The organism is Vibrio sp. 1288 (genome assembly GCF_033344475.1).
In genome coordinates this window covers 286,317-343,987 of record NZ_JAWPOX010000001.1, presented here as the reverse complement: position 1 = coordinate 343,987, position 57,671 = coordinate 286,317, and the positions used below count along the sequence as shown (strand labels likewise).

The following is a 57,671-nucleotide window of genomic DNA, read 5'->3' as shown; positions in this document are numbered from 1 at the left end:
AGACTATCTCTTTTGATAGTCTATACCAAAGGTCATTAGCTTTCTTTTGTTTAAATTTCCACTTTTCTAGCGATGAATACTTTTTCTTGATATTAATATCTGAAATTGAAATAAGATCATCCCAGTCAAACCCTTTTTTTTGTAGTCTCAAGTCATTATTTTTTGACTCAATATCCTTTCTAATCAGATTTAAAATTCGTCGTTGTTGAGGAAGTTCATCACAAAGTTCTTCTTTTTCGATCATCGGATGAAGACTATGAGCCATATCAGGAAGCAAATGATAGTTATTTGTGAATTTTTTCGATATTTCGTAACTTCTTTCATCGCGAGTAATAAAGTGGAAATCTTTATGTTTAGAAAAAATTTTGGCGCTAGACTCCTCATTTGATATATCTTCAAAAAATATTGTTTGTGGAAGACATATAATTCTTTTAGTAGGGAATTTAGATATGATATTTTCTCTTAGATTTTGGTGAACTTTATAAAGATCTCCAAAGTTGCCGCCACCGTGTAAAACTATGACATCAGCTTCTTTAATCTTCTTAAAATCTAAATTTTCACAACCACTACGATATATAACATTAATATCATGTTCTTTAAAAAATTCTTCCGTTCCAAGGTATATAAGAAGATCCCCAACATTAAAATGTATCGGTATGTCTATATAAGCAATGGACTTTCCGTTTATCAGAGATGCAATAAGGTTATGCTGAGATTTTGCGCTATCCATAATCTCAAGCCACTTGTTTTCTCTTCTACTTCTACTCATAGCTCCTCCGGCTATATGAAACGATAATTAACCACTAAATACTTTGTATATTTTCATTTTTATTCTGAATAAAAATGAATCACTAATGTTGTATATTGACTTTATATGTTTTTCATATTTTTCATATGGTATTGATTCATTTTTTAGCTTTCTTAAATATTTAATGGCTGTTTTGTAAAAACTATACTTGAGTTTGTTACTGCCTTTCATAGTAGAATATGCAGAGTCAATGATTTTCACAAAATTATTTTGGTAATTAACATCATTAACTTTACTATTCATTATAGAATTTTTTCTAATTCTGTAAAATATGACATTGTCACAGATAGAGTATATTCTTAATTTTTTAGTAAATACCTGCCAATAAAACTCTTCATCCTCATGAATTAATCCGGGTACGAACCATATATTGTCAAGCACTTCTTTTCGATATAATTTATTCCAAACTACGAACTCTAAGGAGAAAAATTTTTTGTCCAAATCTAATTTCCCTATAATTCTTCTCTTTCGATAGTCTTCATATCTTTTATCTTCTTGATAAAACTTAGTTACTCTTCCTGAAACAATATCGTATCCAGTAGAATGCAACAATAATTTCTCAATTGCATCTTTTTCTAACCAGTCGTCTGAGTCTAGAAAAAACAAAAAATCTCCACGAGCGTTTTTTATGCCTGTATTCCTCGCTGCTGATAGCCCTTGGTTAGTTTGCTCTATGACTTTTATTCGAGGATCCTCATCTCGATATTGCTTAGCAATGTTTATGCTATTGTCTTGAGAACCATCAATAATAGCAATTATTTCTATATTTCTATATGTTTGTTGTGCAGCGGAATCTAGACATTCAGGTAAATACTCTTCTACATTATATATAGGAACTATAATACTGACTAATGGATTGTTATTACTCATTTTTTATTCTCAAGGTTATATAGAAAATCAGAAAGTTGCTCGTATAACCTAAATATTTCTATATAGAGCTTATTCCATGAGGTGATACCAGATTTATCTTTTCGAGAACTGCCTATTGTTGAGGGAATATCGGCTCTTTTGACAATATCTGGTCTTAAAACATACGTGGATACACCATGTTTATACGGTTTTTCCATGTAGTCATCTACAGGTTCTATAAACTGAGTTGCGTTTTTTATGAATTTCGAAGCAGCATGTGGAGTTAGAATATATCCCATAATGCCGCATGTGCGTTTGTTGAAGCGTACAATATTAAGTTTGTTATTAACTGAAGATATGACTTTAAATGATTTAGGCTTGGTTGCAGCAAGTTTTAGAAAGTCGTATTGTTCCGCTAATGTGTCGAAATGTGAAAACACGTCAAAAAACTCAGGTAATAAGTCGCAGTTATCTTCTAGAACCAGTATTGGTTCGTTTAGCTCCAAGCACTTTTCCCAGGCTAGGTGGTGACTAGAGAAGCAAGCAATTTCGTTCTCAACTAGCCTATAGCCAAATCGTTTTCGAGTAAGATCATCATTGCTACGTTCAGAGTATAGAAAGTTTGGCGCAGAGGAATCTATCGCTTCTATAAATTCGAATGGTATGTTGGCTTTGTTGAGTGCATTTTCCATACGAACTCTTCTATCAACTGAGCGTTTCATGTTAATAACAAAAACTTTCATTTTATACTCTCAATACATCTAATTGTCTTAGTTAGCGCACCAACATTATCTTTGACAAAGCTAAGGAGGTTTTCTTGAACGATACTTTTTGCTAACGCACCTTGAAACATAGCTTCAACCTTTAGACTCATATCGTTAGATGACTCAATCAGTTTGATAACTTTCTTATGAAGCATCTTAACAACCAGATCTTGGAAGTTGTAATAGCTTGGTCCCGTGATTACTGGTACTCCCAGTGCTGCGGGCTCTAGCACATTATGCCCACCGACTTTATCTCCAACTAGGCTACCGCCCATAAAGCAGATGTCCGCTGCGCCCATCAACGTTAGCATCTCACCCATTGTATCTCCGAGATATACTTGAGTATTCGTCTTTACTGCATGCGTTGAAGTACGACGCACAGTTTTAAATCCTTGCTGTTGGCAAAGCGTGAATACATCATCAAATCGTTCTGGATGGCGAGGAACCAAAACGAGTAAAGCATTTGGATGAGATTTTAAAACTTGTCTATGTGCATCTAATACCTGTTCGTCCTCGCCTTTGTGGGTGCTAGCTGCAATCCAAATTGGACGATCCTTTCCAAGCTGGGCTCGAAGCTGCTGTCCTTGCTGTTTCACTTGCTCTGATATTTGAATATCGAACTTAATCGAGCCAGTAACGGATAGTTTCTTTTTCTCAACGCCTAAGCGTTCGAAGCGCTCTGCATCTGAATCCGTTTGGCAGAGTACTTGAGTTAGGCATGGATGAAGCTGGTTAAAAAGCCGCTGTATTTTGGCGTAGTTCTGACACGATTTTTCAGATAGGCGCGCATTCACGACAGTTATAGGGATACCCGCTTTGTGAACATTGTGAAGCGTGTTTGGCCACAGCTCAGTCTCAATGATCAACATCTGTTTTGGTTGCACTGCTTTAAGAAAGCCTTTGATAGCAAACCCAAAGTCAATTGGCATATAGCGGTGTTCAATTAAATCACCCAACTTAGCAATCTGTTCAGCTCCGGTACTTGTTGTTGTAGTAACTAGAATAGATTGTTCGGGGTTTTGTTCCTTAAGGGCTTTGATTAAAGGTGTTGCTGCTATGCTTTCACCAACAGATACGGCATGTATCCAAATAGGTTTGTCGTTGCTTTTTAGCTTGGGGGTTATGCCAAAGTGCTCTTTCCAGCGAGAGCCGAACTTAGGCTTATTTGGTTTGCTCTTGTACAAACCAAATAAAAGCAGCGGTGACGCTAGGGCGAGTAGTAAGGTATAAACAATACGAACTAACATGAGCTTATCGTAATGGCGTCAAGTTTTTGGATACTATCTAGCACTTGCTTAGGCGAAAGTTCTGTCAAGCACTTAAGGTGTTTGTACTGACATTCACGCTGGAAACAAGGGCGACAATCAATATCGGTATGAACAATCTCCACTTTTTCTGCGAGTGGGGGGGTGTACTTCGGTGAAGTTGAGCCATACACTGCAACAACATTACAACCAACTGCAGCTGCCACATGCATTAAGCCTGAGTCATTCGCGACAACAGTCTTACATGCAGCAAGTAAGTCGACCGCTTCAATTAAGCTGGTTTGGCCTGCTAGAACGTGAATGTCCTCATGGAATTGCGTCGGAACAAGTGCGCGGATATTGTTACAAGTCTCTAAGTCTTTTTGAGAACCAAACAACCAGATTTGATGCCCAGATCGAGCCATTTGCGTCGCAACTTCAGCGTAGTGTGTTTCGGGCCATTTTTTTGCGGGACCAAACTCTGCTCCTGGGCATAGTCCGATAATTGGTTGGTCTTGGGCTAAGTTGAACTTTTTGATCGTGGCTTGTTGCTCTGCCGCGTTGATTGCAAGGCGTGGGCGAGGCAAGGTTTCAAGCCCGCCGAGAGAGTTAGAATCCACCATTTCTGCTTTTGGATAAGCTAACGCTACATAGCGCTCTACCATGTACTGAAAAGACTTCATGTTAGGGCGTAAGTCGTTCAATAAACCATAGCGCATTTCTCCCTTCCAGCCAGTACGAAGAGGAATGTTGGCAAACCATGGGATCAGTGCCGATTTCGCTGATTTAGGCAAGATATAGGCGTGGTCATATTGCTTTTCACGTAATGATTTGCCAATTTCCCTGCGGCCTAATAAGTTAAACTCACCATGACCGATAGGCATTTCAATCGCTTGATGGATTTCTGGCATACGCTCAAGAATCGGTTTACACCATCCTGGAGCGATAACGTCAATTTGGCTATCTGGATGGCGTTGCTTTAATACGATATATAACGATTGCGACATTACCATATCGCCGACCCACGCAGGGCCAATAATTAAAATCTTTTTCATTTATTTACTTGCCAATCAGTATCATATCTAGGCTTGAAGATATTGTAATAGTTATTGCCGTCTTCTTGAGAGTGCAGCAACTGTAGTACCCACATATATTGTTCGGGTTTATCACCGACAAAATATTCAATGGCTTCATTACAGGTACGAGCGTCTTGCTCTTCGCCTTTATCCAGCTCAAACGCTGGTAAAATCTCAATATCAAACGTACCATCTTCAGTGTTCATCGACGCAAATAGAGGCAGTACTTTTGAGCGTGATAGTTTCGCAATTTTGCCTAAACCAGGTAGTGTTGCTTTACGTGTGGCAAAAAAATCTACAAACACACTATGCTCTGGGCCGTGATCTTGATCGGGTAGATAATACCCTACATAGCCATCTCGAATAGACTTCAGAAAAGGCTTAATGCCACCTGAGCGTTCATAAACACGACCACCATATTGAACTCTTTGCTTGTGCATCAGCCAGTCAGCAACATCATTCTTTTGTTTCTTTGCCATTGCAGAAACCGGCATTCCCATTGAAGCGAGCAAGATAGCAGGCACATCAATTGCCCAAGAGTGGGGAACCATTAAAATCACATTTTCGTTGTTATCAATGTGCTGTCGTAAAATGTCTAGGCCGCGAATTTGGCAACGGTTCTGAAGCCACTTTGGTGAGCGTAAACTTAGTAACCCGAAGCGAAAAAAGAACATGGCTGCTGTGTAGAGTGTTTTTTCTATCAAAGCTTCACGTTCTTGGAACGACTTTTCCGGAAAACACAGCTCAAAGTTCACCCTCGCTCGGTGAGCTGGACCTTTGTGGGATTTAGACAGTTTTTTGGCTATGGTTTTCGCCAACCACTTTTGTAAACCCAGTGGCATTAATGATAAAGGTAAAAATAAGATAACACCTAACCACGTGCCCCAGTACTTAGGCGACAGAAAGTGGCGCTTAAACTCAGGGTTATATGCTTTGGGGTCGAAGTCATCACGTTTTATGGTCATGGCGTGTCTAGTTACCTATTCGTGTACGGGCGAAGTGGTTTAAATGAGAAAAAGATAGTTAGAAATGATACAGGCTATTGCACTTGAGTAAAGGTGGCAGGTTATGGTTCTACCACCTTGTGGTGCTTAACTGTTTTGGATAGTTAAGTATTCGGCAACGCCTTCTGCAACTGTCTTGAATTCAACATCACAACCTGCGGTGCGCAGTTTGGTCAGATCCGCTTGTGTGAATTCTTGGTAAGCGCCTTTTAGGTGCTCAGGGAATGGGATGGTTTCAATTTGGCCTTTGCCATGATGCTTGATAACTGCTTTTGCTACCTCTTCAAAAGATTCAGCACGGCCAGTACCACAGTTAAAAATGCCTGATACGCCGTTTTCTAAGAACCACAGGTTAACTTTACATACATCACCAACGTAAACGAAGTCGCGTTTGAATGATTCGCTGCCCGCGAACAATTTAGGATTTTCACCTGCGTTAAGTTGGTTGTTTAGGTGGAACGCAACTGATGCCATGCTACCTTTGTGGTCTTCACGTGGGCCATATACGTTGAAGTAGCGGAAGCCAGTGATTTGAGAAAGGGTCTCACCATGTTCTTCAGCGTCTTGCCATAGGCGACGAACGTAGTTATCAAACTGCTGTTTCGAGTAACCGTATACATTCAGTGCGCCTTCGTATTCGCGTTCTTCAACGAAAGTCTCTGTATCGCCGTAAGTGGCTGCTGAAGAAGCGTATAGGAATGGAATCTCGCGATCTAAACAGTAATGCAGCAGCTCTTTAGAGTACTCGTAATTGTTTAGCATCATGTACTTACCATCCCACTCAGTCGTTGCAGAACAAGCACCTTCGTGGAAAATTGCCTCAATCGGACCAAAATCATCGCCCGCCATAATTTGGGTCAGAAAGTCGTCACGATCCATGTAATCTGTGATGTCCAGATCAACTAAGTTCTTAAACTTTTTGCCATTTTTTAGGTTGTCGACAACCAGGATATCGTTAATACCAGTTTCGTTTAGTGCTTTAACAATGTTGCTGCCGATCATGCCAGCACCACCAGTTACGATGATCATAAGACTTCCACCATAGATTAAAATTTTCTCAGGAATTCTAGCAAGAAACAGAAATTAGCGCTATTGGAAGGAAAAGGAAAGGTATAGAGCACTTGGGGGAGGAATAAACAAAAGGGAGCCGAAGCTCCCTCAAGTAGGCTGTTATTTAGCGTTTGACGTATTTGGGCGTTGATACCAAGGATTACGCTCATCCGTCAGCTCAATCAAGCTGTACTTACGACCTAGCTTCTGACCGCCATCGCGAGTCAATGGTTGCCAGCTAAAGAACGCACGGTTGTTGCTTGGCTTAACGGTCATGATGTCGAATGGAATCGAAATGTAGAAGCCTTTAGTAAAGCTACCTTCACCGAATTCGTCAGCCGACAAATCACTGATTGATGCGAATGCACCTGCAATGACACCACTCTTGAACTGTTTAGATACATTCACTTGTGTACCGATATCACCCGCTAGGAACTGACCAACATCAACTTGAATCATCAAATCTTGTAGGAAATCCCATTGAGGGTAGTAATAACCCGACACAAAACCAGTAAAGCCTTTATCTACAACTTGGAACGGACGTCCATATTCTGGCACATTTTGCCATTTCTCATCGTAAACACCGAAGTAACTTTGTGGATCACGTTGAGAAATTAAGTTGACGTCAGCGCCAATCGCCCAGTTAGCTCCTTGTGGTCGGTAAAGAAACTCGGTACCGACTCCGGCAAACATGCTCTCCAGATAGCCCGCGTAGAATTGCTGGTCCATGGTATCTGAATACTCTTGGAACCAAGTTAACTGTAGGTTGGACATGGTTACCGCGTGTTCATTTTGATAAGCACGGAACATGGTACGTACACGAGGAATCGAAGTGCCGTCTGGTGGGGTGACGTAGTTAAACTTGTCGTAGTTGTTGTACCAATCCCAGTATAGCGAGCCACCAATTTCTAGGTTATCTGTCAGCCAGTAAGACGCGCTACCACTTAAACCGACACTGAACAGATAGAACTCTTCTGGGTTGCCTAAGGTCTGAGCCAGTTTTGGTGAAAAGCCCCAATCAAAGCGCTCAAAACCATCGTAAGCAGGTTTACCTTGCGGTTTATCGCTCGAGGTCGATGTTGCATCTTCGATATTTGGATTGATGTAGTTAACTTCTGCAAAGTCACGGTATTTCTCTTTGGAGATAACCGTTTGATCGCCGATCAGACCACGACTGCGTTCATTGATAGTAAAGGTATCAATGTTGTCTGGCATTTCGTTATAAAGGACTGCCGCCGCTTTTTCATGAGCTTCTTTGCGATCACGATACTTTTTCTGCTCGCCGACAACCGAAATGGTATTATCTTCAACATAGAGTTGGGTATTTTGGTAGCCAGCAATCTTATCTAGCTCCTCAGTAACACGTTCCCAATCTACATCAGACAGTTGTTCTGGTTGCTTGTCTTCAACTTCTGGTGTTGGTGTATCTCGCCAGAAAGACGGCATATCATTGAAGTTAGTGTAAAGACTCACGCCAGCAACTAACGTATCTCCGCGCTCGTAGCTCAAGCGCAAATCTGCCATATGTCCTAAACGATATAGAACACCAAAGTTCCAAGGCGTATGAGGTGTCATGTCTACACCACCACGTACCACTGGGAAATCTTCGCTGTAATCGTTGCTGTCGTATTCAAGCTTAAATCGCAGTGGCGCATGCAAAGTTTGATACTCGACACCACCAAAGAGTGCAGCAGAACCTTTGAACCAACGTTCAAAATCCACACTACCACCATTACCTTTGTAATCAGAAGGGCGTGCACAGAAACTATCGGACAGCTTACAAGCTGGGTTGCTGATGTTGTCGCGCGTACTTAAGTAGCCCCAGCCCATACCTAAAGTGAAATCAAAGGTACCAAGGTTTGGGTTAGAGTAACGCTTTGTCGCAGCAACAAACTCACCATCAAAAAGACCGGTGCCTGCAAAGTCACGCACACCAACCGAAAGCTCTGGCAGGTACTCGGATTCTTCTAACAAGCGAACTTTAAAGTCGATTCCCTTGTCGGTGTACTTGGTATCACCCGAAAAGCTCGGATCGTTACTGTAGAAAAGATCGTTCACCATGGTGTAACGAATGGTCGTTTCTAGCCATGGCATCACTTGCAAAGTCACATTGTAAAATAGGTACTCGTCGCTACCGGTAATAGCAAAGTTAAACTCGCCTTCAGGTGCCATACGACCTGTAGGCATCTGCATTAAGCCGACACCACCAAAGTCCATTTGTGATGGTTGCAATGGCGGCACTTCAAAAGGTATGTCTTGAGCCCACACCAACGCTGGACCCATTAAAGAAAGGGATAAACTGGTTCTGATCAGGTTCATGTCTAGTTCTTCGATGAGGTTGGTTTACGTTGTGCAAGCAGAGCGACAATGTCTTTATCCATTTGTGATTTTTCGAACTCATCAAATGGGATATACACAATGGTAAGTGGCGGCAAGTAATATTGAGTGGTTAACCAACTGCCATGGTGAGGATGAATAACCTTGCCATCCGGGTAAATTAGAATTGGCGGATAGGCGAGCTCACCAATATCACCTGAACGTAGATTATCGACCTGTTCATGCAGAGCGATACCCGCTTGGTTTTCTACTGCGTAGACTTTTTCTAAGTTACCCACATACAACACTTTCTCTTTGCGTTTTGGTGCACTTAACGCAAGTTGACCTTGTAAAAGAGGGTTATCAAATTTATCCAGACGGATGCGATCAACATCAATGGCCGACAGCACGCGAGGTGCAAACTGGCTTCGTTGGATAAACTTGTAAAATGGGTGCGCAACTAAATTATGTTGAATCATTTGGTTTAACACCGAATTCTTTAAGGCAGTACTTCTTTGCACTGCTGATTCGGAATTATCAAATAGAGTCACAGCTAAAGGGTATTGCAGGGCGATTTGTTGTTCTTGTGCATGCTTAAGTACGCTCTCTAAACGTGCCGCTTGTTGGAATTGTAATGCTTTGCCCGTTCCGACAAGTTCTATATTGAGCGGTGGTGAGGTGTGATTTTGAGCTTGAATGGTAGTAGGTGTCGCCAGAATCGTTGCCGTTAAACTTAGGCTTAATAAAGATAGCAGTCGCTTATTCATGATTTGCTGTACCCTTTCAAAATCGTCAGTTCAACAGGCACCATGTTTGGACCTAAGTGCTGACGTGTTTTCACTACTTCTCCTTTACCGTTTAACCAGTATTGGTTCTCTACACTTTTTTCTAAGCTGGTAAACGTTACAACCTCGGTATAAACATCAGTAGAGGTAGATGAAATAGGGGTTATGACGGTTTCTTTACCTTGACGAGAACGTTGGACTTTAGCCGGGAACCCATAACGGTATTTGTCAGCCCAATCGTAAGAAAGAAAATATTGCATAGAGTGCGCTGAGTAGGCAGGAACGTTGCCATAAATACCCGCTAGATTGGTCGTTTGTAAACCAATGGTTTTAACGATATGACCGTTCTCTGTTACCACCATTGCCTTGTCTGCACTTACCCACTTTAACTGGGTATTGCCGGTTAATGGGTTTTGCTCAGCAAAGGCCAACACTACGAAGACCTGTTTTTGGTCACCAATTTTTAAGTACGCACTGGCATAAGGAACCGCTTCAATTTCTTCTGGTGTTAGTTCGACATCGATATAGTTGCCATAAGCTTCTTGGACTGTCGCGGATACGTCATTAAATTTTTGTGTACAGCCGAAGATTGAGCTCAGTAAAGGTAGGGCAATCAATAAGCGCATCCATTTTAGCGATAGAAAGGTGTTCATCATTCCCTCATTACAAATAAAATCGCCCTGAATAGATCAGGGCGATTGTTTCCATATCTACAAAACTAAAAAATTATTTAGTTACTGAAGTAGAAGTAGAAGTAGAAGTAGACGTTGAATCGCTGTCTGACGCTGCAACCGCTACTACAGTTACTGCTGCTGCTGCACCTACCGCTACTGCAGTTGTACCAGTTGCAGACGCAGATGCTGCACCAGCAGAACCTGCTTCTTCAGCTGCAAATGCAGTTGATGCGCTTAGAGCCATAAGAATAGCTAGAGCTGTGTTCTTCATTATTAATCCTTGTATTTCAGATTTTAAAACATCGATGTTTGGTCTGTTTAGAACATACCATCGTTCATTTTAGTTAAAAAACAATCAGCATGTAAACAGTTTCCTATGTGAATTTGCCTAATGTAAAGAAGGATTGTTGCAAAACTGGGAATTGAGAAGAGAGAACTGCTTAGGTTTGATATTTGTACTGAATCAAAATGCGTCTTCGACTGCGTTATTTACGGTCACCTCTGAATTTACGCAAACGTTCACATTTTTTACTCAATGCATCCGTAGTTGTGTTCTGTTTTAAGAGGCTGGCAGCCAGTGTTTTTCTCATTCGTGAGAATTTACGAACCATAAACAGAAATCTGAGACGTTTTTGCCCCCTTGCTGTTTTGCGCTAATACATGCATAATTTGCCAGCTTTTGTGTTGCGTTTATAAAAGATTGTTTTTTTGAACGGTTAGTCGCAAAAGTGAGGCTTAAAAAGAATGTTTATATCAATAAACCGAATGAATCGGGAATCAGCGAACAGTGGCTAACGCGTAATGCCGCCGGGCGGTAGCGTGTAAACGCACAAGCGAAATTGAAAAAAGTTAACAGACATTCACTGCGCGCGTCGTTCATAATGTGCAGCGGTCAGTCGACACCCAAGGAACACTTACGTGATTAATAAACGACCATGGCTAGGGGCGTTGAGTGCAATCAGCTTAGGCTTGTGCTCATTTTCTGCCTCAGCAGATTTTTATGCTGGTGCGTTAGTAAGTTACTCTAACGCTGAATTTCATCATTCCTCTTCTCCAGTAACCGAGGGAAACCCTTTCCTTCTTCAAGCGCAAGCTGGTTACTTCTTCAATGATTACCTCGCTTTTGAAGCACGTTACGGAACTTCTGTACAACGAGATAGCGGACTTGCAGTAGATAGTCTTGCGAGTGGTTTTATTAAGTTGAATATGCCTGTCTCCGAGCGTGTAGCACTTTACGGACTTGCCGGTTATTCTAGTGTCCAGATCGACCAACAAAATGTAGGCCCTAATAAAGATCAAGGCTTTAGCTTTGGCTTAGGTATGCATTATGCTTTGGGCAAGCAGAATGCAGTTATTTTTGAGTTTGTTGATAGCACATCTGAAGACCAGGCACGCTTGAACGCACTTACTCTTGGCTTTCAACACCGATTTTAATTAAAGACCTAGCGCCTAGTTTTGTGGCTAGGATTTTTAACTCCTGACTTTAAATAGCGAATTATCATGCTCAAAGGATATTTCTCGATAGGTGCTTGCATTCTAGCAAGCCTATTTGCGCCACTTACTCATGCGCAGACTCCAACCCCAGAACAAATTCAAATGTTTCAGAACTTGCCAGCAAACCAGCAACAAGCATTGGCGAGTAAGTATGGTATCTCTATTCCTTCCGGCGCTTCTTCTCAGCCAAGTAGTTATCAGAACCCTCAAGTGATTGAGCAACGCCCGGCTGCTAGTAGTGCTATTGAGGCAAAAGCTAACGACTCAGAAGACTCAGAAAAAGGTGAACAAGGTTTAAAGCGTTTTGGTCTAGATTTATTTGCTGGTTCACCGACGACGTTTGCACCAATTAGTGATGTACCTGTGCCTGCTGACTACACGGTAGGAGCTGGTGATGAAATCGTTATCCAACTTTTTGGTAAAGAGAACACAACGCATCGTCTTCGTGTTAATCGTGCAGGCATCATCAACTTCCCTTCCCTTGGTCCTGTTCACGTGGCCGGCATGGCATTCTCTAATGTGCGTGATTCTCTAAACCAGCGAGTAAAAGAGCAAATGATTGGTGTGCGCAGCGACATTTCGCTAGGTGAAATGCGCACCATGCAAGTTTTTGTTATGGGTGATGCGTACAAACCAGGTGCTTACACAGTTAGTGCACTAACCACAATCTCTCAAGCGATTTATTACAGTGGTGGCTTTAGTGAGAGTGGTGCCCTGCGTAACGTGCAACTTAAGCGTAATGGTCAGGTTATTCGTAAACTTGATATGTACGACCTGTTACTTAAAGGTGATGCGCGTAACGACATTCGCTTATTACCAGGAGACGTGGTCTTCATCGGCGCATTGGGTAACACGATTTCAATTGATGGTGAAGTAAACCGCCCCGCAATCTATGAAATCAAACCAGGTGAAACCTATAAGCAAGCGATTCAAATGGCTGGCGGTTTTACCGCTAACGCTTATAGCGATCAAATTGAAGTGAAGCGTTATGCAGCGAAAGGTTCTCGCGATGTATTAACACTGAACTTTAGCCAGTCACATGACCAGCAAACTAAAGTCAAAGATGGTGACGCCGTTAATGTACTGAAGAAGAGTGAAGAATTGACTCGTTACGTACAAATTGAAGGTGATGTTCGTCATCCCGGCTTTATTGAGTGGAAGAACGGTCTGCGAATCGCAGACTTATTCCAATCCGTTGATACCTCATTTAATTCTACTGCAGATGTAAACTATGCTGTAGTTGTTCGTGAGATTAACCCACAACGTGACATCGAGGTTTATCAAATTAACCTTGCTAACGCGATTCTTTCGCCGAGCGGCAAAGATAACCTAAAGTTAAACTCACGTGACCGAGTGCTGGTATTTAACCGTTTCAATAATGAAGATTTAGATACCCTTGCAAATCAAGATACGGTTACGAAAGCGAAAACGCTTGAGCAAGCACAGTTTAAAGCCGAGCTGGATCAACAAAAAGAGCAAGAAGTTATGAGCTCTTCTGTTGCAATACCTTCAGCGACAGACAATATGTCGAAGGGGCTATCTTCAACTGAAGAATCAGAACAGCCGAAAATCATATTCCGTGGTAAAGAAATTACCAAAGAAGACTTTGAAGCATTAAAACAAAATACGCGCCGCACGTTACTTGCTCCTGTTCTGCTACAGCTTCAACAGCAATCGCGTTTGGGTTTAGCTCCGCAGATTGCAGAAGTCTTCGGTGAGGTAAAACACCCAGGACGTTACCCAATTACCCCACGTATGACGATTTCTACCTTGATTGAAGCTGCTGGTGGTCTAACTTATGACGCATTCACCATTAACGCCGAGTTAGCTCGTACAGTAATAAACAGTAGAGATGAGCGCGCTTCTATTGATGTTGAGCGTATTGATTTACGCCAAGCTATCAAGGGTAGCTCTGCTGACGATGTCGTTATTGCTGGTCGTGATCGCCTAAACATTCTTGAGAAGCCAAATGTCAAACTGCAAAGCACAGTAACGTTGCAAGGCGAAGTTCGCTTCCCTGGTACTTATACTGTCCGTCAAGGAGAGACCTTAGGCGAGTTACTTGAACGTGCTGGTGGTCTAACCGAATTTGCACATCCGCAAGGGGCTATTTTTACTCGTGAGGCTTTACGCCTTAAAGAGCAAAAGCTATTAAACCAATATGCCGCAGATATGCGAGCAGAAACAGCGAAGAAAACCTTCCGCGCAGACAGCAACATGGGCTCGGTGATTTCTGACCCAGATAAAACACTCAAGTTTGTTGAAGAAGCAAGTCGTAGTAAAGCCCTTGGACGTATGGTCGTACAGCTTAATCGTATCCTAAAAGAGGAGCGTTCTGCCGACTTTATGCTAGAAGACGGTGACTTCCTATTTGTGCCAACTTTTCGAAACACGGTTTCGATCATGGGTGAAGTTCAAGTTCCAATTACATATCTATTGGATAACAAGCTAGATGTGGATGATTACTTGAACAAAGCTGGTGGCGCGAAAAAACAAGCAGACGAAGACCGTATCTTCGTTGTACGCGCAGACGGCTCGGTTTACAAACCTACATCAGGCTACTGGTTCGGTAACAACCATGAAGAGCTAAAAGCGGGCGACACAATTGTTGTGCCAATTGATACCGACTACCGCGATGCACTAAGTACTTGGACCGCTGCCACGCAGATTCTTTACCAAACAGGTGTAGCAATCAACGCGCTGAAGTAAGGTATTAATAAGTAACTTTCAGCCGTTAAACAAGGTTTAAAACTCATTAGTAGTGAGAGCTTATGTGATTGTTTAAGTCGCATAAGCTCCTCTAGTTAGTACGACTAACCTAATGCAATAAATATTGCTGAAAGTACCTTAACGGTATTAGTCACCTTAACAACCTGTCATTCCAGCGAGCCGAAGCGAGACTAGGAATCTAGTTGCTGCATGGCTGAATGTTGAAAGTGAAATTAATCTATCAAGTTTCACCAACCTCTGAGTCCAATACAACGAACCTCAGAGCTTAGGATTAAAGACCAATGGAACCCCAAAAAGAACCCAATCCAAACTATCTACCGTACCCACCAAATTCCCAACAATCAATTGATGATGAAATCGACTTACGCGAACTGTTTGGCGCATTATGGAAAGGAAAGTGGATCATCATTGCGACAACATTTGCCTTTGCCGTGGGTGCAGTACTTTACGCCCTAAGCCTACCAAACATCTACAAAGCCGATGCTCTATTAGCACCAGCTGAAAGCTCGAATGGTGGAGGCTTGTCAAAAATGGCTGGTCAATTAGGTGGTCTTGCGGCACTAGCAGGTGTTAACTTGGGTGCCGGTGAATCTTCTCAAACAGATTTAGCTGTGCAAGTAATGAAGTCTCGCCAATTTATTGAAGCATTCATCAAAAAGCATGATTTGCTCGTCCCTTTAATGGCGGCAAAAGATTGGGATTTAGCGAACAATACACTCATTTTAAATGAAGAGCTTTATAACCCAAAGACAGGAGAGTGGTTACGTGAGCCTAATGGTATGCGTGGCGTAATACCAACCGCGCAAGAAGCGTTTGAAGTATTCAATAAAGAAGTGTTGAGTATTAACCAAGACAAAGAGAGTGGTTTATACACCGTTTCAGTAAAATACTACTCTCCATACGTAGCTCAGCAATGGGTGAATTGGTTGGTTGAAGATATCAACAAAGTAATGCGTGAACGTACGATTGCTGAAACTTCACAAAACCTGGCCTATTTAAATACTCAGCTACAAAAAACCGCTGTGGCTGATATGCAAAGTACGTTTTATAAGTTGATTGAAGAACAAACTAAAAGCTTGATGCTTGCAGAAGTACAAGAAGAATTTATCTTTAAGGTACTCGACCCTGCAGTTGTACCTGAGGTGAAAGATAGCCCCAAGCGCGCCTTGATTTGTGTGCTAGGGACATTGCTAGGAGGTTTGCTTGGAGTGGCAATTGTTTTGGTGCGCTTTGGTTTCCGAAATAACGAAAATTTTGAGACCCTAGACCCTAGACCCTAGACCCTAGACCCTAGACCCGTATATCAAGAAAGAGCAGTATATTATGAAAATTCTCGTCACTGGCGGCGCTGGTTTTATTGGCTCAGCAGTCGTTCGTCACATCATTAACAATACCACTGATAGTGCAGTGAATGTTGATAAACTCACCTATGCCGGCAACCTAGAATCTCTTTATGAAATAAAAAATAATGAGCGCTATGCATTCGAACAAGTCGATATTTGCAATCGCTCTGAGCTTGATCGCGTATTTGCACAGCACCAACCTGATGCTGTGATGCATCTAGCCGCAGAGTCTCACGTTGATCGCTCTATTGATGGACCAGCCGCATTCATTGAAACTAACATTGTTGGCACCTATGTATTACTTGAAGCAACGCGAGCATACTGGAACACCTTAGATCATGATGCAAAAAAGACATTCCGTTTCCATCACATCTCTACAGATGAAGTGTATGGTGATTTAGAAGGTACAGACGAGCTATTCACAGAAGAGACGTCTTATGAGCCTTCAAGCCCTTACTCTGCATCCAAAGCATCTAGCGATCATCTGGTACGAGCGTGGTTACGCACATATGGTTTACCAGTCATTGTGACTAACTGCTCAAACAACTATGGACCTTACCATTTCCCTGAAAAGCTCATCCCGCTGATGATCTTAAATGCTCTAGAAGGGAAAGCGCTGCCTGTTTATGGTGATGGCATGCAAATCCGCGATTGGTTGTTTGTAGAAGATCACGCCCGTGCACTCTATAAAGTGGTAACCGAAGGTGTGGTAGGTGAGACCTACAACATTGGTGGTCATAACGAAAAAGCCAATATTGAAGTGGTGAAAACCATTTGTGACTTGCTAGAAGAATTGGTGCCAAATAAGCCACTTGGTGTTGAGCAATACCTTGACCTCATTACTTATGTCACGGACCGCCCTGGCCACGATGTTCGCTATGCGATTGATGCGTCAAAAATTGAGCGTGAACTTGGATGGAAGCCAGAGGAAACGTTTGAATCAGGTATTCGTAAAACCGTGGAATGGTATCTGAATAACCAAGAATGGTGGTCTCGAGTCCTTGACGGTTCCTATTCTCGCGAACGTCTTGGTGCTAACTAAGCACTCTAGCATTTTTCCATTGTTTTGGTTCTTAGCTCTTGGTTTTTCCTAGAGCTTAGGACCTGCCAACCTAGGACCTAGAATACATGAAAGGTATTATTCTCGCTGGTGGTTCGGGCACACGTCTCTACCCAATTACCCAGGGCATTTCAAAGCAGTTACTTCCCGTTTACGATAAACCAATGATCTATTACCCGCTGTCAGTACTAATGCTTGCGGGCATTCGAGATGTTCTAATTATCACGACACCAGAAGACCAAGACAGCTTTAAACGCTTACTTGCCGATGGATCTGCTTTTGGTATTAAGCTTCAATATGCGATTCAACCAAGTCCCGATGGCCTTGCGCAGGCTTTTGTTATTGGAGAATCGTTCATTGGACAAGATTCGGTTTGCTTAGTATTGGGGGACAATATTTTTTGGGGGCCCAATTTTACTCCGAAATTAAAAAGTGCGGTTGAGAATGCCAAGCAAGGGAAAGGAGCAACGGTATTTGGTTACCAAGTAAAAGATCCTGAGCGTTTTGGTGTGGTTGAGTTTGATGAGAATAGAAAGGCGATCTCTATTGAGGAGAAGCCATCTCAACCGAAAAGCCACTATGCCGTGACAGGTCTCTATTTTTATGACAACCAGGTAATTGAGTTAGCCAAGGAAGTTAAACCCTCAGATAGGGGGGAGCTAGAGATCACGACACTTAATGAAATGTATCTTAATAAAGGCAAGCTTAACGTGGAAATGCTTGGCCGAGGTTACGCTTGGCTAGATACAGGTACACATGAAAGCTTGCTTGAAGCTGCTCAATTTGTGGAAACGATAGAAAAGCGCCAAGGCTATAAAATTGCGTGCTTAGAAGAGATTGCTTATAACCAGAATTGGTTGAGCCGTACAGGAGTGGAAGAAAAGGCTAAGTTGATGAGCAAGAATGACTATGGAAAGTACTTATCAGCACTATTGAAAGATTAGTCAATGCCGAACTTAAAACAAAAAGTGACCACAGGCCTAAAGTGGAGTGCGATTGAACGCTTAACGACACAGCTAGTTCAGTTATTAGTGATGTTAATACTCGCACGTTTACTAGGTCCGAGTGCATTTGGCTTAATAGGAATGCTTGCCGTATTTATTGCAATTAGTCAGGTATTTGTTGATAGTGGCATGAGTTCTGCGCTTATTCGCAAGCTTGACAGAACCGAGCATGACTTCGCAACAGCATTCTATTTCAATATTGCTGTTTCATTATTATGTTATGCATTGCTCTATGCTTGCGCCCCCATGATCGCCACGTTTTATGAGCAACCTGAACTCAACTCACTAATGAGGTGGATTGGGTTTGTCGTGATCATTAACGCGTTCACAGTTATCCCCAAGGCGAAACTGACGATAGAAATGGATTTTAAGACGCAAGCTAAAGCGTCTGTATTATCGGTTTTGATTAGCAGCGTCGTTGGCCTCTTAATGGCGTATCATGGCTATGGGGTTTGGTCACTCGTGGCCCAGACGCTTACGTTTGCCTTCGCGAACGCCGTCCTTATAAACCTAATTTATCGTTGGCGGCCAACACTCGGTCCTTCGCTAAAATCATTTAACGAACTTTTTGGTTTTGGCTCTAAACTTCTTGTGTCTGGACTGATTGATAGTATTTATCAGAATATTTACCAGTTAATCATTGGTAAACAGTTTAACGCTGTCGATGTAGGGCATTTTACTCAGGCAAATCAATTAGCGAAAGTGCCGGCTCAAACGTTTACAGCGATTATTCAACGGGTCACCTACCCAATGCTCAGTGAAATGCAAGAGCACCCGGAAAAACTCAATGCTGCTTACTTGCTAACCTTGCGTTTAGCGGCTGCTATTATCTTTCCGTTGTTAATGGGTTTAGCGATACTGGCTGATATCTTATTGCCTATGATATTAGGTGAAGTTTGGGAGCCAGCTGCTATATTAGTGAGTATATTAGCTTTTGGTCTAATACTCTATCCAATACATGCCATTAACTTAAATTACCTCAAAGTAAAAGGGCGTTCAGACTTATTTTTAAAATTAGAGATTATTAAAAAGGTCATCACAACTTCAATATTATTCATTACAGTTCCACTAGGGGTTACTGCTATTTGTATTGGTGTTGTGGTGCAGTCTCATATATCTCTACTAATCAACACCTATTATAACGGGAAATTGGGCAAGCTCACGTTGATTTCTCAACTCAGAGGATTGCTCCCCATTTGGCTACTTAGCTTTTCTGTATGCATACTAAGTAGAATGATTGCTGAAATCGTTGCAATAAATAGTATAGTGATAACTTTATTAACACTTTTTATTGCAATTCCATTATATATTCTGAGTGTGAAAGTATTTCAAAATGATTTATATCAACATGTACTTTCGGCTCTTTTAAAGAAAAAAAACAGATAATATGACGAAAATAACGGTAACTTCTCCTCTACTTCCGCCATTAGATGAATTGACCCCTTATCTTGAAGATATTTGGTCTAGAAAATGGTTAACGAACAATGGCCATTATCATCAGGAATTAGAGAAAGCACTTTGTGAATACCTTGATGTTCCATTTATTAGCTTGTTTTCTAATGGTACGCTTGCGTTAGTAACGGCTCTGCAGGCATTGGATCTAAAAGGGGAAGTGATCACGACGCCTTACAGTTTTGTTGCAACAAGCCACGCAATCATGTTGAACAACCTAACACCAGTCTTTGTCGATATTGATCCAAATACCTTTAATATCGCCCCTGCACAAATCGAAGCGGCGATAACAGAAAATACGTGTGCGATCTTGCCTGTGCATGTTTATGGCAACCCATGTGATCATCAAGCTATTCAGAGTATTGCGGATAAGCATAACTTAAAAGTGGTATACGACGCGGCTCATGCATTTGGCGTAAGAAAGAATGAAGAGTCAGTCTTGAATTTTGGTGACATGTCGATTTTGAGTTTTCATGCTACCAAAGCCTACTCCACCATTGAGGGGGGAGCCATTGTTTGCCATACCCAAGAAATGAAAGATAAACTGGATAGGCTGAAGAACTTTGGATTTGAATCTGAGACGCAAATCTCGCTCCTAGGGACAAATGCCAAAATGAACGAGATACAAGCCGCTTTTGGTTTGGCAACGTTAAAGCACATTGATGAGGCGCTCGCCAAGCGTAAAGAGGTCGCAGAGTTTTACGAGCGACGCTTAGCGCCTATAGATGGCATCAACACATTTACAGCGGAGTCGAATGTAGAGTTAAATCACTCGTACTTCCCAATCCTCATTGATAAAGAAGTGTTGGGTGTGACTCGTGATGAATTATTTGATGCTCTCAAGGAAAATGGAATCTTAGCAAGGAAATACTTTTATCCACTCATTACAGATTTCAAAGCATATAGTAGATTTAAAAGAGAGTTCCCTTACTCAAAAGAAATTTCCAACAGCATAATATGCTTACCTATACATGCAGATTTGACAGAAGAAGAATTGAGAAAAATAGTTGACCTGATAGGAGTTTATAAATGAGTTATTTAAACAGAGAGCAGTTGCTGAGTATTGGTTTCAAAAGCATAGGTCAAAATGTCAAAATTAGTGATATGGCGAGATTTTATAACCCAGGAAAAATTTCTATAGGTAATAACGTTAGAATTGATGACTTTTGTATTGTGTCTGGAAATGTGTCTTTAGGAAATAACATACATTTAGCAGTTTACAGCTATATCACAGGTTGTGATGCTGGTGTCGTGATGGAAGATTTTTCTGGATTAGCATATGGAGTGAAAGTATTTACTGATTCTGATGATTATAGTGGAGTGAGCTTGACTAACCCAACAGTACCAGATGACTACAAACCAAAGAAAATTTCAAAACCGGTATTGATAAAGAAACATGTTATTATCGGTGCTAATTCGATTGTATTGCCAGGGGTGGTTTTAGGTGAAGGTTGTGCCATTGGTGCGTGTTCCATGGTAACAAAGAGTACAAAGGAATGGCGAATATATTCAGGTATTCCTGCTAGGGATTTAAAAGCTCGCAAGAAAGATTTACTAAAACTTGAGGCAGAATATTTAGAAGCTAAACATAATGACATTAATTAATAAGGTATTAATCAATACGCAAGAAATATATGTAAAAAGAGATGATCTATATCCAATTATTGGTGGTGGTAATAAAGGACGAAAAGCTAAATACATTTTAGAAAAGTGTATTTCAGATGGATGTAATGCAGTCGTAACTTGTGGTGGGATTCAATCCAATCATACTCGAGCAACGGCAATTCGATGCAAAGAATTGGGGTTGGAATGCACGATAGTTATTCATGCCGAGCCTAGAGAAAAATCATCAGGAAATTTGAAGCTATTAGAGCTTCTTGGTGTTCGAATAGTCTACTGTGAAATGAAAGATGTAGCTGCTGTTATGGACGCTGAAATGCTTCGCTGGTCTTCGCTAGACTACTCTCCGTTTTATATTTGGGGGGGAGGGCATTGTTATGAAGGAACGCTAGCCTATTTTGATGCAGTTAAAGAGTTAAAAGAACAGACAAATATCCAATTTGATGCAGTGTTTGTTGCTAGCGGAACCGGAGCAACACAGGCCGGACTACATTGCGGTTTCAAGCACTACTTTCCTGGCGCCCAAGTTTATGGCATTAGTGTTGCTCGAGAAAAACAACGTGGTTATGAAGCGGTAAAAGACTCAGTTGCTGAGTTTATTGGGTATAAAAACCTTGATAGCAGTTATCTTGATGATATCAACTTTGATGATTCGGCAAACTGTGGTGGTTACGAACAAACGAATGCTGACCTGCTGAGTCTAATTAAGTCTGTCGCCACAAGTTCGGGGATCATTCTTGACCCTACCTATACAGGGAAAGCTTGGTTAGGTATGGAAAACTATATTAAAAATCAGGTTGTAAGGTCAGATGCGAAAATTTTATTTTGGCATACTGGTGGATTACTAAATTTAATGGCTTAACGAATGAATATACTGTTAACTTCCGTAGGTCGAAGAACCTATTTAGTCAATTATTTTAAAGATGCATTGAAGCCTCATAATGGCCAGGTTTTCGCTGCCAATAGCATAGAGACGTATGCTTTGAAGCAAGCGGATGGTTTTACTATAACCCCCCCAATATACTCAGAAGGTTATATCGATTATTTGGTCAACTATTGTCTTAAACACGATATTCAAGCCATTATTTCATTATTTGACGTTGACTTGCCAATATTATCTAAGCACAAGTGTGAATTCGAAAGGAATGGTATACGTGTAGTCGTCTCCAATGAGTCCGTTATTGAAATATGTAATGATAAATGGAAGACATATCAATTTTTAATAAGCCACAATATCGCGACACCTAAGACATATCTTTCGCTAAAAAACGCTCATGACGATATCGAGAATTTATCGTTTCCGCTGATTGTAAAGCCTCGCTGGGGTATGGGGTCAATTGGTATTTACAAAGCGGATGATATGGATGAGCTAAGCATTTTTTACAAAAAAGTGACGAATGAGATTAAATCATCATACCTGAAATATGAATCTGAGAGTGATATTGAGCAATCGGTTCTTATACAACAATGTATTTCTGGACCCGAGTATGGAATCGAAGTTATTAATGATCTTGATAAGAATTACGTCACGACTTTGTGTAAGCAAAAGCTTGCAATGCGCTCTGGTGAAACGGATCAAGCGATAACCTTAAACAGTGAGAAGCTTGAAGCGATAGGGAAAAGACTTTCTGAAAGTCTGGGGCATATTGCTGTACTGGATACGGACTGTTTGGAACAAGACGGCCAATATTATGTATTGGAGATGAATGCCCGTTTTGGCGGTCAATACCCATTTTCTCATTTGGCAGGGGCTGATATTCCTAAGCAAATTGTCGAATGGCTAGTTGGCAACGGTACTAAGCAAGAATTTGTTGAGATAGATAATGCAGTTGTAGTATCTAAGGACTTGACACCAGTAATATTATGATGAAAGAAGTGTTGACACCACCAAAGCCAAAAAAAGAGTCTGATATAATGTCACGTTGGTGTGACAGAGAAATAGTTATATCCATACTGTGCATTTCGTACAATCATGAGAGATTTATATCAGACACTCTAAATTCTATTCTTTCTCAAGAAACAAAATATAGGTTCGAAGTTATTATTCATGATGATCTTTCTCAAGATAATACTCGAAGCATTCTTAAAGAATATGAAAAAAATTACCCAGAAATAATAAACCTTATACTTCCAGATGAAAATCAATATAGCAAAGGCGTTAAGCCTTTTGATATTTGCAAAAAAAAGGCAAAAGGTAGGTATATAGCAATTTGTGAAGGAGATGATTTTTGGTGCGATGTCGAGAAATTGGAGAAGCAAGTTACATTTCTTGAGGAAAATTCGGAATATATTATTAGCTGTCACGATGCAATTGTTATTAATGGCGATAACAAAGTTATAAACCATTCGAAACTCCCTGATAGACACAAAAGAGATTTGTCTGAATCAGAACTTTCTAGGTGCAAGGGATACTTGTTAACATTATCATGGGTTTATCGAAACGTTGACATTCCGCAATACAATGAAATTAGTAAAGTGGTTAATGGTGATACATTTTTCTGTTCAGTGTTAGGTATGTATGGTAAGGCAAAGTTTCAAAAAGAAGTCTTACCTGCAGCATATCGAGAGCACTCATCAGGAATCTGGTCTAAAACTACTCTTGAAAATAGAAGAATTACGCTACTAAACACATATTACTGGCTATTCATTTATCACAAGAGAATTGAATCACCTTATGGCTACCATTTCTTGTTGTTAATCATAATTACATCGATTAGTTTGTTTGTTAAGGTCTATGGAACAAGGAAGCTATTAAATAGTATAATTAAAATGCTCTTTAGGAAATAGATTGTATGCAAGGGTGACTATTTTGGGATTTATGTGTTCTTAACTATAATAAAAGTTCGATTTTTATTCGCTAGTTTAAGTTGTTGAATTAAATATAAATGTTCGCATAGTATAAAATCTGAGTAATGTACATACTCGAAAATATGATAATAATTTGGTTGTTGTTATTACCCTTGTCTTGTATGTAATTTAAAAAGATACAAGTTTAAGCGCTTTTATTTTTTAGGTCATTCATGGCATGAAATATTTGATGTAAAATAAATGTCAAAATTGTTCTGTTGCTTTAACAGTTATAAATGCTGTCTAAAGTTCGATTGTAATTAAGATAATACATATGATTGTTTACATATTCTTGCTTTCATTACTATTCTTTCTAGCCCCTGACTGTAACAAAAAAACAAAATTCGTATCATCTTGTATGTTTTTTGCTGTTTCTAGTTTGATCATGGGTATGAGAGGTATTCATGTAGGCGTAGATACAGAAGAATATTACTGGCTTTACTATCTCGCAAACAATAGACCGGAGCACTATTTTGTTAACAAACTAGAGCCAGGCTTTGTGTTTATAAATAAGTTGTTTGGATTATGGTTTCATGATGCATCAATTATGTTGTTATTTATATCATTGTTTGTAATGTTTTCCTTTTCCTATTTTGTGTACAAGTATAGCCCATCGGTTATGTTAGCTTGGTTAGTTTTTATTTCTAGCGGACAGTTTTTTGCTTTTCATAATATAGCAAGACAGTCGATAGCTGTAGCAATAATATTGTTCTCTACAAAATACATTTTAAGTAGAGAGTTAGTGAAGTTTTTACTTTTTGTTCTAATGGCTAGTGCATTTCACTACTCTGCAATTGTTTTCATTCCTGCGTATTTTGTTTTTAATTTAAGATTTAATTATTCATATATACTTTTTGCGTGGATAATTTCATTTATATTTTTTATCAAAAAAGGATTGTTACTCAGTTTTATTGATCAACTTTCAAGCGTTGTCCCTAGCATATACATCAACCTTCTTCATAACGAGGTGTTGTATTCATCAAGTGGTGGTGGGATCGGTGTAAGAGGTATTTTTATACAATGTTCAATACTGCTAGTAATTATTGCATATAAAAGCATGGCAAAAAACTACGATCAAAATAAGAATAATCTTTTAATTGTAAAACTATCATTAGTGTCGCTAGTGTTGTCAAATGTACTCTACGGCTTTAGTGTAATTACGAGGGTTCTCCATTACTACACAATATTTATTCCAATAGCGATATCTATAACTATATTTCATCTGTTTAGAGGAAAAAGTCGTATAATTATGGCGCTTTCGTTTGCTGCGATTTATACAATGATATTTTTCAGGTATTTATCAACTGACACTCATCATTTGTTTCCTTATAGTTCTTTCTTAATTAATTAGAAACCTATAGAAAAATAAACGTATCAATGATAGCTATTTTTTAACGAAAAGATTTATTGAATTAAAGCGAAGTAGAGTTTATTGGTTTTGTCTAGGAGATGGCTTAAATATCATATAAAGCCGGGCATCCTTATCTTCATTTATTTTATGGGGAATGAAATAGTAATAAATTTTTTAGAAACTTCGATCTAACCTTTTTTGAAAAGCATTATAATGAGATACTAATGTATTCAGTAGTCGTAACAACTAAAGACAGACCAACTTATTTACTCCGATGTTTAGAGAGTATAGCGCACTCAACTATTCTTCCTTATGATGTTGTGGTCATTAATGATGGCGGAGAAAAGCTCGATGTATCGTCATACTCATCATTAAATATAGATCTTACAATTGTTAATCACGATGACTCCAAAGGGGCAAATTATTGCAGAAACCTTGGGGTGTCTTTATCTAAGAAAGAGATCGTTTTCTTTCTGGATGACGACGATGCCGTGAGTAGTGACTCATTTGAAAGTCGGTTGATGAAGTTTCAAGAGTCACCTAACGTTGGCCTTGTTTATACTGGCATTCAAATAGTCAAGAGTAATCAGTTAGGCTTAGTGACACGAACCGTAATGCCAAAAACTGTCGAATGCTATGAACATGATTTACTGGCGGTCGGAAACATCGTTGGTTCTACTTCGAGAGTTGGCGTTAAAAAATCATTTTTTTACCAGGTCGACGGGTTTGACGAATCTTTGGCCTGTATGCAGGATTACGACCTTTGGATACGAATGGCCTCTGTCTGTGAATTTCGTCATGATGACAAAGCAGGCGTATTATATACGATACATATTGATGGCCAGCAAATTAGCTCTAAATATGAGAGGTTTTTAATAGCCGGGGAATACTTGCTCTCTAAATACGCTTGTTTATTTAATAAACATAAGGCAACCCGTAGATTTCTTTCTCGCTTATACTTCAAAGTTGCGCTGTCATCTCAATCAAACGTTACCAAGTTTTCGTATGCTACCAAGTCATTTATATATAAACCAAATTTAAAATCACTAGTTCTTATGTTTATTCCAGCAACTTTTATGAAGAAACTATTATCTTTGGTTTAGGTTAATCAATGAAATATGTAAAGTTAAATAGGATTAAGAACGAGTATAGTCGTAATTAGAGAGATTTATGAAGAATAGTAGACACGTTTTTTCTATCGAAGAAATGCATACCTTTGCAAAACATATGATTTGTCCAAGAGAGATTAAAGGCCAGAATCTTAATAATTTGGGAAGTTTAGGTTTAACTCATTTTGAAGCTTATCCTTATTCAGAGCGACTAAAGAAAAATAACGTAAGCTCAGACCCTAGTTTACTTCTAGATGAAATGATTCGCGTTTTTAGTAAAGAAATTGATCCCTCAAAAGAAGTGGTCATTTTACTAAGCGATGGTAAAGATTCGATGTCATTAGCTATTGCTTTATCGAAGATGAAAATTAAGTGTAAAACATTAACGTTGCTTAGAAATGGAGATCACAGTCTACGTGATTTTGTTCAACAAAAAGCACTTGAACTTGGACACACACCTTATTTTGTCGACGTAGAACAAATATTTAAAGAGTATGATAAAGAAACGTTCCTAAACGCTTGCAGAGAAATGGATAACCCAGTTCTAGATCAGGGCTTTTTGTTTTTTGTTTTTGCAATTAAGATTTTTTTTAAAAATAATGAACTTGAACCTACTTCATGTCAGTTCATTGATGGTTTGGGTAATGATGAATACTTGGGTTATTTGCCTTCAAAATCACAACTTAGAGCTTTCAAATTATCAAAGCTAAAACTTTGGAAGTACGTTCCTGAAAGTATGAATTGGTTAAAGTGGTATTTAAGATCTCCTGCGGAGGCTCAGGGAGATCTATCGGCTCTTGCATGTTTTTATTCATTTAATCATGCATTAGATATTAATAAATACTTTTCACGGATACCAAGTAGGTCAACGTCTGAATTTGTAGATTTTAGAGCATTTTCTCGGGGCAACTTTCATGATCATCAGTGTATGATTGGAAAAACCAAATCTGCGGCGCACTCTTTTGGTGCGGAAATCCTTTATCCATGGACAGATCCAACTCTTGCTTCTTATTGTTTTAACCTCCCTAGTCAAGAGAAATATGATTTTGATAGGCTTGTTAATAAAATATGCCTGAGAAAACTCTTAAAGTCAGAATTAGAATGGGAGCAAGAAAAGCGAGGCATTGACTTGTTTTTTGATATTGACCTAGATGTTATTAAAAGTTGGATTGATGAGTTTGTCGATTATGATGTTTATAAAAGAATTTTAGTCTCCGGATATCTTCCAAACTCCGTTAGGAAGCGAGCTATGCTTGAGTTGCTGAACTTATGTGGATATTTGTACGTAAATGGTATGGATAAAAATAGTATTAAAAATCTTCTATTAGATTATTAGGTTCTCATGGATAAGTTAGCTGTAGCAATGTCAGTGTATAAAACTGATAAATTGTGTTTTTTACAACAGGCAGTACAAAGTATTCTTTCACAAACGTATACTAATTTTGATCTGTACATCGAAGTAGATGGCCCTGTCAGTGATGAAGTGAGAGAGTACTTGTCATTACTGCATGATGAGGTCAATGTTTTTGTTAATTTCAACGAAAAGAATTTGGGGTTAGCATTTAGGCTTAACCAGATCATTGATAAGGTTTTAAAAACTAAAGATTATAACTTTGTTGCTAGAATGGATGCTGATGATATTTCTTGCCCGACACGTTTTGATAAACAAGTAGGGTTTCTTAACTCGAATACTGATATTTCAATTGTCGGTTCGGATGTCATAGAGTTTTCTGAAGATGGATCCGTTGACTTTTATAAGAAGATGCCTAGTGAACACTACTCTTTAGTCAATAACATAGTGAAGCGTTGTCCATTTAATCATCCTTCAGTCATGTTTAGAATAGATGTGTTTGAAGAGCATAACCTCAAATATAAAGATGAATTACAAAACACTCAGGACTATTATTTGTGGATTGATGCTATAAAATCTGGCCTCAAACTTGCTAATATTAACGAGCCATTGCTTAAATTTCGGATTGATGACAAGTTTCATTCTCGACGAGGTGTTAATAAAGCAAAGAATGACTTTAACGCAAGGATTTATGCAATTAGGGAGTTGGAATTAAGGTCTATAAATAATTACTTATTTAGCTTTGTGTTGTTTACTTTGAGATTGTCACCTGTGATGGTTAAAAAATGGGTTTACTCTAAGTTTCGCTAAAACTATATAAATCTTTTCTCTCTTTAGTGGTTATTAAGAGTCTTGCTGTGATTAATAGAAATATTCAAATTCTCAGAGGAGTATCGGTTCTCCTTGTTCTCCTATTTCATTTGGATATCGAAGCTTTTAAGTTTGGATATTTGGGTGTGGATATCTTTTTTCTGATATCTGGCTTTTTGATGCCATTAATTTTGCCAAAGTATGACGCAGTAGGCTTTATTCAAGCTCGTATCAAGCGACTCCTACCAGCCATGTCTGCGGTGGTTATTACATCGCTAATATTTGGCTATGTGTTGTTACTACCAGGAGAGTATTATAATTTAGCTCTGTCATCCTTAAGTTCTTTGCTTTTTTCGAGTCAATTTTATTTTGTTTTTAATACTGGCTATTTTGATCAAGAGTCTATATACCAACCTCTTCTGCATACCTGGTCATTAGGTAATGAGTTTCTTGCTTATATCTTGGTGTTCTTAGCATTACTTGTGTTTCCAAGAGAAAAAATGAAACTATTCTCGATGATAGTTACTATTTTTTCTTTAGCATATTTGCTGTGGTCATTAACATTTTCCTCGATAAACTATTTGGATCCTATCCCTAGAATGTTTTTATTCTTTCTCTCTTTCACTGTATCTATTGAGAGAGAAAGAATTATGTGTTCAGATAAAAGGTTACTATTGGTCTCTATAGTATCTTTCCTTCTCGCTTATTACTTCTATTGGGATGATGTAGTACAGAAAATCTGGCCAAACTATGCCATTATCCTGTTGCCTTTTATAGTCATGCCTTTGATTTTGATGAAATCGGATATAACACCATTTAATGTAGTTAACTCATTGTTTCATAGGCTTGGGGATTGGAGTTACTCGATATATATTTGGCACTGGCCAATAATAGCTTTCGAACGTATTTATCTTAGAAATGCTCATATAGGAATTTTTGAGTCTATCGTTTTACTTATTACAAGTGTTTTTGTTGGAGTTTTTTCATATCATTTTCTTGAGAAGAGGCGAGCGTTTGGTAATATATGTTCAGTGTTCTCTTTCATTATAGTATTTGCTATTGTAATTACGAATGGTGCCTCATATCGCACCCCTGAATCATTATCCAACTATACATCGGTTGAGGCGATGACGGATAGTGAGTATTTCTTGTCGCAAGAAATCTATCAAGATATTAAGGTTTTCACAATCTCTCGTGGCGTCGAAGAAGGGGTTACGCTAATCGTTGGTGATAGCCATTCTCGTCATATTCTCCCAATTTATAAATCTGGTGATAAGGGCACGATATACCGAGTGTCAATGCAGCCAGATGTATTGAATGAAAGATGGAGTTCATTTCAAAGCTTAGTTGAGCACTTTGACGTTGATAAAATAATTTTTGCTTATCGTTTACATAGAAAAGACATTGGCGACGTCGAGTCTTTGATGAGCAATGTGAACGAACTTCTTCTTTCTAGTGATTATGAGATTGATTTTTTAAGGGATATCCCATCATTTGATGGTGATCCAGTTGCATGCTTGTTCTCTATCGAGTCTGATCTTATGTTTAAGGGATGTGGTTTTGATATAAGGCTGGGGCTACCAGTTGATAAAGTATTTAATCGTACGGATCCTGTTTGGAAAGAGGTTGTTCGCAAGGCAAGCCAAGAAATTAATTTGATAGATACGCATCAACTTTTGTGTGATAAAGGGCGATGTTTGACTGAGATAAACAACGAATTTATTTTACGTGACAGCAATCACTTTAACGAAAAAATGTCAAACGCCACCAATTACCAACTTTATCATATGCTTTTTGAACCTAATTAGATTGTGTAAGTTTAATGACAGAAAAGCGAATGTTATTTAAAGCGCTACTGCTTCATAAGGATAGGGGACTTTTCGACTAAGAATGCCAGTTAGTTAGGATGGCTGGCATTTTTACTTTGTGGTTTTTTCTGAATAATATCAGTGAATCGATTGATTAGTCTTTTGGTTCTATACAGGATCAGAGACGGGTAACTAGTTGTCGCACACTCTGTGAAAACGATTTTTGGTTTAGAACCTCTAGATTTTGAAATGGTTGTTTCGTTTGTAAACCAAATCATTTTCGCGTAACCAAGGCCCTTGACGTTACTTGGTTACGCGTGAGGGGAAATGCTCATGAGAGAGGGTATCGAAGTGATTCTACTGGTAGGATTAACTGGGCATAACCACTTGAGAGTTGTTAGGTCCAGTTACTTGAATTAGGACGCATTAGATCCATGCTCTTGGGCGCTTTTATTAGTTTTGCTACGCAGGAAGCTTGTGATGCGCCAAATGTAGGCAAGTAAGATTGCATAACCAAAGAAGCAAGCAATAAATAAACCGAACATCACTACTTCCGGGACGTTGGTTGTTTCTCCGTAAATACCAAAAGAGGCGAATGCTAACGCAATGGTGCATATTGCGACTAAGGTTTGTCTTGGTCCCAGCCCTAAACGCTGGAAGATATGGTGTAAGTGTTCTCGATCCGGCTTAAATGGTGAGTCTCCGCGTCGCACTCGACGGATCATGATCGCTGTCATGTCCATTAAAGGTAGAGCAATTAACCATAATGCAGTGACTGGGCGCATTATTGGTTCAGTTTGTTCCCTCTGGCTAACACCAAGCAATAACCAAATCACGGTAAAGCCAATCATCATGCTCCCCGCATCCCCCATAAAAACCTTTCGTTCTCGGCCTAAAATCCCTAAGTTCATAAAAATGTAAGGTAGCATCGCTACGATAATCACGATGCATAGGTACGCGGCTCCGTGTTGGCTATCCACTTGCAACAAATAAGCTAACGCGCCAAGGGTGACAATGGACAAGCCACCAAGCAAGCCATCAATGCCATCCACCATATTAAATGCATTGATAGCGCCAATGACTGCAAAAATGGTAATAATGGTGCCGAGCCAACCAAGAGATATCTGGCCTAAGCCGAACATATCTCCAAGGCTATGTAGCTCAATGCCTGCGACTTTCATCATCACAATAGAAAGCAGAGCTTGAACACCCATGCGGATTTTAAAACTAAGATCGACCTTATCGTCAATGGCACCGATAACAGTCAAGGTACAAATACACAACAGGTATAACCAACTGTGTTCAATCGTATCAGGTTTAAATGTTAGGTACTGTGCGAGAACTAAACAGATTGAAATGCCGCCAACTAACGGCACAGCACCATCATGAAGCTTCCTCGCATTCGGTTTATCGACCAAACCGATTTTTTTTGCAACTTTACGCATTAAGAAAAGCGTGGCAAAAGAAGAAAAGAAGATAAAACTAAGCTCTAGAAACATAAACTGCCAACAAATTAATTTTAGTTATAACGCGATGATTCTAGCCTAAATGCAACCATTCCAAAAGATCGGATTTGTAACACGGCTGTGAGTCTTTACGCTATTCTCATCATATAGTTGAAAGCTATCTTACTCAGACGGTATTTCTCGTGCTAAAGTCAGCGCCAATAGTGATGAAATAGACTGCAAGAATATTCGCTCTCGATGCGTTGAAAGTAGTAACTTATCAATGTGTGGTTATAAGATTCCTAGTCTCGCTAACGCTCGCTAGAAAGACGATGTTCAATGGTAATTTGAAACGGCAGCGTTAAAATTCCGTATCTCGCAACTACCACCAGAGCCCTTGAAAACCGATGAACTACCAACAAACTCCCTCTAGGCCCCAGAAACCTAAAACGCTATCAATCAATAACCTTATCCCCACTCTGCTCAATCAACTCCCGCTTCGCACTGTTTTCTCCATGAATCAAGTGCACGGCTTTCGGTTTGTTATGCCTAAAATACAACGCAGCAAATCCGCTCGGCCTGCATGGCCCGAGCAGCCAGACATGGTGTGTACTTGAGCATTCTCTAGAATACGCTGTTCATCAATGGATATCGCTGGGTCTCTTTGCTTAATCGCTCGCCCTAATGTCTTTTGCTTGATAGCCTGCAAACAGCACATCATTTTTTCGTCGGGTAATAGCGCTTCTAAATAGTTAACAATGCGGCCGCCCTCACACATGCCAGATGCCGCAACGACAATAGCAGGTTCATCCGTTGAGGCAAGGCGGTTCACTAACGCTTGATGTTCTCGGTATTTATCCACCGTAATGCATTGCTCAAGTGAGAGGGTGGCGTTGATGATGCAGTTTGTTTTTTGCCTCTGTGCTCTAGAGCTTTTTAAAGTGTCGATAGGTTTTGGTGACTTGCTTAGCGAGGAGAGAGTCTAAAATATAAGCTAGAGAGGAGTGCAAGTCACACTGGTGAATCAACTGTTCGATATCAAAAAGCAGTTCTTGAGTTCTCCCAACGCTGAACGTAGGAATAAGGAGCACACTATCGTCTTTAAGTGCATGATCAATAATATAGTTTAAGCGTGGAGTACGTGTAAAAACATTATCATGTTGTTTGTTCCCATAAGTGGATTTACTAAACAAATAGTCGGCTTGTTTTGGTGATTTATGATCGGGCAGTAATGGTGTATTACTAGGGCCAAGATCCCCTGAGAAGGCAATCACTTCACTATTGGGCAGTTTGAACTCCACACATGCAGAACTAAGAATATGGCTAGCAGGTTGAAAGCGCAAATAGTGCTGTTTACCTAAGGGCAGCCATTGTTGGTCGTTGCAGGGCTTGAGTTGTTCTTTGATAACATTGAGTACCTTTTGATGCTGAAGTAATTGAGCCCAAGTTGCAGTTTTAGTCCATCTTCCAACATTAACGGTACTAACTCAGCTGTTGCCTTGGTGCAATAGATAGGGCTTTTAAAGCTAGTAGCAAGCAACCAAGGCAAGCGCCCAATATGGTCAATATGCGCATGGGTCGATACTAGGGCTTTCACCTGTCTTATTGAGAACTCAATATTCAGTGAAGCATCACGCCCACCAAACTGAATATCCTTTCCTTGGAAAAGCCGACAACCAACCAAAATACTTCCGAGAGAAAGCTTTAGCATCATGGCAAGATCCCGTCTCAGTATGTTTACCACCGTGATGGATAACACTAGCAAGGTCGAAGATGATGGTTGTCATTGTGTCTCTCTGTTTAGATTTTATGCTAATGCAAATCATAATACCTTGAAAGCGACCAACGTCGTCACTTCATCAGAATACGAAGCGCCCCGTATTCGGTATTCCAAAGTATCTCTAATTACATAATGAAATGCACAAGCTTCCAACATGTTCCACCTAGGATTTAGGCCCTAACAACCCTATGACCTTTATCCCAAATTCTGATATTCTTTAGCAAAAATAAAATGAAGGATTAATCCATGAAAATCGCAGTTGCGGGGACCGGCTATGTTGGGCTTTCTAACGCTATGTTGTTAGCTCAAAATCATGAAGTGGTTGCTGTAGACATCATTGAAGAAAAAGTGGAAATGTTAAACAATAAGCAATCACCTATTGTGGATGCTGAAATTGAACACTTTCTTGCGACGAAAACACTAAATTTTGTTGCTACCTTAGATAAAGCACAAGCATACCAAGATGCTGAATATGTGGTGATTGCAACCCCTACGGATTACGACCCGCAAACCAACTATTTTAATACTTCTTCAGTTGAGGCGGTCATTAAAGATGTGATGGCAATCAACTCAGACGCGGTAATGGTAATTAAATCCACTGTGCCTGTGGGTTATACCGCGCGTATAAAAGAGGAATTGAACTGTGAGAACGTCATTTTTTCTCCAGAGTTCCTTCGTGAAGGTAAAGCGCTCTATGATAACTTGCATCCATCTCGTATTATCGTAGGTGAGCGTAGCGAGCGTGCAGAGATGTTTGCCGGTTTGCTAGTTGAAGGCGCAGTAAAAGAAGATATTCAAGTGCTCTTTACTGACTCAACAGAGGCGGAAGCCGTTAAGCTATTTTCTAACACTTACCTTGCTATGCGTGTCGCGTACTTCAACGAACTAGACTCTTATGCGGAAGCGCACGGTTTGGATGCTCGCCAGATCATTGAAGGTGTGGGGTTAGACCCTCGCATTGGCAGCCACTACAACAACCCATCATTTGGTTACGGTGGTTACTGCCTTCCTAAAGATACTAAGCAGTTGCTTGCGAACTATCAGGAAGTACCAAACAACATTATTGGTGCCATTGTGGATGCAAACCGCACTCGTAAAGATTTCATCGCAGACTCAATTATGAAGCGTCAGCCAAAAGTCGTTGGTGTGTACCGTCTTATAATGAAAGCTGGCTCAGATAATTTCCGAGCATCTTCTATTCAAGGTATTATGAAGCGCATCAAAGCGAAAGGTATTGAGGTCGTGGTATACGAACCAGTACTTCAAGAAGAAGAGTTTTTCCATTCACGTGTAATCAAAGATCTCGCTGAATTTAAGAAAGAAGCGGATGTGATAGTCTCTAACCGTATGGTAGAAGAACTCGCTGATGTTACAGATAAAGTATACACTCGAGATCTCTTTGGTAGTGATTGATAAGTTTTTAATCCTGAGGGCCAGTCGTCATTGACTGGCTTTTTCTTTCATTAGGGCTCAAGAATATGAAATATTTAGTGACTGGCGCTGCAGGTTTCATTGGCAGTGCGACGGCAGAAAAACTTAATGCAGCAGGACATGAGGTCGTCGGGATAGACAACCTTAATGACTACTACGACGTTAATTTAAAATATGCCCGATTAGAACGCATTGAAAACCCACTGTTTAAGTTTGTTAATGTAGACATTGCTGATCGTGCAGCAATGGAGCAGTTGTTCGCAGCAGAAAAATTCGATCGAGTTATTCACCTAGCTGCCCAAGCTGGTGTTCGCTACTCATTAGAGAACCCACATGCTTATGCAGATTCAAACTTAGTTGGACACTTAAACATCCTTGAGGGATGCCGTCAAAACAAAGTAAGCCATCTAGTCTATGCATCTTCGAGCTCTGTGTATGGGCTTAATGCAAAAGTTCCTTTTGCCACTTCAGATAGTGTTGACCATCCAGTATCACTTTATGCAGCAACGAAAAAGTCTAACGAGTTGATGGCTCATAGCTACTCTCACTTATACGATATTCCAACGACAGGTCTTCGTTTCTTTACTGTCTATGGCTCTTGGGGCCGACCTGATATGGCACCATTTATTTTCACGAAGAAGATTCTTGATGGTGACACTATTGATATCAACAATAATGGCGATATGTGGCGTGATTTCACCCACGTCGACGACATTGTTGAAGGTGTAGTTCGTATTGCCGACGTACTTCCAGTTCGCAATGATGACTGGACGGTTGAGGGGGGGACTCCGGCAAACAGTTCTGCGCCTTACGCGGTTTACAACATTGGTCACGGCTCTCCAATCAATCTTATGGACTTTGTTAAAGCGATTGAAGATGAGCTTGGTATCGAAGCGAAGAAAAACTTCCGTGAGATGCAACCAGGTGATGTTTATCAAACCTACGCAGAAACAGAAGATCTTTTTGCTATAACAGGTTACAAGCCACAGGTAACGGTCAAAGAGGGCGTTGCTGAGTTCGTGTCTTGGTATAAAGATTTCTACAACAAATAAATACCAAACGAGGCGAAAGCCTCGTTTTTTATGATAGCTAGGTTAATACTCAAATGATTAAAAAATGTCTATTTCCTGCAGCAGGTTATGGTACCCGCTTCCTACCTGCAACAAAATCTATGCCGAAAGAAATGATGCCGGTTGTCAACAAACCATTGATTGAATATGGTGTTGAGGAAGCGATAGAAGCGGGCATGGATGGCATGTGCATTGTCACTGGTCGTGGTAAGCACTCTTTGATGGACCACTTCGATAAAAACTATGAGTTGGAGCATCAAATTTCAGGAACAAGCAAAGAAGCACTGTTGGACGATATCCGTTCTTTGATTGATTCAGCGAGTTACACATACATCCGTCAACGTGAGATGAAAGGTCTTGGTCATGCTATCTTGACTGGTCGTGAGTTGGTGGGTGATGAGCCATTTGCTGTTGTACTAGCAGATGACCTTTGTGTGAATGAAGAGCAGGGCGTATTAGCGCAAATGGTTGAGCTTTACAAGCAGTTCCGTTGTTCTATTGTTGCGGTTCAAGAAGTTCCAGAAACTGAGACCCATAAGTATGGTGTGATTGCTGGAGAGATGATCAAAGATGACATCTTCCGAATTGATAATATGGTAGAAAAGCCAGAACCAGGCACAGCACCAAGTAACTTAGCAATTATTGGTCGCTATATCTTAACGCCAGATATTTTTGATCTTATCGAAAATACGGAACCAGGCAAAGGTGGAGAAATCCAAATTACTGACGCATTGATGCAACAAGCGCAATCTGGTTGTGTTATCGCTTACAAGTTTAAAGGTCAGCGTTTTGACTGCGGTAGCGTTGAAGGTTACATCGAGGCGACAAACTATTGCTACGAGAACCTATACAAAAAAGCGTCTAGTGCTGAGCTTGCTAAAACACCAACCGTAAAGGTTGTTGAACCTGCATAGTTGTTCAGTCTCGTTACTAACGTGCTTTAACATGGCTTTCTGACGTACAAAGCTTAGTTAAAGCACGTGGATATTCATATTCTTATGCTGTTCTAACTCATTAACAATAAGTAAGAACGAGGTTGTATCGTTCTAATGTCGGCAGATATTAGTTTAATAAACCACCTTAATCCACTCTGCTTCCAACTTCTCTCCTAACTCACTTTTTGCTTCTTTCTCTCCATGTATCAAATACACGGCTTTTGGTTGTGCTGGAATACCAATAACAAACTTCAATAAATCGCTTTGGTCTGTGTGTGCAGAGTATCCAGAGATGGTATGGATCTGTGCGTTGGCTTCGATTGGTTGGTTATCGATATCCACCGTGTGGCTGCCTGATTGGATTTCTCGCCCTAAAGTTCCTTGCGCTTGATAACCCGCAAACAACACATCATTTCTTTTGTCTGGTAAGAGTGCTTTTAAGTAATTGACGATTCTTCCTCCTTCGCACATACCGGATGCAGCGACGACAATCGCAGGCTCATCGGTGGAGGCTAGTCGATTCACTAGTGCTTGATGTTCTCGATGGCTTTCTACAGTAATGCATTGTTCAAAGGCGAGGGGATGACGATGATTGTTGAGCTTTTGCTTTGCTTCTTTTCCCCACAGTTTTTTGAAACGGCGGTAGGTCTTCGTGACTCTTTTCGCAAGCGGTGAGTCTAGGGTAATTGGCAAAGAAGACGACAAGTCGCGTTGGTGAATCAGTTGCTCAATATCGAATAACAGTTCCTGTGTACGTCCTACGCTGAAAGCTGGGATCAGAATAACACCACCGTCTTGCAGTGCGTGATCGATAATGGCGTTCAAGCGCTCAGTTCGAGTGGCAATGTCTTCATGTTCTTTGTTGCCGTATGTGGACTCTATGAACAGATAGTCGGCACGCTTTGGAGGTTTTGGATCGGGTAAGAGCGGGGTATTGGACGGACCTAGATCACCGGAAAACACGATGATTTCATGATTGGGGAGTTTGAATTCTACGTAAGCGGAACCAAGAATGTGCCCTCCATGTTGGATGTGCAGAGGGATAAGGTTTCTAATGTCACATACGTTTTTTAGAGTGACAGAATTCACAGGGTAGTTCTCAGGCAAACAAAAAGGGATGCATGATGCACCCCTTTGTTATTTTTACTGAGAGTAAAAACGAGATTACGCTTTTGCTTTAGCCGCTGCTTTAGCGATTGCTGCGAAACTTTTCGCGTCTAGAGAAGCACCGCCAACGAGAGCGCCGTCGATGTCTGGTTGTGAGAAGTAAGCTTCAGCGTTTTCTGGCTTAACAGAACCACCGTATTGGATGATTACTTGTGCTGCAACTGCTTCGTCTTTCGCTGCGATTAGTGCGCGGATAGAAGCGTGGATGCGTTGTGCATCTTCAGCTGTTGCTGCTTTACCAGTACCGATAGCCCAGATTGGTTCGTAAGCGATGATTGCGCCGTTTAGAGCTTCAACACCGTAAGTGTCGATAACTGCGTTGATTTGGCGTGCGCATACAGCTTCAGTTTCGCCAGCTTCGTTTTGAGCTTCAGATTCACCGATACAGAAAACAGGAGTTAGACCGTTTTCTTTTAGGAAGTTGAATTTCTTAGCGATGAACTCGTCAGATTCGTTGTGGTATTCACGACGCTCTGAGTGACCGATGATGATGTGAGAAGCACCGAAGTCTTTCAGCATTTCTGGAGACATGTCGCCAGTGAAAGCACCGCTGTTATTTAGGTCAGTGTTTTGAGCACCTAGGATGATCTTGTTACCGCCCTCAATAATTAGACGCTCAGCCAGATCTAGGTAAAGTGCAGGTGGAGCTACTGCTACGTCAACACCTTCAACGCCTTCAAGCTCAGCGTTAAGACCAGTTAGCAGCTCAGTTACCATTGCTTTGCTGCCGTTTAGTTTCCAGTTACCCATCACTACAGGACGACGCATAGGAATATCTCCCTTATTTTTAATGTAAATAGTCTATTAATGTAAAAAATCTACGTAGCAATATAACAGAATAATAGGAACAGATCATGATTGGTATCATGTCTTATGTGGCTTTCTTTCTCCGTCTGGAGTCGAAGTTGTTCTGTTATTTTTATCAAAAGCAATCGATTGGTGATCGCGTAGACAGAATGATAGTTCATTCCTCGGAAATTACTGGCTAGATTGGTATTACTACGCACTGAATTTATTATGTTGTAGAAAGGAATCAAAATGCCAAACTTAGTTTTAGAGTATTCGAACTCAGTGGAAGAGCGAGTCAATGTACAAGGTTTGCTGGAAGACTTACATAAAGCTGCGTTAGATAGTGGCCTTTTTGAACTCGCGTCTGTGAAATCTAGAACGCTCCGGTGCCACAATTGGTTAATAGGAGAGGAGGGTGATAGCCTCGACTTTATCCATATCAACTTTGATTTGTTATCTGGTCGCTCCCAAGAACAAAAGCGAGAACTGTCACGAGCCTTGATGGCGACTCTTCAAGAGCAAGCTAGTCACGTGCACAGTTTAACGGTCAATATCCGAGACATGGATATAGATAGCTTCCAAAAGGTAGTGAACTAGGTGGTGCTGGATTGCTCGAGAACAGCGAGGGGTTATTGTTACGAATTCTCAGCCTGGCTCTGCTTGTTATAAGGACGTTGTGGGCACCCAAGTTATCGGTGTCCTTTCCAAACTATATCGACTCGGCTAATCTATAACCTTTCTACTTTGGGGTAAATTTGATGTCGACTAAAGAGTTACTGTTTTCTTTTCAAGGACGTATAGACCGTAAAACCTACTGGATTTGGAACGTAATTTACTATGTGTCCATTCTAGGCTTTGGTGCCGGTATCAGCCTACTGCTTCCTACTCTCTCTTATGTGCTTCTTCCTATTTTCTTGGTGGTCCTGTTGATCCCTGATTTGGCGATCACCACCAAGCGTTGGCATGACCGCAACAAATCGATCTATTGGCTAGCACTGAATATTCCGTTGATTATAGGACGAATTGCCACGCCAATGACTAGCCCTGCCGCGCAAGAGCCGTCGACCCCACAGATGTTCGTCGCTTCCATTTCTCTGATTTGTGGTTTATGGATTCTAATTGAATGTGGTTTCTTAAAGGGGACATCAGGACCAAACCAATATGGCCCTGAGCCGGAATAAGTATAGCTCTATGTTTTGGAATAAGACTCTAGGGTTCTAGAGTCTTATTCCTGCCTTTTAGTAAAAATCATCCCTATCTTTAAACGTATTTAAGCTAATCACATCCGCTTTTTGAGTCGGTGCCGCTTCCCCTTGTAGCGCTGCTTTGAACTTTACGACCTGTTTTTGCAACTCGTTCATCAATACCACATTGGTGTGATGAGGGTTTTTACACGTGCTAATGACTCTATCAATGTGGCTTTGTTGAGCCCACAATCTTTCTTTCATATTTTCTGATGCGCTCTCGATCATCTCTTTCGCCATCTCATGACGAAATTGCTCAAAAGCTTCTGGGTCTCGCTCTGCCATTCGAACCATTTCATCGAATGGAGGAAGCGTTTGTGATGGGATATGACGTAGATTAGACATCGATGCTCTCCAAATCCTTATGGAAATTGCCTTTAGTTACTAAAAGCCTATACCACTAGAAAGAGGAGAGAGGATGAATTCTTCAGCCGTCTCACTTATAAGAGTAGCTTTCAAGCTTGAGATTGAATAAGTGCGGCATGTCGATGTTTGGTTGTGGTGGTTACTGCAGTTGTTGGATGCGGTAAACGCAGCGTCTTTGGCCACTAATGATGTGTTCGGTACGCTCTACTTTGGTGTCACGTCCAAGTAAAGACTGAAAGACACTTAATTCTGATTGGCACAAGCTTGGGCAGCGAGTTGCGGCTTTACAAATCGGACAGTGATTTTCGATCAAGATGAATCCGTTCTCATCTTTCTCGAGCTCTGCCATATAGCCTTCTTGCTCTCTTAATGTGACGAGTGTTTCTAGTTTGCTTTGCAGAGAGTCGCATTGCTTAAGATGCTGACGATAACTTTGTAACGTGAGTTTTTCCCTTTCTGATGTGACTTTTTCCAGTCCATCTTTGCCAAAGATATGTTCGACAGCTTCTATAAACTGAATGGTCAACTCACCGTGACGGTCAGCAAATTGCTCATGACCTTTTTGAGTGAGAGACCAATGACGAGCAGGGCGACCAACTTTTACTTTTACGTCATGGATAGAAAGAATGCCATCATCTTCTAAACCTTGCAGGTGCTGACGAGCCCCCATGGTTGTCATACCTAGCTCAGAGGAGAGTTGTTTTGCAGTGACGGAACCATCACGCTTAACGATTTGCAATATCCTATCTACGGTCTTCATATACCCACCATTTATACGTCAGTAGATATTATGCGCGATAGGGTTAGTAAAGAAAAGTGTTGACTTAATTTGAGTGTGGCTTTGTAGGTGCTATCTTTATGCGAACCAATATATACACTCTGAACAGTGAGAAACGAGTGTGATTCAGAATCTATTGTCCGGTTGTGCGAAAAGAAAGGCTCACACTCAGATTGAGCGAGAGCCTCGAGAAATGCTTAAAGAATAATATCACGCACTTCTGGATCTTTACGATCTAGGTAGTGAGTCGACTTAATGCGACGAATAGTTCGGCATCGACCACGCACGAGCAGCGTTTCTGTGGTTGCAATATTGCCTTGGCGAGAGATGCCTTCTAGCAAGTCACCTTTAGTAATGCCTGTTGCTGAAAATACCACATTGTCGCTACGAGCCATGTCTTCCATTTTGAGGACAACATTCGCTTTTACGCCCATTTCATCGCAGCGTTTTAGTTCATCTGCACCGTAAATGCGGTTTTCTTCAGTATCGCCTTTTACTTCGTGACGAGGAAGCAGACGACCATGCATGTCACCATCTAGCGCTCGAATTACCGCTGCTGATACTACCCCTTCTGGCGCGCCGCCAATACAGTACATCATGTCCACTTCACTGTCTGGCATACAAGTCAGAATAGAGGCAGCCACGTCTCCATCAGGCACCGCAAAGACACGTACACCCATTGCTTGCATTGCTGCAATAATGTCATCGTGGCGAGGTTTCGCAAGGGTAATAACGACTAGGGTATCAAGTGGCTTGTTCAGGGCTTTTGCTACGTTCTCTAGGTTTTCTTTTAACGGCTTCTCTAAGTCAATTACGCCTTTTGCGCCAGGGCCAACAACCAGTTTTTCCATGTACATATCTGGCGCTTTAAGAAAGCTGCCTTTCTCACCTGCGGCAAGTACGGCTAGTGCGTTCGATTGTCCCATTGCCGTCATACGCGTCCCTTCAATCGGGTCGACTGCAATATCCACTTCATCACCACCAATACCAACTTGCTCACCAATGTACAGCATTGGCGCATCATCGATTTCACCTTCACCAATGACAATTTCACCACTGATATCTGTTTTATTCAGTAGCGTGCGCATAACTTCAACAGCTGCGCCATCGGCTGCGTTTTTATCGCCACGGCCAAGCCATTTGTAACCAGCCAGAGCTGCACCTTCAGTCACACGGGAAAATGCCATTGCTAAATCGCGTTTCATGATGTCTCCAAGTAAGCAAGAGGGAAGAAGAATTTGCGCGGCGATTCTATCACAAGGTCGGGTAAACGTTTGCCTTTTTGCGAGGCTTTTACTTTATCTAACTTGAATTTGATCAATACTTAGGGCGACTTTCAGCGTAGCGGGACGCAAAATCCTTGCTCAAAAATGCTTCGGCGACAAGAAAAGTCAGCGTTTAGTGAGATTGCGCTGATTTTTTGACCGAATGATGCAAAATATCGAATATAGTGAGTGTTTCTCATCGCGACGCTGAGTAGAATGAACCTTATATAGGTTAGGTGTGCATCAATCTCGCACATCGTCCCAACGGAATAACATAGGTAGGCCAAGATGTCTTTTGAAGTACTAGAACAACTAGAATCTAAAATTCAAACTGCAGTTGACACAATCACTCTTCTTCAGATGGAAGTCGAAGAGCTGAAAGAAGATAAAGCTAAACTTGCGGAAGAAGCTAACGAGCTTCGCTCTCAACGTGAAGAGCTAGAGCAAAAAGCACAACAAGCACAGCAAGAGCACGCACAATGGCAAGAGCGCATTCGTGCACTACTTGGCAAAATGGACGAAGTGGAATAATTCGGCTTTTTCATTCCAAATTAAAAACACCCGCGTTAAGCGGGTGTTTGTGTTTTAGGGAAGTAGAAAATGTTGAGACAAGGCTAGGCGCTAAGAGCCAAGAGAAGGCCCTATAACCTAGGCGCCTAAGACTCGTTATGCTTCTTCATCCAACTCTAAATCAATATTCAATGGTTCTGGCGACAGGATAATTCCGGTGCTATCAGCATAAATGTAATCTTCTGGAAGGAAGCTAACGCCGCCAAAGTTGACTGGTACATCCAATTCGCCAATACCCTGACTGGTCGCTCCAACAGGAATAGAAGCGAGGGCTTGAATGCCTAAGTTCATATCTTCAAGTTCATCTACTTCACGAACACAGCCGTAAACGACAATGCCTTCCCACTCGTTTTCTTCCGCAATGGTTGCGATTTCTGCATCGATAAGGGCTTTACGTAGGGAACCGCCACCGTCAATTAACAAAACGCGACCAAGTCCATCTTGCTCTAATGTCTCGCGGATCAACGAATTATCTTCAAAACACTTGATGGTGGTGATTTGCCCGGCAAATGAAGCGCGACCGCCAAAGTTACTGAACATTGGTTCAACCACATCTACCTGATCGAGGTAGATATCACAGAGTGCTGAGGTATTGTATTCCATAGCGTACCTTTCTAAACAGAAATTGGTTGTCTTTGAGTATATCTAGGCATTAAGTCAATGCAATGACAATCCTTTTTTAACTTACTAGAGTTTGAGCTACCACAATTGTTGCAAACAAAACGTTGGTGACTAGAGAGCATTTCACGATGACTGGCATCATTGGTGCTATTTGAGCAGGCTTTTGTGTATGCCAAACCGCTTTACCATGATCGGCCACGAAATAAATACTAAGTAAGAATGGCAAGCTAATCCAAACGGGTTTGTCTTGAATTAACAAGTAAGCCGCAAAGGCAAGGATAGCTCCGCCAAGTAAAATAAAGTGGTACTGTTTGGCTTTACGTTGACCTAAGCGTACCGCCACCGTACGTTTACCACACTCTCGGTCGTTCTCTATATCACGCATATTGTTGATATTGAGGACTGCAACAGCGAGTAAACCGCAGCCTAAAGCAGGTAAGAATAGCGTGGTGTCTACGTGACCGGTATGCAAGAAGTAGGTACCGGATACGCCGAGTAAACCAAAAAACAAGAACACTGATATATCGCCAAGCCCCACGTAACCGTATGGTTTGCTACCCATGGTATAAGCAATGGCTGCGAGAATGGCCAAAATTCCCAGCCCGATAAAAGTGACAATGCTTTCCAGTGAACTTAGTGAATAGAAAACTAACACCAAGCCTGAAATGGCGGTCAGAACGATGTTAAAGATAATCGCTTGTTTCATCTGTTTAGCACTTACCGCGCCAGACTGCATCGCTCGTAATGGACCGAGGCGTTTGTCGTTATCTGTGCCTTGAACGGCATCGCCATAGTCGTTTGCCAGGTTGGACAGAATTTGCAGCAATGTCGCGGTTACGAAAGCCATGATGGCAATCGTCAATGAGAAATGACCCGCCGAGTACGCGAGCACGCTACCTGTTAAGATAGAGACCAATGCCAGAGGTAATGTTTTTGGACGAGCGGCTTCAAGCCAGATCTGTAGAGATTGTTTCATGGAAATTTCGTGCTAGTAACCAATGTGCCCAGTATAAGCACAAAGAGGCAGATACGCTATTGACCTAAAACAACTCAGCTAGAAGTCAAAGGGTTATTCAGAATCTATCGTCCGATTGTGCGGTGGTGAAGGGGAGTGGGAAAGAATAGGCGTCTGCTGTTACCAGATTCTTAGTCTCGCTTGAGCTCGCTAGAATGACCAGGTCTTTTGATTTAGATGTTGTCAAAGTCACCGTCATTCTGAACAGCCAGGAACGAGGTGATTCAGAATCTATCGTCCCAATAGTGCCGTGGTTAAGGTGAGTTGGAAAGAAAGGCGTTTGCTGTTAGCTGATTCTTAGTCTCGCTTAAGCTCGCTAGAATGACGAGATCTTTTTGATCTAGATGTTGTCTAAGTCACCGTCATTCTGAACAGCGAGGAACGAGTGTGATTCAGAATCTATCATCCGATTGTGAAGTGTTACGGTGAGAGAGAAAGAATAGGCGTCTGCTGTTACTAGATTCTTAGTCTCGCTTGAGCTCACTAGAATGACGAGATCTTTTTGATTTAGATGTTGTCAAAGTCACCGTCATTCTGAACAGCGAGGAACGAGGTGATTCAGAATCGATCATCCGATTGTGCAGTGGTGAGGGTGAGTTGGAAAGAAAGGCGTTTGCTGTTAGCAGATTCTTAGTCTCGCTTAAGCTCGCTAGAATGACGAGATCTTTTTGATCTAGATGTTGTCTAAGTCACCGTCATTCTGAACAGCGAGGAACGAGTGTGATTCAGAATCGATCATCCGATTGTGAAGTGTTACGGTGAGAGAGAAAGAATAGGCGTTTGCTGTTAGCAGATTCTTAGTCTCGCTTAAGCTCGCTAGAATGATGAGATCTTTTTGATTTAGGTGTTGTCACAGTAACCGTCATTCTGAACAGCGAGGAACGAGTGTGATTCAGAATCTATCGTCCGATTGTGCGGTGATTAAGGTGAGCGAGGAAGAGTAGGCGTCTGTTGTTAGCAGATTCTTAGTCTCGCTTGAGCTCGCTAGAATGACGAGAGCTTTTGATTTAGATGTTGTCAAAGCATTCTCAACAAAAAGCCCAGAAACAAGGTTCTGGGCTTTGGTGGGATAGATTGCGGTTAAAGAATAAAGCGGCTTAGATCTTCATCTTCAATCGTGTCGCCTAGGCGCTCTTTCACATAAGCGGAATCAATAACGAATTTAGCGCCAGATTGCTCCGCTGCGTCGTAAGAGATTTCATCCATCAAGCGTTCCATTACGGTGTGTAAGCGACGAGCACCGATGTTTTCTGTGCTTTCGTTGACCGTCCATGCCGCTTCCGCGATTTGCGTGATGCCGTCTTCTGTGAATTCGATGTCCACATCTTCCGTTTTCATCAACGCAACGTACTGCTCTGTTAGAGAGGCTTTTGGTTCTGTCAGAATGCGTTTGAAGTCGTTACTGCTTAGTGCTTCTAGCTCAACACGAATTGGTAGACGACCTTGCAATTCTGGGATCAAGTCAGATGGTTTTGCCACTTGGAATGCACCAGATGCAACAAACAGAATGTGGTCTGTTTTTACCATGCCGTGCTTAGTTGATACCGTGCTGCCTTCAATCAATGGAAGTAGGTCGCGCTGAACACCTTCGCGTGAAACGTCTGGGCCTGAGCTTTCGCCGCGTTTACAGATTTTGTCGATCTCATCGATAAATACGATGCCGTTGTTTTCAACGTTGAAAATCGCTGCTTCTTTCAGCTCTTCTTGGTTAACCAGTTTTGCCGCTTCTTCTTCCGCTAACGCTTTCATTGCGTCTTTGATTTTCAGCTTACGTTTTTTCTTAGTGTCGCCAGCGAGGTTTTGGAACATGCCTTGCAGCTGGTTAGTCATCTCTTCCATACCAGGAGGCGCCATGATCTCTACGCCCATTTGTGGTGCGGCTACGTCGAGTTCAATTTCTTTATCGTCTAGTTGGCCCTCACGCAGTTTCTTACGGAAGATCTGGCGAGTGTTAGAAGACTCTTCCGTTTGCTCTGCTTGACCCCAGCTATCACGTGCCGGTGGCAGTAGCGCATCAAGAATACGTTCTTCCGCTTGCTCTTCTGCGCGGAACTTCACTTTTTCCATCGCTTGTTGATGCGTCATTTTTACCGCGACATCTGTTAGATCACGGATGATGGTTTCAACTTCTTTACCAACGTAACCCACTTCGGTGAATTTTGTCGCTTCAACTTTGATGAAAGGGGCATTTGCCAGTTTTGCGAGGCGTCGTGCGATTTCGGTCTTACCAACACCAGTAGGACCAATCATCAAGATGTTTTTGGGCGTCACTTCGGCACGCAAGTTTTCTTCAAGCTGCATGCGGCGCCAGCGGTTGCGAAGTGCAATCGCAACCGAACGCTTGGCTTTTTCTTGACCGATAATGTGGCGGTTCAATTCATGAACGATTTCGCGAGGCGTCATTTCAGACATATTCTTTCCTTACTTCGTTACGATTACGCGGTTGGTTTTTCAGGCTCTACTGTTGAGTCTAGCTCTTCTACCGTGTGGTGATGGTTAGTGAAGACACAAATATCACCCGCGATATTAAGAGCTTTTTCCGCGATCTCACGAGCATCTAGATCTGTGTTTTCTAGTAGGGCGGTTGCGGCTGCTTGTGCGTAAGCACCACCAGAGCCAATCGCAATCAGGTCGTGTTCTGGCTGTACGACATCACCATTACCGGTAATGATTAACGATGCGGTTTCGTCGGCAACGGCAAGTAAGGCTTCGAGCTTGCGCAGAGCACGATCGCTACGCCAGTCTTTGGCTAGCTCAACTGCTGCTTTGGTTAGGTGACCTTGGTGCATTTGCAGTTTGCTTTCGAAGCGCTCAAAAAGGGTGAAGGCATCCGCAGTACCGCCTGCAAAGCCCGCTAGTACTTGGTTGTTGTATAGGCGGCGAACTTTGCGCGCATTACCTTTCATTACGGTATTGCCTAGAGATACTTGGCCATCACCCGCGATGACGACTTTATTATTTCGACGTACAGATACAATGGTAGTCACAGTCGACCTCTTGATTATTTCTCTTTGGATTTAATTCAGTATATGGGGGAGGAGAAATGGGGATTCAAGGGGCAAAAAGAAAGGCCCTAGGATCTTAGCTCCTAGGGCCTGAGTTTAAAGATTTTCTTTCCAAATCGCGCACGGCTCGATTTTCGCGCGTTGCAGTTTATGACGGTCACGTTCTGCATCACGTTTGAACTTATACGGACCTAGTACCACGCGATACCATGAACTGCCTTCTTTCTTACGAATCTTGCTCGACATCCCTTGGAATGCGATTGCAAGCTTGCGCTCTTCTGCTTGTGCCTGGGTTTTGTACGCGCCACACTGCATGATGTAAGGAATTTTAGAAACTTCAATTTCTTTGGCCACAACTTCAACTTCACGTTTCGGTAGTGACTCAACATATTCCCATTTTTCTTCTGGTGGTGGCGGCAAATCTTTTTTCGGTTTTGGTTTACTTACAGTGGTTGTTGGCTGTTTCACTACAGGCTGTTTAGGTTCTGGATCGCTACTCAAAAGGTAAAGACCATAGCCAAAACTACCCACTAGCAAGATAGCGAGCAGACCACTACGCCAAGGCTTTTTTCTTATCGGCGGCTGTTTTTTTGTCGACTTTTTTGGGGCGCCTCGCCCCCGTCTTACATAATCTCTATTTGCCACGGTTATTTCTGGTCATCAAGGATTCTTGCAAATATGTTAATCCAGAACGAGTTGAGAAAACACCCTATTGATAGAATCTTGATAGCTAAAGCGCGACAACGCCCGAGTATAGGGGTGTGTTTCAGTTCTCGCTTATATTTATTCAGGGATACACAAAAAGCAGGAGGGTAAATAAAAAGCGGCGCCTTAGCACCGCTTTAGGGATGAATACTAATCTTTAGGTTAAGGGCGCTGTGGTGGCGCTGCACTTCCGCGAATGACGAGATTAGTTTCAAGCAGACGCGAGCCTGAATGCACGTCGTGGCCTTTTAACATCTCGAGCATCATTAGCATTGCTTGTCGACCAATCTCATAGCGAGGCTGAGAGATAGTGGTCAACGGTGGATCGCAGTACTGAGCGAAGTTAATGTCATCAAAGCCCACAACAGAGAGATCTTGCGGGACTCGTAAGCCAAGCTTTTTCGCTTCTTGAATTGCGCCGATGGCCATTGTGTCACAGTGACAGAAAATAGCCGTTGGTGGCTCTGGCAATTCGAGCAGTTTACGAACGGCTTTTGCTCCGCCATCAAAAGAGAATTCAGTAATGACACTATATTGTGGATCTTTATTGATGCCGGCACGGCGCAGGGCTTGTTGGTAGCCTTGTTGGCGGAACTGACACAATATTGCTGTATCTGGTCCAGAGATTTGAGCAATGCTTTTATGACCTAATTGGGTCAGGTAATTCACCGCTTCAAATGCTGAGGTCAGGTTGTCAATATGTACTGTCGGAAGCTCGAGTTCAGGCGCAAATTCACACGCCATTACCATCGGAGGTAAGTTCTTTTGTTCTGGCTTACTGACATCGAATGGTAGATCTGTACCAAGCAGTAGCATTCCATCTGCCTGCTTAGTAAATACGAGATTAACGAAAGAGCTTTCGCGTTTCTTCTGTTGTCCGCTATCGCCCAGAAGGACTAGATAGCCATGTTCCATGGCTGCATCTTCAATACCGCGAATAATTTCAGAAAAATAAGGATCACAGATGTCGGGAACGATAGTAACAATGGTTTTTGATTCGTTTCTACGTAAGTTACGCGCTAATGAGTTTGGAGAATAACCCGCTTCAAGTACGGCATCTTCTACTCTCTTTCTTGTAGAAGAAGAGACCTTCTCTGGATTCATTAAGGCTCGAGATACCGTAGCCGTAGACACTCCCGCAAGCTGGGCAACATCCTTCATTGTCGCCATAGTTTTTAACCTCTCATTTATTTTTTGCCAAGGTGACGTTATTCCGGTTTGAAATCAGAGTAATCAACCGAGTTAGAGCTGTGTTTGCTCTTCGCTCAGTTCGTGTTAACGAGTGGGAAAATGGATTCTTCACCGCGATACCAATTTATGGGAATAGTCATTGTTTTAATTTAAGCCTGTGCAAACAAGTCACTTTAGACTTTTCTAATTTGGATAGTCTATTCATTTCTAAAGTGAAAGTTACGGTCTGTTTAACAAAAACTGTAATCTTGGTGTGATTCTGGTCACATTAAATGGTAATTCATTACATAGTTAAACGTTTGCTAGCTGAGATCTTGTGGTTCTATGTCTAAATTCCAGCGTACTTTCTTAGCATTTGGCAACAACTCAATAGCAGGTTTGGCACTGGTTAATAACTTTTGCATCAATGAACGATGCTGAGTTTGCAGTAATAGTTGCCAACGGTATTTACCAGCCCGCTTGGCCAAAGGTGAAGGAGTAGGGCCTAACACCATGCAGGAATCATCGAACAGAGGGTGTGACTCTAACGTAAAGCGAACCTGACGCAGGAAGTCTTCAACTACCTCACTTTGGTTCGCCTCTGCTTTAAACAGAGTCAAGAAACTATAAGGCGGAAGCTGAGCCAGTTTGCGTTCTTCCAGAGCCGTCATAGCAAAGTGGCGATAGTCTTTTTGAAGCAGGGCCTGCAGCAAGCTGTGCTCAGGATGGTGGGTTTGTAGGATAACCTCGCCAGGTTTACTTGCGCGGCCGGCACGACCTGCGACCTGAATAAACAACTGCGCTAGTCGCTCGGAAGCGCGGAAGTCACTACTATAAAGAGAGCCATCAACATCCAAAAGAGCAACGAGCGTTACATTTGGAAAATGGTGCCCCTTAGCCAGCATTTGGGTGCCAATCAGAATTTGATGTTCACCTTTACGAATCGATTCAAGGGCATCTTCCAAACTACCTTTGCGACGTGTGCTGTCTCTGTCGATGCGAATGGCGTTGTATTCTGGAAATAACTGAGCCAATTGTTGTTCGAGTTGTTCCGTTCCTACGCCGACGGTAACCAATTGGGTTGAACCACACCCCTGACATTGATGAATCACCGGTTGTTGTGAGCCGCAGTGATGGCAGCGTATTTCGTTGCTGTAATGGTGGAACGTATAGTACGCATCACAGCGTTTACATTCTGCAATCCAACCGCATTCATGGCACATCAAAGCGGGCGAAAAGCCTCGACGGTTAAGAAACAACATTACTTGATTGCCCGCTTTTAAATGCTTGCGCATTTCGGCAATCAGTTGGGCAGATAAGCCACTTTCTAAATACTGACCTTTTACATCTAACACTTTATTGGTGGTTGGTACGGCAGAGCCAGCTCGTTGGGTTAGTGTTAAATGGTGATATTTACCAGACAGCGCATTATGCAAAGTTTCTAATGCTGGCGTCGCTGAGCCGAGGATAATCGGTACTTGCTCTTTATGGGCGCGCATTACAGCAACATCGCGTGCATGATAACGCAAGCTATCTTGTTGTTTGTAAGAGGTGTCATGCTCCTCGTCCACAATGATAATCCCGAGATCAGCAAAAGGCGCGAGTAGGGCAGAGCGTGTGCCGATAATGATTCCGGCCGCTTTGTCGCGTGCAGAAAGCCACGCATTCAGACGCTCCGTCTCGTTTAACCCGGAGTGGATGACGTCAACTGGCACATTAAAACGGTGTTTAAAGCGGTTGATGGTTTGGGGCGTTAAGCCAATCTCTGGTACTAAAACCAAGGCTTGTTTCCCTTGCTCTAAAACTGGCTTGATAAGGTTTAAGTAAACTTCGGTTTTACCAGAGCCAGTTACTCCCTCTAATAAATAGCAAGCAAAGCCTGTTTGGCTATTTACACTCGCAATAGCCAGCGCTTGTTCGTGGTTGAGCTTTGGCTTTTCGACGTCGCATTCAACGTGCTGTCCCCACTGGGTGATTACAGGCTTCTTCTCGATACGTTCAATCCAGCCTTTCTCTTCTAAAGACTTTAGTACTGTTGAGGCTATCTCTTGGTCGACAAATTCCTGGTGAGGCAAAGCGCCGTTAACCAACATTTGCAAGACCTTCTGTTGTTTGACCGATCGACGATCAAGCCCTTGCATCAGCTTGTCTTTACCGGATTCGGTAATTTGCCACTCTTGTAGCGTCGCAAAATCTGCAGGCTTTCCTTTACGTAGAGCTGCTGGCATCGCATTGTGTAGCGTATCTCCAAGTGGGTATTGGTAGAACTGGCTGCACCAAGTCAGCAACGAATAAAGCTTTTCAGACCATATCGGCTGAGAATCAAGAACTGCTTTGATTGGCTTGAGTTGATCTTTGGGAAAGTCCGAGTGATTAACCATCGCGGTGACGATGCCAACTAACGTTTGGCGTCCAAAAGGTACGGAAACGCGTCCACCAATGATCGGAAACAGGTGCCCCGGAATGGCGTAATCAAATTGTTTGTCGAGCGGAACGGGTAATGCCACTCTAGCAATGGTTGGACGCATAAATTCTTAGCTATTAAAAAAGAGGGAAAGGAAATGAGAGTCTATTAAAATCGGTATGGAAATTCGAGTAAAGCAATGCGATTCAGCGTGAATCGTGCCTCTATGATTAGTCTGGCTAAAAAAGTGGCGAAAAAGTTGCCAAATGTGTTGATCCGAGCAATATGATTCTTTACTATATCGCGCCTTGAGATATGGCTTCGGCAATTAGTTGATGCGGTATCCCATTTTATTATTAATTGCGTGTGGTGTGCGGCTTAGATTCGTATAGCGACACGGCCTACTATTGAGGTTATCCCATGAAAGCTGGTATCCACCCAGAATACAAAGCAGTAAAAGCGACTTGTTCTTGCGGCAACTCTTTTGAGTTCAACTCTACTCTAGGTAAAGAGTCTATCCACCTAGACGTATGTGACAAGTGTCACCCATTCTACACTGGTAAGCAACGTATCGTTGATACAGGCGGCCGTGTTGATCGCTTCAACAAGCGTTTCGGTGCACTATCAAGCGGTAAGAAATAATAGCAGCCGCTATTACGATTACAGTTTAGAAAAGGACGCTTCGGCGTCCTTTTTGTTTAATGGCTACCAAGCGAAGAGGGATGTATAGGGTTTGGAATATTCCCGATTATTTTTCACTCAGCGCTTGCAACCTAAAGTGTGTTCTGTATAATGCAGCGCACTGGTTAAGCCAGTTGTGAACCAATGAGCAGTGAGGAGCGAGCAAATCTAAGGATTTGCGAGGTAATGTATACTCAGCTTATGTTCGCGGTTAATACAATTAGCTATCTTTTCTTCGGAAAAACTATCCTCAAAGGTGACTTTGGCATATAGGGATAGTTAATCGAAAATTAACTGACAATGCGTCCTAATCTTGGATGCTACGGTTTCACATAAATCAATCGGCATTCTCTCGTCTTGACGAGTTTGAGTGGCGATATTGTTTGTGTAATTTATTAAATTTGGAGCTCTGTCTCATGCAGAACCAACGTATCCGTATCCGCCTAAAAGCTTTCGATTACAAACTAATCGATGCTTCTACAGCGGAAATCGTTGAAACAGCTAAGCGCACTGGCGCACAGGTTCGTGGTCCAATCCCACTGCCAACTCGTAAAGAGCGTTTCACAGTTCTTATCTCTCCACACGTTAACAAGAAAGCACGTGACCAGTACGAAATCCGTACTCACAAGCGTCTAATCGACATCGTTGAGCCAACAGACAAGACTGTTGATGCTCTAATGCGTCTAGACCTTGCTGCGGGCGTTGACGTTCAAATTAGCCTAGGTTAAGGGAGATTAGAAGTATGATTGGTCTAATCGGTCGTAAAGTGGGCATGACCCGCGTATTTACTGAAGAAGGCGTTTCTATCCCAGTAACAGTTGTTGAGGTTGAAGCTAACCGTGTTTCTCAAGTGAAAACTCTTGAAACTGACGGCTACGCAGCAATCCAGGTTACAGCTGGTTCTAAGAAAGCTAACCGTGTAAACAAAGCTGAAGCAGGTCACTTTGCTAAAGCTGGCGTTGAAGCTGGTCGCGGTCTTTGGGAATTCCGTTTAGAAAACGGCGAAGAGTTCGAAGTTGGTTCAGAACTAACTGTTGAACTATTCAACGAAACTAAGAAAGTAGACGTTACTGGTACATCTAAGGGTAAAGGTTTCCAAGGCGCTGTTAAGCGTTGGAACTTCCGTACTCAAGATATGACTCACGGTAACTCATTGTCTCACCGTGCTCCTGGTTCTATCGGTCAATGTCAGACTCCAGGTCGCGTATTTAAAGGCAAGAAAATGGCAGGTCACATGGGTGCTGAGCGTGTAACGACTCAAAACCTAGAGATCGTACGTGTTGACGCTGAGCGCAACCTGCTTCTTATTAAAGGTGCAGTCCCAGGCGCAACTGGCGGCAACGTGATCGTTAAACCAGCTGTTAAAGCATAACGTCTCAGGAGTAAGTAATGGAACTAATGGTTAAAGGTGCCGATGCACTAACTGTTTCCGAAACTACTTTCGGACGTGAGTTTAACGAAGCTCTTGTACACCAAGTAGTTGTTGCGTACGCAGCAGGTGCTCGTCAAGGTACTCGTGCTCAAAAAACACGTTCAGAAGTTTCTGGCGGTGGCGCTAAGCCATGGCGTCAAAAAGGTACTGGCCGTGCGCGTGCTGGTACAATCCGTAGCCCAATCTGGCGTACAGGTGGTGTTACTTTTGCTGCGAAACCACAAGATCACAGCCAAAAAGTAAACAAAAAAATGTACCGTGGTGCTATGAAGAGCATTCTTTCTGAGCTTGTTCGTCAAGAGCGTCTAATCGTTGTTGATAACTTCTCAGTTGAAGCACCAAAGACTAAAGAGCTAGTTGCTAAGCTTAAAGAGCTTGAGCTAACTGACGCTCTAATCGTGACTAGCGAAGTAGATGAGAATCTATTCCTAGCTGCTCGTAACCTATACAAAGTTGACGCACGTGATGTTGCTGGTATCGATCCAGTATCTCTAATCGCGTTTGACAAAGTTGTAATGACTGCAGAAGCAGTTAAGCAAGTAGAGGAAATGCTAGCATGATCACTGAAGAGCGTATCCTAAAAGTTCTACGTGCACCGCACATCTCTGAAAAAGCAACTATGGCAGCTGAGAAAGCGAACACTATCGTTTTCAAAGTAGCTAAAGATGCGACTAAAAAAGAGATCAAAGCAGCTGTAGAAAAGCTATTTGAAGTTGAAGTTAAGTCTGTAAATACTCTTATCACTAAGGGTAAGACCAAACGTCAAGGTCTACGCCAAGGTCGCCGCAGCGACGTTAAGAAAGCGTACGTTACTTTGAAAGAAGGTCAAGATCTTGACTTCGTTGGCGGCGCGGAATAACAGGAGTAGTTAAAAATGGCTATTGTTAAATGTAAGCCGACTTCCCCTGGTCGTCGTCACGTTGTTAAAGTTGTTAACGCTGACCTACACAAGGGCAAGCCATACGCACCTCTTCTAGAGAAAAACTCTAAGAACGGTGGTCGTAACAACAAGGGTCGTATCACAGTACGTCACATCGGCGGTGGTCACAAGCACCACTACCGTGTAGTTGACTTCAAACGTACTAAAGATGGTATTCCAGCGACAGTTGAGCGTCTTGAATACGATCCAAACCGTAGCGCAAACATTGCTCTAGTTCTTTACAAAGACGGTGAGCGTCGCTACATCCTAGCACCTAAAGGTGTTGTAGCTGGTGATGTTATTCAGTCTGGTGTTGATGCACCAATCAAAGCTGGTAACACTCTACCAATGCGTAATATCCCAGTAGGTTCAACAGTACATAACGTTGAACTTAAGCCTGGTAAAGGTGGTCAGCTAGCTCGTTCGGCTGGTGCTTACGCTCAAATCGTTGCTCGCGACGGTGCGTACGTAACTATCCGTCTACGTTCTGGCGAGATGCGCAAAGTTCTTTCTGAAGGCCGTGCAACAATCGGTGAAGTTGGTAACTCTGAGCACATGCTACGTGAACTTGGTAAAGCAGGTGCATCACGTCATCGCGGTATCCGTCCAACGGTTCGTGGTGTTGTAATGAACCCGATTGACCACCCACATGGTGGTGGTGAAGGCCGTACTTCTGGTGGTCGTCACCCAGTATCTCCTTGGGGTATGCCTACTAAAGGCTTCAAGACTCGTAAGAACAAACGCACTGACAAGTACATCGTACGTCGTCGTAACAAGTAATCTATATAAAGAGGAATCGCCATGCCACGTTCTCTCAAGAAAGGTCCTTTTATTGACCTACACTTGCTGAAGAAGGTAGAGAAAGCGGTGGAAAGCGGAGACAAAAAGCCTATTAAGACTTGGTCCCGTCGTTCAATGATCATCCCTACGATGATCGGTTTGACCATCGCTGTCCATAATGGTCGTCAGCACGTACCAGTATTTGTAACTGATGAAATGATCGGTCACAAACTGGGTGAATTCGCACCAACACGTACTTACCGCGGTCACGCTGCGGATAAGAAAGCTAAGAAGCGCTAAGGAGTAGATAATGGAAGCAATTGCTAAACATAACTTTGCTCGCATTTCGCCTCAGAAAGCTCGCTTAGTTGCGGATCTAATCCGTGGTAAATCTGTTGACCAAGCTCTAGAAATCCTAACGTTCAGCAACAAAAAAGCTGCTGCACTAGTTAAGAAAGTTCTAGAGTCTGCTATCGCTAACGCGGAGCACAACGAAGGTGCAGATATTGACGATCTGAATGTCGCAAAAATCTTTGTAGATGAAGGCCCAACCATGAAGCGTATTATGCCTCGTGCTAAAGGTCGTGCGGATCGTATCTTGAAGCGTTCAAGCCACATCACTGTTGTTGTAGCAGATCGCTAGAGACTAGGAGAGTAAGCAATGGGTCAAAAAGTACATCCAAATGGTATTCGTCTAGGCATCGTTAAGCCTTGGAATGCTACATGGTTTGCTAACACCAAAGATTTCGCTGACAACCTAGACGGCGACTTCAAGGTACGTCAGTTCCTTACAAGTGAACTGAAAAAAGCGTCTCTATCACGTATCGTTATCGAGCGTCCTGCTAAGAGCATCCGTGTGACTATTCACACTGCTCGTCCAGGCGTTGTTATCGGTAAGAAAGGTGAAGACGTTGAGAAGCTACGCGCAGCTGTAGCTAAAATTGCAGGTGTACCAGCGCAAATTAACATCGCTGAAGTACGTAAGCCTGAACTAGATGCGCAACTTGTTGGTGACAGCATCGCGTCTCAGCTAGAGCGTCGTGTTATGTTCCGTCGTGCTATGAAGCGCGCAGTACAAAACGCAATGCGCCTAGGCGCTAAAGGTATCAAAGTGGAAGTAAGCGGTCGTCTAGGCGGCGCTGAAATCGCACGTTCAGAGTGGTACCGTGAAGGCCGTGTGCCTCTACACACTCTACGTGCTGACATTGATTACGCAACTTCTTCGGCTCACACTCAATACGGTGTGATCGGCATTAAAACTTGGATCTTCAAAGGTGAAATCCTAGGTGGTATGCCAGCAGCTAACGCTGTAGAGCCTAAAGGCGACAAGCCTAAGAAGCAGCGTAAAGGCCGTAAGTAAGGAGTCGACAGATGCTACAACCTAAACGTACTAAGTTCCGTAAGGTTCAGACTGGTCGTAACCGTGGTCTAGCTAAAGGTACTGATGTAAGCTTCGGCGAATTCGGTCTTAAAGCTGTTGGCCGTGGTCGTCTAACTGCTCGTCAAATCGAAGCGGCACGTCGTGCAATGACACGTCACGTTAAGCGTCA

Annotated in this window: 56 protein-coding genes and 1 pseudogene (2 of these 57 cut by a window edge); 32 read left to right on the top strand and 25 right to left on the bottom strand. The window is 42.0% G+C overall.

All coding sequences use genetic code 11. From position 1 onward, the window contains the following. From R8O11_RS01565 to R8O11_RS01515, 11 genes are all read right to left on the bottom strand, one after another. Positions 1–769: the 5' portion of a polysaccharide pyruvyl transferase family protein gene (locus R8O11_RS01565; protein ID WP_238777363.1), read on the bottom strand. The gene continues 188 nt to the left of window position 1, outside the view; only the first 769 of its 957 coding nucleotides appear in the window; its start codon is at positions 767–769; its stop codon lies beyond the left edge, outside the window. A 27-nt stretch (positions 770–796) separates the two neighbouring features. Further along, positions 797–1,678 (bottom strand): glycosyltransferase family 2 protein, encoded by an 882-nt coding sequence (locus R8O11_RS01560; RefSeq protein WP_238777360.1) that lies wholly within the window; start codon positions 1,676–1,678, stop codon positions 797–799. Beyond that, a complete protein-coding gene (locus tag R8O11_RS01555; protein WP_005384794.1) occupies positions 1,675–2,400 on the bottom strand; it encodes a glycosyltransferase family 25 protein in 726 nt (241 codons plus the stop codon). Before R8O11_RS01555 ends, R8O11_RS01560 begins: the two co-directional genes overlap by 4 nt. Next, a complete protein-coding gene (gene waaA / locus R8O11_RS01550) occupies positions 2,397–3,668 on the bottom strand; it encodes a lipid IV(A) 3-deoxy-D-manno-octulosonic acid transferase (RefSeq protein ID WP_318193864.1) in 1,272 nt (423 codons plus the stop codon). The genes R8O11_RS01555 and waaA overlap by 4 nt, the downstream gene beginning before the upstream one ends. Continuing rightward, positions 3,662–4,720 carry a lipopolysaccharide heptosyltransferase II gene (gene waaF / locus R8O11_RS01545; RefSeq protein ID WP_318193863.1) on the bottom strand — a complete coding sequence of 353 codons (1,059 nt, stop codon included), beginning with the start codon at positions 4,718–4,720 and terminating at the stop codon, positions 3,662–3,664. The genes waaA and waaF overlap by 7 nt, the downstream gene beginning before the upstream one ends. After that, positions 4,717–5,706: a lauroyl-Kdo(2)-lipid IV(A) myristoyltransferase gene (gene lpxM, locus R8O11_RS01540; RefSeq protein ID WP_238777355.1), complete on the bottom strand. Its 990-nt coding sequence runs from the start codon at positions 5,704–5,706 to the stop codon at positions 4,717–4,719. Before lpxM ends, waaF begins: the two co-directional genes overlap by 4 nt. 126 nt (positions 5,707–5,832) lie before the next feature. After that, positions 5,833–6,774, bottom strand: a complete 942-nt coding sequence (gene rfaD / locus R8O11_RS01535; protein WP_046874091.1) for an ADP-glyceromanno-heptose 6-epimerase — start codon at positions 6,772–6,774, stop codon at positions 5,833–5,835. 141 nt (positions 6,775–6,915) lie between these two features. Further along, a complete protein-coding gene (locus R8O11_RS01530) occupies positions 6,916–9,114 on the bottom strand; it encodes a YjbH domain-containing protein (RefSeq protein ID WP_318193862.1) in 2,199 nt (732 codons plus the stop codon). A gap of 2 nt (positions 9,115–9,116) precedes the next feature. Then, complete coding sequence (locus R8O11_RS01525) at positions 9,117–9,878, bottom strand: capsule biosynthesis GfcC family protein (RefSeq protein WP_226083780.1); 762 nt, start codon at positions 9,876–9,878, stop codon at positions 9,117–9,119. Beyond that, positions 9,875–10,549 (bottom strand): YjbF family lipoprotein, encoded by a 675-nt coding sequence (locus R8O11_RS01520; protein ID WP_226083795.1) that lies wholly within the window; start codon positions 10,547–10,549, stop codon positions 9,875–9,877. The genes R8O11_RS01525 and R8O11_RS01520 overlap by 4 nt, the downstream gene beginning before the upstream one ends. A 73-nt stretch (positions 10,550–10,622) precedes the next feature. Next, complete coding sequence (locus tag R8O11_RS01515; RefSeq protein ID WP_053349728.1) at positions 10,623–10,841, bottom strand: hypothetical protein; 219 nt, start codon at positions 10,839–10,841, stop codon at positions 10,623–10,625. Between the two features lie 647 nt (positions 10,842–11,488). On the opposite strand from R8O11_RS01515, the gene R8O11_RS01510 reads away from it, so the two are divergent. The 16 genes from R8O11_RS01510 (at position 11,489) to R8O11_RS01435 (ending at position 30,549) form a co-directional block, all read left to right on the top strand. After that, a complete protein-coding gene (locus R8O11_RS01510; RefSeq protein WP_238777848.1) occupies positions 11,489–12,004 on the top strand; it encodes a porin family protein in 516 nt (171 codons plus the stop codon). A 66-nt stretch (positions 12,005–12,070) separates the two neighbouring features. Continuing rightward, positions 12,071–14,773 (top strand): SLBB domain-containing protein, encoded by a 2,703-nt coding sequence (locus R8O11_RS01505; protein ID WP_226083778.1) that lies wholly within the window; start codon positions 12,071–12,073, stop codon positions 14,771–14,773. Positions 14,774–15,075: 302 nt separating this feature from the next. Next, a complete protein-coding gene (locus tag R8O11_RS01500) occupies positions 15,076–16,074 on the top strand; it encodes a Wzz/FepE/Etk N-terminal domain-containing protein (RefSeq protein ID WP_069548730.1) in 999 nt (332 codons plus the stop codon). A gap of 43 nt (positions 16,075–16,117) precedes the next feature. Then, positions 16,118–17,179 (top strand): dTDP-glucose 4,6-dehydratase, encoded by a 1,062-nt coding sequence (gene rfbB, locus R8O11_RS01495; RefSeq protein ID WP_226083776.1) that lies wholly within the window; start codon positions 16,118–16,120, stop codon positions 17,177–17,179. Positions 17,180–17,265: 86 nt separating this feature from the next. Then, positions 17,266–18,141 carry a glucose-1-phosphate thymidylyltransferase RfbA gene (gene rfbA, locus R8O11_RS01490; RefSeq protein WP_226083774.1) on the top strand — a complete coding sequence of 292 codons (876 nt, stop codon included), beginning with the start codon at positions 17,266–17,268 and terminating at the stop codon, positions 18,139–18,141. 3 nt (positions 18,142–18,144) lie between these two features. Further along, positions 18,145–19,587, top strand: coding sequence for a lipopolysaccharide biosynthesis protein (locus R8O11_RS01485; RefSeq protein WP_318193861.1), 1,443 nt, complete (start codon positions 18,145–18,147; stop codon positions 19,585–19,587). Position 19,588: 1 nt separating this feature from the next. Then, positions 19,589–20,686, top strand: a complete 1,098-nt coding sequence (locus R8O11_RS01480) for a DegT/DnrJ/EryC1/StrS family aminotransferase (RefSeq protein ID WP_318193860.1) — start codon at positions 19,589–19,591, stop codon at positions 20,684–20,686. Continuing rightward, positions 20,683–21,258, top strand: a complete 576-nt coding sequence (locus R8O11_RS01475; protein WP_069549458.1) for an acyltransferase — start codon at positions 20,683–20,685, stop codon at positions 21,256–21,258. Before R8O11_RS01480 ends, R8O11_RS01475 begins: the two co-directional genes overlap by 4 nt. Continuing rightward, complete coding sequence (locus tag R8O11_RS01470) at positions 21,245–22,135, top strand: 1-aminocyclopropane-1-carboxylate deaminase/D-cysteine desulfhydrase (RefSeq protein WP_318193859.1); 891 nt, start codon at positions 21,245–21,247, stop codon at positions 22,133–22,135. The genes R8O11_RS01475 and R8O11_RS01470 overlap by 14 nt, the downstream gene beginning before the upstream one ends. A 3-nt stretch (positions 22,136–22,138) precedes the next feature. Continuing rightward, on the top strand, positions 22,139–23,140 hold the full coding sequence (locus R8O11_RS01465; RefSeq protein WP_318193858.1) for an ATP-grasp domain-containing protein: 1,002 nt from the start codon (positions 22,139–22,141) through the stop codon (positions 23,138–23,140). Further along, the gene (locus R8O11_RS01460) at positions 23,137–24,060 is read left to right on the top strand and encodes a glycosyltransferase family 2 protein (protein WP_318193857.1); all 924 of its coding nucleotides are present in this window, start codon (positions 23,137–23,139) and stop codon (positions 24,058–24,060) included. Before R8O11_RS01465 ends, R8O11_RS01460 begins: the two co-directional genes overlap by 4 nt. Positions 24,061–24,394: 334 nt before the next feature. Further along, positions 24,395–25,471 carry an EpsG family protein gene (locus R8O11_RS01455; RefSeq protein ID WP_318193856.1) on the top strand — a complete coding sequence of 359 codons (1,077 nt, stop codon included), beginning with the start codon at positions 24,395–24,397 and terminating at the stop codon, positions 25,469–25,471. Positions 25,472–25,695: 224 nt separating this feature from the next. Further along, positions 25,696–26,574, top strand: coding sequence for a glycosyltransferase family A protein (locus R8O11_RS01450; protein WP_318193855.1), 879 nt, complete (start codon positions 25,696–25,698; stop codon positions 26,572–26,574). A gap of 67 nt (positions 26,575–26,641) precedes the next feature. After that, positions 26,642–27,916, top strand: coding sequence for a hypothetical protein (locus R8O11_RS01445; protein ID WP_318193854.1), 1,275 nt, complete (start codon positions 26,642–26,644; stop codon positions 27,914–27,916). 6 nt (positions 27,917–27,922) lie between these two features. Continuing rightward, positions 27,923–28,741, top strand: coding sequence for a glycosyltransferase (locus tag R8O11_RS01440; RefSeq protein ID WP_318193853.1), 819 nt, complete (start codon positions 27,923–27,925; stop codon positions 28,739–28,741). Between the two features lie 47 nt (positions 28,742–28,788). Next, positions 28,789–30,549 (top strand): acyltransferase family protein, encoded by a 1,761-nt coding sequence (locus R8O11_RS01435; protein WP_318193852.1) that lies wholly within the window; start codon positions 28,789–28,791, stop codon positions 30,547–30,549. Between the two features lie 416 nt (positions 30,550–30,965). On the opposite strand, the gene wecA is transcribed toward R8O11_RS01435, so the two are convergent. Both wecA and R8O11_RS01425 read right to left on the bottom strand, forming a co-directional pair. Beyond that, entirely contained in the window at positions 30,966–32,048 is a 1,083-nt protein-coding gene (gene wecA, locus R8O11_RS01430; RefSeq protein WP_318193851.1) for a UDP-N-acetylglucosamine--undecaprenyl-phosphate N-acetylglucosaminephosphotransferase, read from the bottom strand. 401 nt (positions 32,049–32,449) lie between these two features. Next, positions 32,450–33,781: pseudogene (locus R8O11_RS01425) on the bottom strand (MBL fold metallo-hydrolase RNA specificity domain-containing protein). A gap of 239 nt (positions 33,782–34,020) precedes the next feature. On the opposite strand from R8O11_RS01425, the gene R8O11_RS01420 reads away from it, so the two are divergent. The 3 genes from R8O11_RS01420 (at position 34,021) to galU (ending at position 37,189) form a co-directional block, all read left to right on the top strand. Then, on the top strand, positions 34,021–35,187 hold the full coding sequence (locus R8O11_RS01420) for a nucleotide sugar dehydrogenase (RefSeq protein ID WP_226083750.1): 1,167 nt from the start codon (positions 34,021–34,023) through the stop codon (positions 35,185–35,187). Positions 35,188–35,252: 65 nt separating this feature from the next. Further along, on the top strand, positions 35,253–36,257 hold the full coding sequence (locus R8O11_RS01415; protein WP_226083749.1) for an NAD-dependent epimerase: 1,005 nt from the start codon (positions 35,253–35,255) through the stop codon (positions 36,255–36,257). A gap of 53 nt (positions 36,258–36,310) precedes the next feature. After that, positions 36,311–37,189 carry a UTP--glucose-1-phosphate uridylyltransferase GalU gene (gene galU / locus R8O11_RS01410; RefSeq protein ID WP_226083747.1) on the top strand — a complete coding sequence of 293 codons (879 nt, stop codon included), beginning with the start codon at positions 36,311–36,313 and terminating at the stop codon, positions 37,187–37,189. A gap of 153 nt (positions 37,190–37,342) precedes the next feature. Here the strand turns inward: galU and R8O11_RS01405 are convergent, their stop codons facing one another. Continuing rightward, positions 37,343–38,329: an MBL fold metallo-hydrolase RNA specificity domain-containing protein gene (locus R8O11_RS01405; RefSeq protein ID WP_226083794.1), complete on the bottom strand. Its 987-nt coding sequence runs from the start codon at positions 38,327–38,329 to the stop codon at positions 37,343–37,345. A 45-nt stretch (positions 38,330–38,374) separates the two neighbouring features. Next, positions 38,375–39,145, bottom strand: coding sequence for a triose-phosphate isomerase (tpiA, locus tag R8O11_RS01400; RefSeq protein WP_318193850.1), 771 nt, complete (start codon positions 39,143–39,145; stop codon positions 38,375–38,377). Positions 39,146–39,415: 270 nt separating this feature from the next. Here tpiA and R8O11_RS01395 point away from each other — a divergent pair, with 270 nt between their 5' ends. Together R8O11_RS01395 and R8O11_RS01390 are read left to right on the top strand one after the other, a co-directional pair. After that, positions 39,416–39,763, top strand: coding sequence for a 5-carboxymethyl-2-hydroxymuconate Delta-isomerase (locus R8O11_RS01395; RefSeq protein WP_017635986.1), 348 nt, complete (start codon positions 39,416–39,418; stop codon positions 39,761–39,763). 161 nt (positions 39,764–39,924) lie between these two features. Then, the gene (locus tag R8O11_RS01390; RefSeq protein ID WP_258646864.1) at positions 39,925–40,347 is read left to right on the top strand and encodes a DUF805 domain-containing protein; all 423 of its coding nucleotides are present in this window, start codon (positions 39,925–39,927) and stop codon (positions 40,345–40,347) included. Positions 40,348–40,404: 57 nt separating this feature from the next. Here the strand turns inward: R8O11_RS01390 and R8O11_RS01385 are convergent, their stop codons facing one another. The 3 genes from R8O11_RS01385 to glpX all read right to left on the bottom strand — a co-directional run bounded on the left by R8O11_RS01385 (position 40,405) and on the right by glpX (position 42,759). After that, complete coding sequence (locus tag R8O11_RS01385) at positions 40,405–40,755, bottom strand: DUF3135 domain-containing protein (protein WP_258646863.1); 351 nt, start codon at positions 40,753–40,755, stop codon at positions 40,405–40,407. Between the two features lie 160 nt (positions 40,756–40,915). Further along, complete coding sequence (locus tag R8O11_RS01380; protein WP_140367216.1) at positions 40,916–41,536, bottom strand: helix-turn-helix transcriptional regulator; 621 nt, start codon at positions 41,534–41,536, stop codon at positions 40,916–40,918. Positions 41,537–41,751: 215 nt separating this feature from the next. Beyond that, positions 41,752–42,759, bottom strand: coding sequence for a class II fructose-bisphosphatase (glpX, locus tag R8O11_RS01375; RefSeq protein ID WP_265571231.1), 1,008 nt, complete (start codon positions 42,757–42,759; stop codon positions 41,752–41,754). Between the two features lie 348 nt (positions 42,760–43,107). On the opposite strand from glpX, the gene zapB reads away from it, so the two are divergent. Beyond that, complete coding sequence (gene zapB, locus R8O11_RS01370) at positions 43,108–43,350, top strand: cell division protein ZapB (RefSeq protein WP_005379536.1); 243 nt, start codon at positions 43,108–43,110, stop codon at positions 43,348–43,350. A gap of 135 nt (positions 43,351–43,485) precedes the next feature. On the opposite strand, the gene rraA is transcribed toward zapB, so the two are convergent. From rraA to priA, 7 genes are all read right to left on the bottom strand, one after another. Continuing rightward, the gene (gene rraA, locus R8O11_RS01365) at positions 43,486–43,992 is read right to left on the bottom strand and encodes a ribonuclease E activity regulator RraA (RefSeq protein ID WP_005379537.1); all 507 of its coding nucleotides are present in this window, start codon (positions 43,990–43,992) and stop codon (positions 43,486–43,488) included. A gap of 76 nt (positions 43,993–44,068) precedes the next feature. Then, a complete protein-coding gene (locus tag R8O11_RS01360; RefSeq protein WP_005383178.1) occupies positions 44,069–44,986 on the bottom strand; it encodes a 1,4-dihydroxy-2-naphthoate polyprenyltransferase in 918 nt (305 codons plus the stop codon). A gap of 1,119 nt (positions 44,987–46,105) precedes the next feature. Then, positions 46,106–47,437 (bottom strand): HslU--HslV peptidase ATPase subunit, encoded by a 1,332-nt coding sequence (gene hslU / locus R8O11_RS01355; protein WP_318193849.1) that lies wholly within the window; start codon positions 47,435–47,437, stop codon positions 46,106–46,108. A 23-nt stretch (positions 47,438–47,460) separates the two neighbouring features. Continuing rightward, positions 47,461–48,012: an ATP-dependent protease subunit HslV gene (gene hslV / locus R8O11_RS01350; RefSeq protein WP_005383176.1), complete on the bottom strand. Its 552-nt coding sequence runs from the start codon at positions 48,010–48,012 to the stop codon at positions 47,461–47,463. Between the two features lie 114 nt (positions 48,013–48,126). Next, positions 48,127–48,675, bottom strand: a complete 549-nt coding sequence (ftsN, locus tag R8O11_RS01345; RefSeq protein WP_025998522.1) for a cell division protein FtsN — start codon at positions 48,673–48,675, stop codon at positions 48,127–48,129. Positions 48,676–48,897: 222 nt separating this feature from the next. Next, positions 48,898–49,926 carry a DNA-binding transcriptional regulator CytR gene (gene cytR, locus R8O11_RS01340; protein WP_262646696.1) on the bottom strand — a complete coding sequence of 343 codons (1,029 nt, stop codon included), beginning with the start codon at positions 49,924–49,926 and terminating at the stop codon, positions 48,898–48,900. A 302-nt stretch (positions 49,927–50,228) separates the two neighbouring features. Next, positions 50,229–52,433, bottom strand: a complete 2,205-nt coding sequence (gene priA, locus R8O11_RS01335; RefSeq protein WP_318193848.1) for a primosomal protein N' — start codon at positions 52,431–52,433, stop codon at positions 50,229–50,231. 296 nt (positions 52,434–52,729) lie between these two features. Here priA and rpmE point away from each other — a divergent pair, with 296 nt between their 5' ends. The 10 genes from rpmE to rplP all read left to right on the top strand — a co-directional run. After that, positions 52,730–52,951 (top strand): 50S ribosomal protein L31, encoded by a 222-nt coding sequence (gene rpmE, locus R8O11_RS01330; protein ID WP_005379546.1) that lies wholly within the window; start codon positions 52,730–52,732, stop codon positions 52,949–52,951. 455 nt (positions 52,952–53,406) lie between these two features. Beyond that, positions 53,407–53,718, top strand: a complete 312-nt coding sequence (gene rpsJ / locus R8O11_RS01325; RefSeq protein ID WP_004410492.1) for a 30S ribosomal protein S10 — start codon at positions 53,407–53,409, stop codon at positions 53,716–53,718. A 14-nt stretch (positions 53,719–53,732) separates the two neighbouring features. Next, positions 53,733–54,362, top strand: coding sequence for a 50S ribosomal protein L3 (gene rplC / locus R8O11_RS01320; protein WP_005379555.1), 630 nt, complete (start codon positions 53,733–53,735; stop codon positions 54,360–54,362). A 17-nt stretch (positions 54,363–54,379) separates the two neighbouring features. Continuing rightward, positions 54,380–54,982, top strand: coding sequence for a 50S ribosomal protein L4 (gene rplD, locus R8O11_RS01315; RefSeq protein WP_005379556.1), 603 nt, complete (start codon positions 54,380–54,382; stop codon positions 54,980–54,982). After that, positions 54,979–55,281, top strand: a complete 303-nt coding sequence (gene rplW / locus R8O11_RS01310) for a 50S ribosomal protein L23 (RefSeq protein WP_004398471.1) — start codon at positions 54,979–54,981, stop codon at positions 55,279–55,281. Before rplD ends, rplW begins: the two co-directional genes overlap by 4 nt. 15 nt (positions 55,282–55,296) lie before the next feature. Further along, positions 55,297–56,121 carry a 50S ribosomal protein L2 gene (gene rplB, locus R8O11_RS01305; RefSeq protein WP_005383168.1) on the top strand — a complete coding sequence of 275 codons (825 nt, stop codon included), beginning with the start codon at positions 55,297–55,299 and terminating at the stop codon, positions 56,119–56,121. A gap of 21 nt (positions 56,122–56,142) precedes the next feature. Beyond that, the gene (gene rpsS, locus R8O11_RS01300; protein WP_004394525.1) at positions 56,143–56,421 is read left to right on the top strand and encodes a 30S ribosomal protein S19; all 279 of its coding nucleotides are present in this window, start codon (positions 56,143–56,145) and stop codon (positions 56,419–56,421) included. 10 nt (positions 56,422–56,431) lie between these two features. Beyond that, positions 56,432–56,764 (top strand): 50S ribosomal protein L22, encoded by a 333-nt coding sequence (gene rplV, locus R8O11_RS01295; protein WP_005383164.1) that lies wholly within the window; start codon positions 56,432–56,434, stop codon positions 56,762–56,764. 18 nt (positions 56,765–56,782) lie between these two features. After that, positions 56,783–57,481 carry a 30S ribosomal protein S3 gene (rpsC, locus tag R8O11_RS01290; RefSeq protein ID WP_005383161.1) on the top strand — a complete coding sequence of 233 codons (699 nt, stop codon included), beginning with the start codon at positions 56,783–56,785 and terminating at the stop codon, positions 57,479–57,481. An 11-nt stretch (positions 57,482–57,492) separates the two neighbouring features. After that, positions 57,493–57,671, top strand: the beginning of a protein-coding gene (gene rplP / locus R8O11_RS01285) for a 50S ribosomal protein L16 (protein ID WP_005379577.1). It continues 232 nt past the right edge of the window; 179 of the gene's 411 nt are visible here — the first part of the coding sequence; it begins with the start codon at positions 57,493–57,495; its stop codon lies off the right edge, out of view.

What these genes read in the sequence shown, in the direction of transcription:
- R8O11_RS01560 (WP_238777360.1), bottom strand. Translation starts at nt 1,678, where the DNA reads ATGAGTAATAACAATCCATTAGTCAGTATTATAGTTCCTATATATAAT.
- R8O11_RS01555 (WP_005384794.1), bottom strand. Translation starts at nt 2,400, where the DNA reads ATGAAAGTTTTTGTTATTAACATGAAACGCTCAGTTGATAGAAGAGTT.
- waaA (WP_318193864.1), bottom strand. Translation starts at nt 3,668, where the DNA reads ATGTTAGTTCGTATTGTTTATACCTTACTACTCGCCCTAGCGTCACCG.
- waaF (WP_318193863.1), bottom strand. Translation starts at nt 4,720, where the DNA reads ATGAAAAAGATTTTAATTATTGGCCCTGCGTGGGTCGGCGATATGGTA.
- lpxM (WP_238777355.1), bottom strand. Translation starts at nt 5,706, where the DNA reads ATGACCATAAAACGTGATGACTTCGACCCCAAAGCATATAACCCTGAG.
- rfaD (WP_046874091.1), bottom strand. Translation starts at nt 6,774, where the DNA reads ATGATCATCGTAACTGGTGGTGCTGGCATGATCGGCAGCAACATTGTT.
- R8O11_RS01530 (WP_318193862.1), bottom strand. Translation starts at nt 9,114, where the DNA reads ATGAACCTGATCAGAACCAGTTTATCCCTTTCTTTAATGGGTCCAGCG.
- R8O11_RS01525 (WP_226083780.1), bottom strand. Translation starts at nt 9,878, where the DNA reads ATGAATAAGCGACTGCTATCTTTATTAAGCCTAAGTTTAACGGCAACG.
- R8O11_RS01520 (WP_226083795.1), bottom strand. Translation starts at nt 10,549, where the DNA reads ATGAACACCTTTCTATCGCTAAAATGGATGCGCTTATTGATTGCCCTA.
- R8O11_RS01515 (WP_053349728.1), bottom strand. Translation starts at nt 10,841, where the DNA reads ATGAAGAACACAGCTCTAGCTATTCTTATGGCTCTAAGCGCATCAACT.
- R8O11_RS01505 (WP_226083778.1), top strand. Translation starts at nt 12,071, where the DNA reads ATGCTCAAAGGATATTTCTCGATAGGTGCTTGCATTCTAGCAAGCCTA.
- R8O11_RS01500 (WP_069548730.1), top strand. Translation starts at nt 15,076, where the DNA reads ATGGAACCCCAAAAAGAACCCAATCCAAACTATCTACCGTACCCACCA.
- rfbB (WP_226083776.1), top strand. Translation starts at nt 16,118, where the DNA reads ATGAAAATTCTCGTCACTGGCGGCGCTGGTTTTATTGGCTCAGCAGTC.
- rfbA (WP_226083774.1), top strand. Translation starts at nt 17,266, where the DNA reads ATGAAAGGTATTATTCTCGCTGGTGGTTCGGGCACACGTCTCTACCCA.
- R8O11_RS01485 (WP_318193861.1), top strand. Translation starts at nt 18,145, where the DNA reads ATGCCGAACTTAAAACAAAAAGTGACCACAGGCCTAAAGTGGAGTGCG.
- R8O11_RS01480 (WP_318193860.1), top strand. Translation starts at nt 19,589, where the DNA reads ATGACGAAAATAACGGTAACTTCTCCTCTACTTCCGCCATTAGATGAA.
- R8O11_RS01475 (WP_069549458.1), top strand. Translation starts at nt 20,683, where the DNA reads ATGAGTTATTTAAACAGAGAGCAGTTGCTGAGTATTGGTTTCAAAAGC.
- R8O11_RS01470 (WP_318193859.1), top strand. Translation starts at nt 21,245, where the DNA reads ATGACATTAATTAATAAGGTATTAATCAATACGCAAGAAATATATGTA.
- R8O11_RS01465 (WP_318193858.1), top strand. Translation starts at nt 22,139, where the DNA reads ATGAATATACTGTTAACTTCCGTAGGTCGAAGAACCTATTTAGTCAAT.
- R8O11_RS01460 (WP_318193857.1), top strand. Translation starts at nt 23,137, where the DNA reads ATGATGAAAGAAGTGTTGACACCACCAAAGCCAAAAAAAGAGTCTGAT.
- R8O11_RS01455 (WP_318193856.1), top strand. Translation starts at nt 24,395, where the DNA reads ATGATTGTTTACATATTCTTGCTTTCATTACTATTCTTTCTAGCCCCT.
- R8O11_RS01450 (WP_318193855.1), top strand. Translation starts at nt 25,696, where the DNA reads ATGTATTCAGTAGTCGTAACAACTAAAGACAGACCAACTTATTTACTC.
- R8O11_RS01445 (WP_318193854.1), top strand. Translation starts at nt 26,642, where the DNA reads ATGAAGAATAGTAGACACGTTTTTTCTATCGAAGAAATGCATACCTTT.
- R8O11_RS01440 (WP_318193853.1), top strand. Translation starts at nt 27,923, where the DNA reads ATGGATAAGTTAGCTGTAGCAATGTCAGTGTATAAAACTGATAAATTG.
- wecA (WP_318193851.1), bottom strand. Translation starts at nt 32,048, where the DNA reads ATGTTTCTAGAGCTTAGTTTTATCTTCTTTTCTTCTTTTGCCACGCTT.
- R8O11_RS01420 (WP_226083750.1), top strand. Translation starts at nt 34,021, where the DNA reads ATGAAAATCGCAGTTGCGGGGACCGGCTATGTTGGGCTTTCTAACGCT.
- R8O11_RS01415 (WP_226083749.1), top strand. Translation starts at nt 35,253, where the DNA reads ATGAAATATTTAGTGACTGGCGCTGCAGGTTTCATTGGCAGTGCGACG.
- galU (WP_226083747.1), top strand. Translation starts at nt 36,311, where the DNA reads ATGATTAAAAAATGTCTATTTCCTGCAGCAGGTTATGGTACCCGCTTC.
- tpiA (WP_318193850.1), bottom strand. Translation starts at nt 39,145, where the DNA reads ATGCGTCGTCCTGTAGTGATGGGTAACTGGAAACTAAACGGCAGCAAA.
- R8O11_RS01395 (WP_017635986.1), top strand. Translation starts at nt 39,416, where the DNA reads ATGCCAAACTTAGTTTTAGAGTATTCGAACTCAGTGGAAGAGCGAGTC.
- R8O11_RS01390 (WP_258646864.1), top strand. Translation starts at nt 39,925, where the DNA reads ATGTCGACTAAAGAGTTACTGTTTTCTTTTCAAGGACGTATAGACCGT.
- R8O11_RS01385 (WP_258646863.1), bottom strand. Translation starts at nt 40,755, where the DNA reads ATGTCTAATCTACGTCATATCCCATCACAAACGCTTCCTCCATTCGAT.
- R8O11_RS01380 (WP_140367216.1), bottom strand. Translation starts at nt 41,536, where the DNA reads ATGAAGACCGTAGATAGGATATTGCAAATCGTTAAGCGTGATGGTTCC.
- glpX (WP_265571231.1), bottom strand. Translation starts at nt 42,759, where the DNA reads ATGAAACGCGATTTAGCAATGGCATTTTCCCGTGTGACTGAAGGTGCA.
- zapB (WP_005379536.1), top strand. Translation starts at nt 43,108, where the DNA reads ATGTCTTTTGAAGTACTAGAACAACTAGAATCTAAAATTCAAACTGCA.
- rraA (WP_005379537.1), bottom strand. Translation starts at nt 43,992, where the DNA reads ATGGAATACAATACCTCAGCACTCTGTGATATCTACCTCGATCAGGTA.
- R8O11_RS01360 (WP_005383178.1), bottom strand. Translation starts at nt 44,986, where the DNA reads ATGAAACAATCTCTACAGATCTGGCTTGAAGCCGCTCGTCCAAAAACA.
- hslU (WP_318193849.1), bottom strand. Translation starts at nt 47,437, where the DNA reads ATGTCTGAAATGACGCCTCGCGAAATCGTTCATGAATTGAACCGCCAC.
- priA (WP_318193848.1), bottom strand. Translation starts at nt 52,433, where the DNA reads ATGCGTCCAACCATTGCTAGAGTGGCATTACCCGTTCCGCTCGACAAA.
- rpmE (WP_005379546.1), top strand. Translation starts at nt 52,730, where the DNA reads ATGAAAGCTGGTATCCACCCAGAATACAAAGCAGTAAAAGCGACTTGT.
- rpsJ (WP_004410492.1), top strand. Translation starts at nt 53,407, where the DNA reads ATGCAGAACCAACGTATCCGTATCCGCCTAAAAGCTTTCGATTACAAA.
- rplC (WP_005379555.1), top strand. Translation starts at nt 53,733, where the DNA reads ATGATTGGTCTAATCGGTCGTAAAGTGGGCATGACCCGCGTATTTACT.
- rplD (WP_005379556.1), top strand. Translation starts at nt 54,380, where the DNA reads ATGGAACTAATGGTTAAAGGTGCCGATGCACTAACTGTTTCCGAAACT.
- rplW (WP_004398471.1), top strand. Translation starts at nt 54,979, where the DNA reads ATGATCACTGAAGAGCGTATCCTAAAAGTTCTACGTGCACCGCACATC.
- rplB (WP_005383168.1), top strand. Translation starts at nt 55,297, where the DNA reads ATGGCTATTGTTAAATGTAAGCCGACTTCCCCTGGTCGTCGTCACGTT.
- rpsS (WP_004394525.1), top strand. Translation starts at nt 56,143, where the DNA reads ATGCCACGTTCTCTCAAGAAAGGTCCTTTTATTGACCTACACTTGCTG.
- rplV (WP_005383164.1), top strand. Translation starts at nt 56,432, where the DNA reads ATGGAAGCAATTGCTAAACATAACTTTGCTCGCATTTCGCCTCAGAAA.
- rpsC (WP_005383161.1), top strand. Translation starts at nt 56,783, where the DNA reads ATGGGTCAAAAAGTACATCCAAATGGTATTCGTCTAGGCATCGTTAAG.